General features: G+C 48.4%; 45 protein-coding genes (2 of these 45 only partly in view). 20 read left to right on the forward strand and 25 right to left on the reverse strand.

What is annotated here, in order from left to right; translation table 11 throughout:
* The 3 genes from AAC022_RS08065 to AAC022_RS08075 form a co-directional block, all read right to left on the reverse strand.
* Positions 1 to 477: the 5' portion of a PQQ-binding-like beta-propeller repeat protein gene (locus tag AAC022_RS08065; RefSeq protein WP_339729913.1), read on the reverse strand. 798 nt of this gene lie to the left of the window's left edge; only the first 477 of its 1,275 coding nucleotides appear in the window; the start codon lies at positions 475 to 477; its stop codon lies beyond the left edge, outside the window.
* A gap of 183 nt (positions 478 to 660) precedes the next feature.
* Positions 661 to 1,929 (reverse strand): DUF1501 domain-containing protein, encoded by a 1,269-nt coding sequence (locus AAC022_RS08070; RefSeq protein WP_339729916.1) that lies wholly within the window; start codon positions 1,927 to 1,929, stop codon positions 661 to 663.
* A 3-nt stretch (positions 1,930 to 1,932) separates the two neighbouring features.
* A complete protein-coding gene (locus AAC022_RS08075) occupies positions 1,933 to 3,570 on the reverse strand; it encodes a DUF1549 domain-containing protein (RefSeq protein ID WP_339729917.1) in 1,638 nt (545 codons plus the stop codon).
* A 314-nt stretch (positions 3,571 to 3,884) separates the two neighbouring features.
* Here AAC022_RS08075 and AAC022_RS08080 point away from each other — a divergent pair, with 314 nt between their 5' ends.
* Together AAC022_RS08080 and AAC022_RS08085 are read left to right on the forward strand one after the other, a co-directional pair.
* Positions 3,885 to 5,165, forward strand: a complete 1,281-nt coding sequence (locus AAC022_RS08080) for a DUF4013 domain-containing protein (RefSeq protein WP_339729918.1) — start codon at positions 3,885 to 3,887, stop codon at positions 5,163 to 5,165.
* A gap of 403 nt (positions 5,166 to 5,568) precedes the next feature.
* Positions 5,569 to 7,680 (forward strand): elongation factor G, encoded by a 2,112-nt coding sequence (locus tag AAC022_RS08085; protein WP_339729921.1) that lies wholly within the window; start codon positions 5,569 to 5,571, stop codon positions 7,678 to 7,680.
* A gap of 87 nt (positions 7,681 to 7,767) precedes the next feature.
* On the opposite strand, the gene AAC022_RS08090 is transcribed toward AAC022_RS08085, so the two are convergent.
* Positions 7,768 to 11,760 carry a hypothetical protein gene (locus AAC022_RS08090; protein ID WP_339729923.1) on the reverse strand — a complete coding sequence of 1,331 codons (3,993 nt, stop codon included), beginning with the start codon at positions 11,758 to 11,760 and terminating at the stop codon, positions 7,768 to 7,770.
* A 590-nt stretch (positions 11,761 to 12,350) separates the two neighbouring features.
* Between AAC022_RS08090 and AAC022_RS08095 the strand changes: the two genes are divergently transcribed.
* The 3 genes from AAC022_RS08095 (at position 12,351) to AAC022_RS08105 (ending at position 17,251) form a co-directional block, all read left to right on the forward strand.
* On the forward strand, positions 12,351 to 13,829 hold the full coding sequence (locus tag AAC022_RS08095; RefSeq protein ID WP_339729926.1) for a MotA/TolQ/ExbB proton channel family protein: 1,479 nt from the start codon (positions 12,351 to 12,353) through the stop codon (positions 13,827 to 13,829).
* A gap of 67 nt (positions 13,830 to 13,896) precedes the next feature.
* Positions 13,897 to 16,095, forward strand: a complete 2,199-nt coding sequence (locus AAC022_RS08100) for a hypothetical protein (protein WP_339729929.1) — start codon at positions 13,897 to 13,899, stop codon at positions 16,093 to 16,095.
* Between the two features lies 1 nt (position 16,096).
* A complete protein-coding gene (locus AAC022_RS08105; protein WP_339729932.1) occupies positions 16,097 to 17,251 on the forward strand; it encodes a hypothetical protein in 1,155 nt (384 codons plus the stop codon).
* A gap of 6 nt (positions 17,252 to 17,257) precedes the next feature.
* Here AAC022_RS08105 and trxA read toward each other — a convergent pair whose 3' ends face one another.
* The 3 genes from trxA to AAC022_RS08120 are packed head-to-tail and all read right to left on the reverse strand — an operon-like array spanning position 17,258 to position 19,579.
* The gene (gene trxA / locus AAC022_RS08110) at positions 17,258 to 18,121 is read right to left on the reverse strand and encodes a thioredoxin (RefSeq protein WP_339729935.1); all 864 of its coding nucleotides are present in this window, start codon (positions 18,119 to 18,121) and stop codon (positions 17,258 to 17,260) included.
* A 55-nt stretch (positions 18,122 to 18,176) separates the two neighbouring features.
* Complete coding sequence (locus AAC022_RS08115) at positions 18,177 to 18,680, reverse strand: 6-pyruvoyl tetrahydropterin synthase family protein (protein ID WP_339729937.1); 504 nt, start codon at positions 18,678 to 18,680, stop codon at positions 18,177 to 18,179.
* Entirely contained in the window at positions 18,677 to 19,579 is a 903-nt protein-coding gene (locus AAC022_RS08120; RefSeq protein WP_339729940.1) for a triphosphoribosyl-dephospho-CoA synthase, read from the reverse strand. The genes AAC022_RS08115 and AAC022_RS08120 overlap by 4 nt, the downstream gene beginning before the upstream one ends.
* Positions 19,580 to 19,744: 165 nt before the next feature.
* Between AAC022_RS08120 and AAC022_RS08125 the strand changes: the two genes are divergently transcribed.
* The gene (locus tag AAC022_RS08125) at positions 19,745 to 20,677 is read left to right on the forward strand and encodes a dihydrodipicolinate synthase family protein (RefSeq protein WP_339729941.1); all 933 of its coding nucleotides are present in this window, start codon (positions 19,745 to 19,747) and stop codon (positions 20,675 to 20,677) included.
* Between the two features lie 28 nt (positions 20,678 to 20,705).
* Here AAC022_RS08125 and fusA read toward each other — a convergent pair whose 3' ends face one another.
* Together fusA and ppdK are read right to left on the reverse strand one after the other, a co-directional pair.
* Entirely contained in the window at positions 20,706 to 22,850 is a 2,145-nt protein-coding gene (gene fusA, locus AAC022_RS08130; protein ID WP_339729943.1) for an elongation factor G, read from the reverse strand.
* Positions 22,851 to 23,271: 421 nt separating this feature from the next.
* The gene (ppdK, locus tag AAC022_RS08135; RefSeq protein ID WP_339729946.1) at positions 23,272 to 26,004 is read right to left on the reverse strand and encodes a pyruvate, phosphate dikinase; all 2,733 of its coding nucleotides are present in this window, start codon (positions 26,002 to 26,004) and stop codon (positions 23,272 to 23,274) included.
* Between the two features lie 622 nt (positions 26,005 to 26,626).
* Here ppdK and AAC022_RS08140 point away from each other — a divergent pair.
* Complete coding sequence (locus tag AAC022_RS08140) at positions 26,627 to 27,052, forward strand: FHA domain-containing protein (protein ID WP_339729949.1); 426 nt, start codon at positions 26,627 to 26,629, stop codon at positions 27,050 to 27,052.
* A 20-nt stretch (positions 27,053 to 27,072) separates the two neighbouring features.
* Here the strand turns inward: AAC022_RS08140 and lpxI are convergent, their stop codons facing one another.
* Positions 27,073 to 27,963, reverse strand: a complete 891-nt coding sequence (lpxI, locus tag AAC022_RS08145; protein ID WP_339729952.1) for a UDP-2,3-diacylglucosamine diphosphatase LpxI — start codon at positions 27,961 to 27,963, stop codon at positions 27,073 to 27,075.
* 41 nt (positions 27,964 to 28,004) lie between these two features.
* A complete protein-coding gene (lpxD, locus tag AAC022_RS08150) occupies positions 28,005 to 29,102 on the reverse strand; it encodes a UDP-3-O-(3-hydroxymyristoyl)glucosamine N-acyltransferase (protein ID WP_339729956.1) in 1,098 nt (365 codons plus the stop codon).
* 413 nt (positions 29,103 to 29,515) lie between these two features.
* Here lpxD and aroH point away from each other — a divergent pair, with 413 nt between their 5' ends.
* Positions 29,516 to 29,887, forward strand: coding sequence for a chorismate mutase (gene aroH / locus AAC022_RS08155; protein WP_339729958.1), 372 nt, complete (start codon positions 29,516 to 29,518; stop codon positions 29,885 to 29,887).
* A gap of 19 nt (positions 29,888 to 29,906) precedes the next feature.
* On the opposite strand, the gene AAC022_RS08160 is transcribed toward aroH, so the two are convergent.
* The 7 genes from AAC022_RS08160 to AAC022_RS08190 form a co-directional block, all read right to left on the reverse strand.
* Entirely contained in the window at positions 29,907 to 30,758 is an 852-nt protein-coding gene (locus AAC022_RS08160) for a hypothetical protein (RefSeq protein ID WP_339729960.1), read from the reverse strand.
* A gap of 321 nt (positions 30,759 to 31,079) precedes the next feature.
* Positions 31,080 to 32,663: a hypothetical protein gene (locus AAC022_RS08165; RefSeq protein WP_339729962.1), complete on the reverse strand. Its 1,584-nt coding sequence runs from the start codon at positions 32,661 to 32,663 to the stop codon at positions 31,080 to 31,082.
* 87 nt (positions 32,664 to 32,750) lie between these two features.
* Entirely contained in the window at positions 32,751 to 33,491 is a 741-nt protein-coding gene (locus AAC022_RS08170) for a protein phosphatase 2C domain-containing protein (protein WP_339729964.1), read from the reverse strand.
* Between the two features lie 166 nt (positions 33,492 to 33,657).
* A complete protein-coding gene (locus AAC022_RS08175; protein WP_339729967.1) occupies positions 33,658 to 34,389 on the reverse strand; it encodes a PIG-L family deacetylase in 732 nt (243 codons plus the stop codon).
* A 441-nt stretch (positions 34,390 to 34,830) separates the two neighbouring features.
* Positions 34,831 to 35,544 carry a PTS sugar transporter subunit IIA gene (locus AAC022_RS08180; protein ID WP_339729970.1) on the reverse strand — a complete coding sequence of 238 codons (714 nt, stop codon included), beginning with the start codon at positions 35,542 to 35,544 and terminating at the stop codon, positions 34,831 to 34,833.
* 289 nt (positions 35,545 to 35,833) lie between these two features.
* A complete protein-coding gene (locus tag AAC022_RS08185) occupies positions 35,834 to 36,721 on the reverse strand; it encodes a sugar phosphate isomerase/epimerase family protein (RefSeq protein WP_339729974.1) in 888 nt (295 codons plus the stop codon).
* A gap of 679 nt (positions 36,722 to 37,400) precedes the next feature.
* On the reverse strand, positions 37,401 to 38,459 hold the full coding sequence (locus AAC022_RS08190) for a DUF3500 domain-containing protein (protein WP_339729976.1): 1,059 nt from the start codon (positions 38,457 to 38,459) through the stop codon (positions 37,401 to 37,403).
* A 422-nt stretch (positions 38,460 to 38,881) separates the two neighbouring features.
* Between AAC022_RS08190 and AAC022_RS08195 the strand changes: the two genes are divergently transcribed.
* On the forward strand, positions 38,882 to 39,670 hold the full coding sequence (locus AAC022_RS08195; protein ID WP_339729979.1) for a DUF1080 domain-containing protein: 789 nt from the start codon (positions 38,882 to 38,884) through the stop codon (positions 39,668 to 39,670).
* Positions 39,671 to 39,704: 34 nt separating this feature from the next.
* On the opposite strand, the gene AAC022_RS08200 is transcribed toward AAC022_RS08195, so the two are convergent.
* Complete coding sequence (locus tag AAC022_RS08200; protein WP_339729983.1) at positions 39,705 to 40,142, reverse strand: universal stress protein; 438 nt, start codon at positions 40,140 to 40,142, stop codon at positions 39,705 to 39,707.
* A gap of 195 nt (positions 40,143 to 40,337) precedes the next feature.
* Positions 40,338 to 41,990, reverse strand: coding sequence for an alanine/glycine:cation symporter family protein (locus AAC022_RS08205; protein WP_339729986.1), 1,653 nt, complete (start codon positions 41,988 to 41,990; stop codon positions 40,338 to 40,340).
* 494 nt (positions 41,991 to 42,484) lie between these two features.
* On the opposite strand from AAC022_RS08205, the gene AAC022_RS08210 reads away from it, so the two are divergent.
* The 6 genes from AAC022_RS08210 (at position 42,485) to AAC022_RS08235 (ending at position 47,890) form a co-directional block, all read left to right on the forward strand.
* Entirely contained in the window at positions 42,485 to 43,108 is a 624-nt protein-coding gene (locus tag AAC022_RS08210) for a transcriptional regulator (protein WP_339729988.1), read from the forward strand.
* 76 nt (positions 43,109 to 43,184) lie between these two features.
* Positions 43,185 to 43,982, forward strand: a complete 798-nt coding sequence (gene sufC, locus AAC022_RS08215; RefSeq protein ID WP_339729990.1) for a Fe-S cluster assembly ATPase SufC — start codon at positions 43,185 to 43,187, stop codon at positions 43,980 to 43,982.
* Between the two features lie 161 nt (positions 43,983 to 44,143).
* Positions 44,144 to 45,568 carry a Fe-S cluster assembly protein SufB gene (gene sufB / locus AAC022_RS08220; RefSeq protein WP_339729993.1) on the forward strand — a complete coding sequence of 475 codons (1,425 nt, stop codon included), beginning with the start codon at positions 44,144 to 44,146 and terminating at the stop codon, positions 45,566 to 45,568.
* 119 nt (positions 45,569 to 45,687) lie between these two features.
* Positions 45,688 to 47,037, forward strand: a complete 1,350-nt coding sequence (gene sufD / locus AAC022_RS08225) for a Fe-S cluster assembly protein SufD (RefSeq protein WP_339729995.1) — start codon at positions 45,688 to 45,690, stop codon at positions 47,035 to 47,037.
* A 43-nt stretch (positions 47,038 to 47,080) separates the two neighbouring features.
* Positions 47,081 to 47,398: a non-heme iron oxygenase ferredoxin subunit gene (locus AAC022_RS08230; RefSeq protein ID WP_339729998.1), complete on the forward strand. Its 318-nt coding sequence runs from the start codon at positions 47,081 to 47,083 to the stop codon at positions 47,396 to 47,398.
* A 105-nt stretch (positions 47,399 to 47,503) separates the two neighbouring features.
* Positions 47,504 to 47,890, forward strand: coding sequence for a metal-sulfur cluster assembly factor (locus AAC022_RS08235; protein ID WP_339730000.1), 387 nt, complete (start codon positions 47,504 to 47,506; stop codon positions 47,888 to 47,890).
* 104 nt (positions 47,891 to 47,994) lie between these two features.
* On the opposite strand, the gene gatB is transcribed toward AAC022_RS08235, so the two are convergent.
* The 4 genes from gatB to rpmB form a co-directional block, all read right to left on the reverse strand.
* Positions 47,995 to 49,479, reverse strand: a complete 1,485-nt coding sequence (gatB, locus tag AAC022_RS08240) for an Asp-tRNA(Asn)/Glu-tRNA(Gln) amidotransferase subunit GatB (RefSeq protein WP_339730002.1) — start codon at positions 49,477 to 49,479, stop codon at positions 47,995 to 47,997.
* Positions 49,480 to 49,551: 72 nt separating this feature from the next.
* Complete coding sequence (gatA, locus tag AAC022_RS08245; RefSeq protein WP_339730004.1) at positions 49,552 to 51,009, reverse strand: Asp-tRNA(Asn)/Glu-tRNA(Gln) amidotransferase subunit GatA; 1,458 nt, start codon at positions 51,007 to 51,009, stop codon at positions 49,552 to 49,554.
* 101 nt (positions 51,010 to 51,110) lie between these two features.
* Complete coding sequence (gatC, locus tag AAC022_RS08250) at positions 51,111 to 51,401, reverse strand: Asp-tRNA(Asn)/Glu-tRNA(Gln) amidotransferase subunit GatC (protein WP_339730005.1); 291 nt, start codon at positions 51,399 to 51,401, stop codon at positions 51,111 to 51,113.
* A 29-nt stretch (positions 51,402 to 51,430) separates the two neighbouring features.
* Positions 51,431 to 51,691: a 50S ribosomal protein L28 gene (gene rpmB / locus AAC022_RS08255; protein WP_339730007.1), complete on the reverse strand. Its 261-nt coding sequence runs from the start codon at positions 51,689 to 51,691 to the stop codon at positions 51,431 to 51,433.
* 473 nt (positions 51,692 to 52,164) lie between these two features.
* Between rpmB and AAC022_RS08260 the strand changes: the two genes are divergently transcribed.
* The 4 genes from AAC022_RS08260 to solA all read left to right on the forward strand — a co-directional run bounded on the left by AAC022_RS08260 (position 52,165) and on the right by solA (position 55,175).
* Positions 52,165 to 52,440, forward strand: coding sequence for a carbon storage regulator (locus AAC022_RS08260; protein WP_339730009.1), 276 nt, complete (start codon positions 52,165 to 52,167; stop codon positions 52,438 to 52,440).
* 15 nt (positions 52,441 to 52,455) lie between these two features.
* The gene (locus AAC022_RS08265; protein WP_339730010.1) at positions 52,456 to 52,650 is read left to right on the forward strand and encodes a gamma-glutamyl-gamma-aminobutyrate hydrolase family protein; all 195 of its coding nucleotides are present in this window, start codon (positions 52,456 to 52,458) and stop codon (positions 52,648 to 52,650) included.
* A gap of 454 nt (positions 52,651 to 53,104) precedes the next feature.
* Positions 53,105 to 53,995, forward strand: coding sequence for a hypothetical protein (locus AAC022_RS08270; RefSeq protein WP_339730012.1), 891 nt, complete (start codon positions 53,105 to 53,107; stop codon positions 53,993 to 53,995).
* Positions 53,996 to 54,038: 43 nt separating this feature from the next.
* Positions 54,039 to 55,175 (forward strand): N-methyl-L-tryptophan oxidase, encoded by a 1,137-nt coding sequence (solA, locus tag AAC022_RS08275; RefSeq protein ID WP_339730014.1) that lies wholly within the window; start codon positions 54,039 to 54,041, stop codon positions 55,173 to 55,175.
* 2 nt (positions 55,176 to 55,177) lie between these two features.
* Here the strand turns inward: solA and ribA are convergent, their stop codons facing one another.
* Positions 55,178 to 56,428: a GTP cyclohydrolase II gene (ribA, locus tag AAC022_RS08280; RefSeq protein ID WP_339730016.1), complete on the reverse strand. Its 1,251-nt coding sequence runs from the start codon at positions 56,426 to 56,428 to the stop codon at positions 55,178 to 55,180.
* A gap of 623 nt (positions 56,429 to 57,051) precedes the next feature.
* Between ribA and AAC022_RS08285 the strand changes: the two genes are divergently transcribed.
* Positions 57,052 to 57,671, forward strand: partial view of a DUF1549 domain-containing protein gene (locus AAC022_RS08285; protein WP_339730018.1) — the 5' end (the start) only. 1,915 nt of this gene lie beyond the right edge of the window; the window shows 620 of its 2,535 coding nt (coding positions 1–620); it begins with the start codon at positions 57,052 to 57,054; its stop codon lies off the right edge, out of view.

Consider the following 57,671-nt stretch of genomic DNA (forward strand, 5'->3'; position numbering starts at 1 on the left):
GTCGTATGCGACGACGCCCGAGGTCCCAAAAAAGGCATAGACGCCGGTCTCGTCACAGGCTGGAGTCCCACTGGCGTAACCATGGTCCACAATTCGTTTGGAGATTTTCTGAACTTGATTTAAAGGAGGCACAGATTCATCCCACATGATTTCGCCGTTTTGTCGATTGACTGAGATCACGTGCAAACGCAAATCAGACGGGTTGCCGTCATCTTCAACTGTGAGTCCATATCCGGAATAAGCGGTAAGAAAGATCTGATTGCCGAACAGAATGGGGCTCGAAGAACCACGGCCCGGTAGTTTGGTTTTCCAGGTAATATTCTTTTCTGCACTCCACTCTGTGGGGAGACCCGTTGAAGCGGAAATTCCGTTTCCTGAGGGGCCGCGAAATTGTGACCAGTCAGCGGCTGAAAGAGGAGTCAGACTTGTGGCAGCGAAAGCCAAAAATAGAATCACAGCGGAAAGAATGCGGCTCATGTTCATATTCCATAGGAAGATCGGAGGGGGGAGAATGGTAACTCAATAATGAAACAACGACAGCCGGGGCTGGTTTCGCTGTTTCATCAAATTAGAGTGTTTTATTCTCTCAGGCAAGCATTATTCCTGAATCGGCTTAAATAATACCGATGAACAAGGTGGCAGTATGGCCGTCTGCCTGTCTCAGATCAGCTTTTGAATAGGGGTACCCTCGCTGAGGGCTAACGGGCGACCGATGGGAGAAATAAGTTCTTTCTGATAGTCAATCTTCAGGTTTTGCAGGATTGTGGCATAAAGATCCTGAATTTGAACCGGATCGGTCGGTTTCTTTTCTTTACCGGTCGGGTCGGTTTCTCCGATGATCATATTCCCTTTCAAGCCTCCGCCTCCCACGATACAGGAGAAACCAGTGGGCCAGTGATCGCGGCCCTCAAGCGGATTGATTTTAGGAGTGCGACCGAATTCGCCAATGCAGAGCACAATTGTGGAATCGAGCAGATCTCTGGCTTTCAAATCTTTGAGCAGGCTGGAAAAAGCGGGGTCGAGCATCTTCGACTGAGTTTGATGTCCGGTGAAGTTATTGGCATGACTGTCCCAGCCGCTCAGGTTGACTTCAATTGAATGCACACCTTGCTCAACCAGTCTACGGGCCACCAAACAGCCTCTACCGAAGGAAGAATCTCCATATGCTTTTCGAACTGACTCTGATTCTTTCTCGATTTCAAACGCATTGAGCTGTTCGGAACTCATCATGGTCAACGCACGATCGATTGTTGACTGGTGCAATGTTTTTTTGGTTTGAATCGTTCTTCCTTTTTGAAATGCCTGGGAGACAATATTTAAATTATCCAGCCGCCGACTTTGTCGTGGGGTTTCTACGCCGGCGCGCATGTTGCCAATGTTTTTTCCTGGATCCTGTACGCGGAACGCATCGAGATGTCCGCCGAGGTAGCCACCCCGGGCAGGGAACTGTGTATTGCCCATCGAAATATGTTGTGGGATTTCGAGATGTTTGTTCGGTGTCTCATGCGTGATGATAGCACCGAGCGCCGGGTAGACGGTTGTCGGTTCAGGACGGTAGCCTGTTTTGAGATATTGGGTACCGCGTTCGTGATCTCCCTCTTTGGAAACCATGGAGCGAATGACCGACATCCCATCGAGCTGTTCTGCCAGCAGGGGATACATATCGGAAATCTGGAGACCAGGGACAACGGTTTTAATAGCATTTCCTGGTCCGCCGATGGCTGTTCCCGGATGCGGATCCCAGGTTTCCAACTGGCTGGGGCCTCCCCCCATCCAGAGAACGATGACCGATTTCTTGCGTTCGGGACCTCGTTTTTGTGCTGCTTTCAAATCGAAACTGGGCAGCATGAATGAGAGCGTGCTACCCACGGCGACTTTGCATAAATCGCGGCGGCTGAATTTAGTCGATAAATATGTGGAATCAAACATGGTTTAATGGTTCCAGGAAAATTCAGGTGAATTATATAAAGCCCAAAACAGGTCTTCTGTAATCTTCTCGCGTTGTGTTGGATTCAAGGCTGTCTGATATTGTTTCAGGAAGTGGTCGCGTTCCAAACTGGTAGGTAAGCGGGTCAGGCAGACTAAAAAACAGGTTTCCACTCGTTTTTCGTCTGTGATATCCAGTTGAGAAATTCGTCCGACCGAATTCAACAGCGAGGCAGTCCCATTGTCCCTGGCAAATTCGCCGTTCATTCTGAGCAGTGCCTGGGGAATCGTGCCGGGAAAATCATTGAGTTCATCACTACCCAGGTCGCCGTACTCACGGACAAAATCAAGTTCAGAGAAAAACCGACGTCCTCGCATGAAGAGATTGGAGTTTTGATCGATCGTTTTTAATGACGAGGCCTGCAGCATTGATCCGATTATTTGTTCGGGACGCAGGCGGACGAGTGGGAACAGAGCCCAGGCATCAGTGTCGCGTTCGATTTGCTCACTGTCATTGCTTTGTGAAGTGGATGTCAGACGAAATGGTTTTGAAGCAACAATCATTTGTACCATGCGTTTGATGTCATATCCGTTCTCGCGGAAGTCCTGTCCGAGGAGGTCGAGTACATCCGGCTCAGATTCAGTCAAATCTGTGGGAGCAGGCAGGTCATCCACGGGATCGATATACGGGACTCCAAAGACTAATCCCCAGAATCGATTGGCGGCAGCCCGTTCGAATCTCCGATTCTGAGGATGTGTGACCCACGCCGCCAGTTTCTCTCGCAGAGTCCCTTCTTGAGGCAGGCACTCATTCAGAAAAGGGACCTGCGGAGAAACAGTGTGTTTTTCTAACGTCTCTCGGTCTTCCACCTCGTATTTCAGTTCCTCATTTTGTCGCACGCCGAGAACCTGAATTTCGACTTGTCCATAAAAGGCAGTCAAACCTTCAAAGTCGGACTGTTTCCAATGATCAAAAGGGTGGTCATGGCATTGGGCACAATCGATACGCTGTCCCAGAAAGGAGCGCACCGTGCTACCGGTTAATTTATTGCGATCAAGGTTTCCGTCAGCGACGGCTGATGTAATAAAATTCGTCTCCGGATCTCCGGTCCAGAGTCCTTCACCTGAGATCAACGTGCGGACCAGTTCATCGTACGGCGTATTGGCTTGGATCTGTTCGCTGAGCCAGGCTTTGAGTCGATCACGTCGGAAGATAATAAACTGACCTTGTTCCACACCGACAAAAGCACGTGTGAATCGTTCGGAAAAATAGTCTGCAAAGCGGCGGTCTTCCAGAAGCTTGAAGGTCCAGCGTTTGATTCGATCTGTTCCCTGCATCGCTTCGAATTCACGGATTTCTTCCAGTGAGGGAATCGTGCCATGCAACGCCAACGAGAGCCTGCGGAGTAGAAGGTAGTCATCAGAAATTTGCGTGGTGGCGATGTCTTGTTCAGACCATTGATTTTCAAAAAACTGGTCGACCTGTTCGACAGTACGGTTGACGGAAATATCTTCAGGCAGAGCAGGTGCTTTGGGGGAAATGACAACGGGACTGCTGGAAGCCCAGGCGACCAGTGAAAGAACCAAGCCAACAACACAGAATGGCAGAAAGGCAATTTTCCAGTTGTGGGAGCTTGGCTTCATGAGATCATCTCTGAATAAATGTGAATGCACCAAAGAGCGTGAAAATGTTCCTCGTTTCACGCGTTCTGTTAATTATACCAGATTGGTAATTCGAAAGTTTCAGTGAATTCTTGAAACTTGGAGCTTTTTTTCGAGTATCACTCAATAGGCATATCGGGACCAAGATGGGATTGTTTCTCGATCCATTAAAAATATCTGTTATAATCCGGACTTACCTATTTGCGAGTGATATTGTGAAAATGCATGCTGATTCAGGGGATGCGATCCATTTACAATCAAAACCCCGGGTTTCTGGAAACCAGACGGAGCATCTTGTGACTGAACACGCCACACAAGAAAATGATTCTGAGGGTGCACTCGCGGGAGGCTCTATAGCAGCCTGTGAAGTGAGCGTCTTCCTTCCGGATGCCTCTGAAGCGGAATCACGGAAGACGGAAATTGATCTGTTTTACCCTGATGAAGTTGTGGGAAATATTCCCCCTTTTCCTCACTTGTTCCGTCATCCTGTCAAAGCGACTTTGTGGTTGATGAGGATGGTATTTGGCATAGCGTGCCTGGTTCTTTTTCTAGCGGTGATCGCCGCCATTCCAATTGTCAACTTTATCGCTTTGGGCTATCTGCTGGATGTTGAAGGTAGAGTGGCGCGAACGGGAAAAATTCGCTTGGCATTTCCGCTCCTGGATATCGCGCCGCGGCTGGGAACGATTGTGATAGGTATCGGACTCTGGTTAATTCCTCTGTTTCTTTTGGCAGGTGCCGCCGCCGATGCGCGATTGATTGATCCGGGAGGACAGAGCGACCAGACATTACATTTTATAAATCGGGTTGCTTCAATTCTGATTGCCATTCATCTCTGTCTGGCATTAGCCCGTGGGGGGAAATTTTCCTGTTTCATTCGGCCACTCAAAAATCTGATCTGGTTTATCAAACAGATTCGAGCCGGTGGTTACTTTGAACGAGCGGCTCTGAATGTGAGTACCTTCGTGGCGTCACTTAAATTGGGGCAGAATTTTTCATTGGGATTGCGTGGCTTTCTGGGTGCGTTTATCTGGCTGGTGATTCCGTCCTTGATGTTTTCCGCAGCCAGTGCACCAGAGGGAGGGCAGGGAACTCCTGTTCTGATTACCATACTGGGAGGTCTCAGTCTGGTGATTGTGCTGGGATGGCTACCTTTGTTGCAAGCGCATTTTACAGCAGAGAATCGTTTTCGCGCGATGTTTGAACTGGGAACCGTTCGTCGCAAATTCAAACGGGCTCCTTTGGCGTGGATGTTGGCTCTGATTGTGGTTTATGTTTTGTCACTGCCCCTCTATCTGTTTAAAGTGGCGGCGCTACCACGCGATGCGGTTTGGGGTATTACCCTGATCTTCGTGGCGACGATTTATCCAACGAAACTGCTGTTGGGCTGGGTCTATTATCGAGCCTCTACGCGGACACAAAACGCCTGGTTTGGATGGCGATGGTTAGGCCGGACGATAGTAGTGCCGTTGCTGGCCGTCTACGTGTTTATCCTGTTCTTTACCCAATTCATTGGGATTCATGGAAGTGGCGTGCTCCTGGAGCACCACGTGTTCTTGTTGCCGATTCCTTACTAAGAAATACCTGCTTGCAGAGGTAAGCCTTAATGTCTGCTGACTTTGTGGAAAGCCGCTTCTTTCGTTAACCGCTTGCTGTCAGCTGCCTGTTTTAACACAGCGCTTTGTTTCCCCGAGTGCAATTCGAATTTTCTGAAAATCCTTTCGCCTTTTAAAAATCATAAAGTTATGATTTTGAGAGAGGAAGATTTGGATGAAATGAAAGCAGAGAGAGCACACCATTCGTAATCAATCGCAGAATTGATCCGGGTTTCTTCCGGGAATCTGGCTTAAGGATATGCCGGGAAAAGTTCTATTTTTCCCGGCACACACACGTTCGCATCATTTCCTGGCTATGCGTGTTGCCTTTAACGGAACGGAGGACAATTGCGCCTGGCCATTCTTTTGAAAGGCAGGACGAGCGATGAACGAATACAAGGTAGATGACGTTAGGAATGTGGCATTGGTCGGCCACGGGGCTGTTGGCAAAACAACTGTAGCCGATCTTTTGCTTTTTCAATCTGGTGCCTCTCCTCGACTGGGGTCTGTCGATGAAGGCACCAGCCTGCTGGATACCGATGAGGAAGAAATTGACCATCGGATTTCGATCGCGTCCACGTTGGTGCATTTCGATTATGGTGGCCACCATATCAATTTGATTGACACACCAGGTTATCCCGATTTCATAGGGCAGGTTTCCGGCGCATTACGGGCTGTCGAGACCGCGTTAATATTGTTGAACGCCGGGCATGGCGTGGAAATCAATGCACTGCGTGTTTCCAAGATGTCACAAGAGGCCGGCATAGCCCGAATGATCGTGCTGAATAAATGTGATACAGAAAATATCGACTACGATTCCCTGCTAAATTCCGTTCGTGAAACATTCGGCTCTCACTGCATCCCAATTAACCTGCCGGTTGGATTGGGAGACGATTTCAAAGCCGTACATGATCTTGTGAAAAATACCAAGGCATCCGAAGCGGGAGTTTTAGGAGATCCAGAAGGCACACGCCAGGAATTGATTGAAGCCATCGTCGAATCGAATGAAGAGCTTTTGGAGCGTTTCTTTGAGGGAGAAGAGATCAGCGCTCAGGAGTTATCGGCTAATATCCCGAAAGCCATGGCGGCGGGGACGCTGATTCCTGTGTTATTCATGAGCGCCAAAACGGGAGTTGGTGTGGCCGAATTTATGGAAGCCATGTCGAACTACACATTATGTCCGCAAGATATTCAGCGTATGGAACAGACGAAAGACGGGCGTTCCGTGATGCTGGACCCTTCGCCCGACCAGCCGTTTGTCGCACAAGTCATCAAAACCCGCATCGATCCCTTCATTTCTAAAATGAATTATCTCAGAGTCTTTTCGGGCAAGTTAAATAAAGATTCGTCAGTCGTAAATGTACGTACTGGAAAACCAGTCCGCTTGAATCAGTTACTCGACGTGCAGGGGGGAAAACAGGAGCCCGTGGATGAAGTGACAGTGGGAGATATTTTCGCCGTCGCTAAGGTGGATGATCTAAAGCTGGGAGATACGATTGCCGCCGATGTGAATGGTGATGGACTTTCACTGCCTGAAATCAAGTTTCCGCATCCGGTGGTGGGGCTGGCAGTGGAGCCTAAAAGCCAGAATGACCAGCAGAAAATATCTGGTGCGCTTCATAAAATTGAAGAAGAAGATCAAACCTTCCATGTGATTCATGATGAGGAAACGCATGAGATGGTCATGCAAGGGATGAGTGAATTGCATTTGAAGATCGTGCAGGAACGCCTTTTGCATCGTGATAAAGTAGCAGTGGTTACACATCAGCCGAAAGTACCTTATCGTGAAACGATTATGGGAACCGTAGAAGGCAGCTATCGTCACAAAAAGCAGTCGGGTGGCGCGGGACAATTCGCTGAGGTTCACCTCAGGCTCTCTCCCATGCCACATGATGTGAATCCGGAAGAGTACTTTACCAAGGCAAAATTTGATCATCTCAGATCGTATCATTACGATCCCGAATTCAATTATGCATTTGTCGATCGAATCTCGGGAGGTTCGATTCCAAATCAATTTATCCCGGCTGTGGAAAAAGGGGTTCGCGAGCGAATGAAGCAAGGCGTGGTTACGGGCTGTCAGGTGCAGGATCTAGTTTGTGAAGTTTACTTCGGCAAAGATCATCCGGTGGATAGCAACGAAACGGCTTTCAAAATCGCCGCCAGCAAGTGTTTTGCCGAGCTGTTTCAGAAAGCGCGACCGGCTTTACTGGAACCGATTGTCAAAATCGAAATCCTGATTCCGGAAGAAAATGTTGGCGACATCAGCAGTGATCTCTCCAGTCGCCGAGGACGCATGGAAGGCATGCAGGTTTCTCCCGGCGGTTATGAAATTATCCAGGCGCGGGTTCCCCTGGCAGAAATCATGACGTATGCCCGCACGCTTTCCAGTCTGACGGGGGGGCGGGGGACTTATGACATTGAATTAAGTCATTATGAAATGATTCCGCCAAACGAGCAGGCGAAAATTATTGAGCTGCTCAAGAAGGCAAATGGCTAGCTTAGTGAGTTCGATTCACAAGAGCAGCCTGCAGAAGTTATGAATGTCATCCTGCAGGCTGTTCAATCGTTTTGAATTGACGCTCTATTATTTCTTTTTTTTGCGGCTTCGAGCCAGTGGCTGGTTCCATTGTTTCAACTGTTTTTTGATGTCATCCAGAGACATCGGCACAGGGGAGAGTTTGATTTGCGTCTCAATATCATAATGCTCGCTGGTTACTTTTTCGTCCAGACGATCAATTTCGTCTTCCAGATTTCGCATCCAGTCTGGCACGTCGATTCCCGAACCAATGGTCGAAGCCAGATAACGCTCGATTTCTTCCTGTAGAATGGAAAACGCAGCTGACTCTTCATTTCCGTTTTGTGCGTCTTTCATAGCGCGTGGCACCAGCGCCATCATTCGATTCACTGCCAGCGGTTTTACAAAACGCTCATTCAGATGATCTGAGATCAAAGGCAGATTGATTTTGTATGTTGATTCCGTCTGATGCAGTTTTTTGAGATGCTTTTTCGCCATCTCTTCTGAAGTCGCTTCAAAGACAGCTTCCCAGATCAAAGCCGATTCATTGCGGTCCTGTTGCGCGAGGACTTTGTGGGCGATCAACAATGGTACCATCTTCCAGTCATCGCGTTCGTAGGCCGCTTCGATTCTCAGGAAATCGAGCAGGCAGTAAAACATTTCACCGTAGTCTGACTGAGTAGTGGTGCTGTTGTATTCCACAAAACGGTCAAATTTATCGATCACCGATTCAAAAATGATTTTGAGGTTGGTTACCGCCTCTTCGATATCGAGTTTGCCTTCTTCCAGATCGGTCAGCAGTGCCATTGGTTGAGCCGGGTTCTGATACTCTGCCAGATAATCCAGATACTGTTCGATCCCGTTGTGCAGAATGGTTCGCAGGTTGCCTAGAGTTAGATATTGTGCATGAAACAGGTCGGCTCCATAGAGTTCGATGAACTGTTTGACTTCCTGCCAGACAAATTCCTGGTTCAAGGCTTCGGCGCTGGAAAGACGCATCGTGCGACTGTGTTTGAGCCATTGCTCGCGATATTTATCAACCAGTTGCTCAGCGATATCAATCAGTTCTTCGTCGTCCAGTTGCTCAGTTTCCCACGAATGCGAGGACCGAATAATAGCGGAGAGCGAGCTTCTGAGCGCCGTCCGAAATAACCGATCAAATTCACTGACGGCGATTCCTTCCGGTCGTGAATTGCGTTCCATGCGATAGGCTGTTTTCAACAACTGCCAGGTTTCACGCAGCATTCCCAGGTTGGGAAGCTGTGAAAGCAGAAAACGGAGAATCATTTGGAGCGACCGGACTTTTAAGACCACATTCGGTTTGCCTCCCTGGTCAATGGGAGTATACAGTAGCGGGGTTTCCGCGATGTTTCTTAAAAACGTGGGGAATTCTTTTTTGATCAGCTCGACATCACGTGTGAGCACGCCGCGATATATGGGAACCAGCAGACTTTCATTTTCTGAGAGTTTGGGTTCCGCTTCGTCTTGTGGAATCGTTGACAGCAACATCAAGCGTGCCGATCGACAATTAACCGTGGTGATGATGATGGCGTGCATCAAATAGTATTTTGTCTGGAGCTGCAGATCGTATTCGATATTCGAGTCGTGGTCGCCACTCGGTTTGGGAATCCGGTAGTTCCAGATAGAATTCAGCAGAACGACCAGTTCCTGCTGCAGGTGTACGGTGTGTTGAATCCAGCCTGCGATGGACTCCCGGGTTTCTTCATTCAATACCGCTGGTTTTTCTGAATTTTCGGAGGGAACGAGTTCTGTTTCACAGAAAAAGGCGGCTGACAATTGCCAGAGTTGCGAGAGTGTATTTAAGAATTTGAGCCGCGGTTCAAGTTGCCGATTGATCGATTCGATTTCCGTATTACTGGGAGAGAATCCAGAGTCCATCATCTCACCCTGGGTACCATCATCGGCACTGTCACGAAATGTCACGTTTTCATAGGCGGCACCAAACAGGGAATCTTCTTCGTCTGGTTCTTCCGGATCAATTTCAAATGGATCTTCAATTTCTTTTTCAGGAACTGGCAACACGGCGTCAAAGTTTGGAACTGACCAGTAATCGGCGGCGTTGGCTTCCAGGTAGTCAAACATTTTTCGAATCGAATGACTGTTAGCAGGAATCGCTTCAGGATCGGTGTTGGATGTTAACTGCCGCATCCATTGCAATAGGACGGCGTGAATCGAATACGGGCCTGACTCCAAGCCTGTCTGATCGACCTGGCTGAGCCACTGCATGATCAGTCCGATGGCGGCAACATGATCATGCTTTTGCAGAAGGGCATCAACGGTGAGTGCATAGGCTTTGGCTGATTCAAAACGGTCAACATGCTGTCGCCAGAAGGAAATATCTCCCACGGCTTCTCCGCCGCTCTTCCATTCGGTCAGAATCTGAGAAACATGCGCGGCTGATTCGAAGGAATCCTGCCCGTTCACGTGCGGCAGATCTTCTACTGTTGTTGTTGCGTAGCGATCCCATTTCTCGGCCAGCTTTTGAAATTGGTCGGAAATTTCCAGCTTCAGTTGATTATTACCTTGCGCGGCGGCTTCACTGAGCGTAGCGGAATAGGCGGAAAACGTTTCTTCCATCAGATCAAGCAGGACTTCGCTGCGCTGATCGGGGATACTGTCTTCGCGGGAAATGAACAGTGGGAATAATCCCTGAAATCCCAGAATATTCCAGGGATCAATCAAGGCACCGCATTCGATACCTCTGGTCAGATGGTCTTCAATTTCGGGAATTAGCTTCCAGGCCTGTTCCAGCTCATACCGTTCCAGATGCAGGTGGACCATCGTGATCCTCCATTGAATTTCACATTCAAATCGCACTGACGTACAAGGGATGACGGCTGCTTCGCAGCGGGCGGCTATGGAGAAACCCATCCTCGCATAAATGCGAGACAGCTGGCGATGCTGAACCTGTTGTGCTCCATAGCGGGCCAGGTGGAGATTCAGATAATGGCGGATATGCCCAAAAGGTTGCTGAGACTGTTTGGCTTCTTTGAGCAGCCGTTCGGCACGTTTGCCTGAAGCGGATGCCAGCAAACGATTGTAATAGTCGTCTCTCTGGCGGGCGACTTTGGGAAGTAGTGAAGTCAAACTGGTATCACTGGCGTGTGAATCCGGACCACAACCGCTGATGGAGGACGCCATCAACATAGTGCCACTCAGTACTGCAGCAGCGTCCTGTAAGCGTTCCTCAAGTGGGATGTCTTTATTTTCATCAATCCAGGCTAACAGCGAGTCGAGAATTAATCTGCGGATGACAAACCGGCGATAATACCCCTGATTATCAATGACGTGCGGGTCCCACTCGCCGAACATGTAGTTTGTGCGCTTGTTTACGGGGTGCAGGTGATCGTGTGCGCGGAGGTCGATGGCGATTTCATCCATCTTCTCCAAACTAAAGTAAGCCTGATGCAGCAGGTCATCGGGCGTGCTTTGCAATGTTTTGATTGTTTGTTCGATTAGCCGGTGGTAAGCGCCTGAAGCGACACCACTGTCCCTAAAGAAAACGGGCAGGGGCCGGAATTTCTCATGGGGATAAACCTGCATCTGTCGGCCATTTTCCAGAACGGCCACGGGACGGAAGCCGACGAAGTCGTTTAGTCGGTCAATCGTTCCCGAAATGATCTGTTGTGTCGATTCCCAAGGGCCTCCCTGTTCCAGTAGTGCTTCGAACAGCACCGCCAGAAAATAAGGCTGAATCAATTCCTGCTCTGTTACATGAAACAGCAGGTCGCGGTGATGCTGCCGGTATTGCGGCAGACATTCCTCAAACGCAATCCGGATCACATTTTCAGCCTGCTTGATTTCCTGAAAGGCAGGGGTGGTTCCTTCCAGTTCTTTTAAATGCGAATTTAACAGCAACTCGAGTGTTTGTGCGGTTGGCGGATGCTCCCATTCGGAAAAGAGCTGATTCCAGTTGAAGCGAAATTTGGGATCTGGCTTACCATTAGAGAAGTTTAGATACCCCAGGATTTCCCTCGTGATGTGCTTATCAACAGTGGGAAATGTGTCCTGGTCCGATTTTTTATTACGCGATGCAGTCATATTAGCAAACGTGGATGGTTGAATCAGATAATAGAAAAAGACGAGTGAATGATGTTACTCGTCTGCAGTAAAACAGGCTATTTCTTCCTTGAACAGTCCCAAAGGACCGAATCCCCGAATCAATTATTTTTTTTAGCGATCTGTGGTCAAAAATGCATCCCGTCTGTGATTTCTAACTGTAATTTTCTAAAGGGTTTATTGATAAATCTTGAGCAAACATTCTTCTGATGATTTCATGTATTTGCGAGGGTGTTCGTATGAGTACTCCAGGTTACTTCCTGCTTCTCAACCCGATGTGCAAGTTTTCTTCAACTCGGATGTCATTATATGACGATTATATCGAATATGCGTACGACTCAGGTGAGCTGTTATTGTGTGCCTTTCAATCAAAGGGATCAAGGCTGACATTGATAAACGGCGATAGGCGGGGGAATTTCCCTACCAGATTAGAAGCATCTTAAGTGGTGTACCCAGCGCTGATTTCACCAGAGACGGCTCTCAAGGAGCCAATTTTTTTGAGTTTGTGTATGCCAGATTCTGAATTGAACGACTGACAGAATACATGTGCCTTTAAGGATGTGAATAGACAGATGGAACACTTGGAATCACTACCGGAAAGTGAAAAAAAAGATCACTTGTTAAACTGGTCGAAAGCAGTTCTGAAGTCTCCACTTTTTTGGGGAGCCGCTGCCACATTTGGCTTTTATGCTCTGATTCCTTACCTTCCCGTGTATCAATCTCTCATTGATCGCTATTTTTGTAGCCATCCGCTGGAATATGCAACCGCGGCCCTGTTCTTCATTGGGATGTCCATCATTGGCGTGAAGGGCATGGGCATGTTCAGTCAGAAAAAGTCGTTGACTGAAACAAAAATTGACTGGGAAACGATCGGCGAAATTGAGAATCTCGATGATCGAATTGATGTCTTTTCAGATCAGGTCCAGTCCCTTTCCGGTTGGATTGGAGAGACCTATCTTGGTAAAAGACTTAAGGATACGGTTTCCTATGTGAAAAGCCGTCATTCCGTCAAAGATCTCGATGAGCATTTAAAGTATCTGGCTGAACTGGCAGCCGAGCAGGTGCATGCCAGTTATTCTCTCATCCGTACAATTACCTGGGCCGTTCCGATTATTGGGTTCCTCGGGACCGTGATCGGGATTACGATTGCCATTGCGAACGTGACTCCCGACCAACTGGATACTTCGCTTTCCGAAGTGACCGGCGGTCTGGCGGTTGCCTTTGATACGACGGCTCTGGCTTTGGGGCTGTCTTTGATTCTGGTCTTCTCCACCTTTATCGTGGAACGTATGGAGCAGAAACAACTGGAGCAGATCGAATTCTTCGGAATACAGAATATCGCATCCTGCATGAGTGTGTCAGAGAATTCAACCAGCCCACTGGAGTTAGCAGAAGCAGAAGCGGCACAACAGCTGGTACAGCGTACCGAAGAAATGATTCAGCGACAGACTGAGCTCTGGCAGCAAAATCTGGAAGGATTGCGAAGCCGCTGGGCGGAGGTGATGGAACGGCAGCAAGTCAATTTTGACGACTCTATGCAGGAAGGGATGTCGAATACGCTGGGGAATCATTCATCCCAGTTGGAATCGCTGCGAAACGAGTTCTTAACCGCTTATCAGTCAACGACGGAACAGATTGAATTGATGCTCACGCGTTGGCAGGATCAACACAAAGAATCGAACAGCAGCTTTTCAACACATCTGGCTCAGATCTGGAACGAGGTTCATCAGGATGTTATCTCGGCTCAATCCCGTCAGACATCACAGATCGAGCAGGCAACCAAAGAGATTGCCGGCGAAGTCAGACAGTGGAACCAGCAGTTAAAAGATACATCAGAAGTTTCCTCGCTGCAGATTGAAGCCTTGAACACACAGAGTGAAAATCTGTTGAAAATTGCAGGACAGGAAGAACATCTGGTGGGCTTACAGCAACGACTGACGGAAAATTTGGATGCTATTCGTGCGACGGAAACCTTTGAAGAAACATTGCACAGCTTAAGTGCCGCCGTCCATTTGCTTACGGCACGATCCAGTCGAAATAATGCTGCCTGAGATTAAAAAACGGACGTTGTGATTCTCATATTTTTTTCTGAACGAAGTGAAAATACCGGTTTGATTCATGAGCAGACAAGGTCGCGAAGCACGTTCGGTATCGCTATTTCCATTCTTAGCGGTTCTCATTTGTGCTATGGGAGCTTTAATATTCCTGCTGGTCGTCACAACGCGTCGCATCCGTCATCAAGCTCTCATGCAGGTGCAGACGGTGGTTGTGGAAGAAGTCGTCGAAGACGATCTCTATCCCCCGATCCTGTTTGCTGCTGAGGTTGTCGAGCCAGAACCGGCTGCACCGATCATCATCAAGGCCCAGGAACCAGAGCCCATGCCAGTGCCAGAGCCGAAAGTCATTAATCTGGCTTTGGAGAAGGAGGCACGGTTAAACGCATTGAATCGCGAGAAAGTAAAGAAACTCGCTGCGCTGAAATTACAGAATCAGAATTTAATCCGTTTGAAAACTGAATTGAGTCAATCGGAATCTGTTTTAACACAGAGCAAACAGCAGATTCAGTCACTGCTGCAAAAAGATTCGGAGCTCAGTCAGAAAATGGTTCAGCTGAAAGGTCAGAAGTTGCGCGTTGCGGAACTGCTTCAGGAAGAATTACTCACTCTACAGCAGAAAAAGCAGTCACAAAAGACGGCCCGCAGCAAGTATTCTGTGATTCCCTATGATGGCCAGACCGGCACGGCTAAACGGCCGATTTTAATTGAATGCACTGACAAAGGGCTGACCTTTCTGCCGGAAGGCATTACGTTAACGCCGGATGACCTCAAGGAATTTACGCCTGGGTACAATCCGTTACTGGCGGGGACACAGGCTTTATTTCAATACTGGAAAACAAAAGATCGACGCACCAATCAGGAACCTTATGTTTTGATTCTGGTCCGCCCCAGCGGAAGTGTGGGGTATTATGTCGCGCGAAAATTGTTGAACAATCTGGATCTGAATTCAGGTTATGAACTGATTGATGCTGACTGGGACTTCGAACTACCTGAAAAAGATCCGAACGCAGAACAGGTTTGTCAGGCTGCCATTGATCGTGTATTAAGCGAACGCAAAAATCTGGTTTCACAACTCCGGCAAAGCAGCCAGCCGGGACCGGGGGGCCGTCGATTGCAATTTGATGCGCGAACAGGCATGGTACGCGTTATTGAGCCTGAAGCAGAAGCAGGTACGGGAACAGGGGCTTCCCGTGGTTCAGGCCAGTTGGCAACGAGAAAGACGGGTAATGCTTTCAGTGGTTCTCGCTTCAGTGATGTCTTAACGCCTCGGCAGCAAATGGCACGGGCGGAGCATCTAAAAGGTGTTGCCGATCAAAATCATATTGTTTCTAACGAAGGTACAGGAAACAACGAATCCGAACAACACGGACAGGGACAGGGACAGGGAGCGGGCGCAGGAACAGAAAAGTCACAACAGCGGACAACGGGACGAAAAAATCTTCCCGGCAGCCGACAGGGAGCTGAGGTCTATGATCTGGCAGATTTGCAAGAACCGAAAGGCTGGAGCGGGGACAATAATTCGAGTATGAAACGGGCGAAAGTCATCGGACGTGAGCAACTCAAAGAAATGGCAAAACAACATCTTGTTCCTCTGGATAGAGCCCAAGCGAAACAGAGTACCGATGCCCGGGACTCGCAAGAGGCAGGAAAAGAAGATAGCGGATCGAATTCGGCTGCCTCACAGAATCGAATGGTTGAAAACCCCTTCCTTAAAAAGGGAACGCAATCCGGAACCGGCGGTTCGGAACAGCAGTCTCAGAATGCAGCATCTCAACCTCGTATGGAGCGGATTCCTCCTGGGAGATCTGCTTCCGGAGCAGGCAATTCCAGTTCGTTATCACTCAATCGCAGTAAACGCTCCGGCGCCTCTTCCACAATTGAATCCTCAAACAATAGTCGGTGGCAGCCTCCTCAGTCACGTTCTGGAATTGGCTTTGAAAGAGAAATTACTGTGCAGGTTGGCGCGGATCGAATCCTGGTAGGAGGCGAACAGGCAATTCGAGTTGATCAGGGAGTGACTCAGGAACGGTTATTGCAGTCGATGATCGTGGTGATGGATCAATATGTGGAATCCTGGGGACCTGCCCCCAAAGGGTTTTATTGGGTTCCCACAATTCAGTTTACCATCAGTCCCGGTGGCAATCAGTATTACGAACGGTTGAAATCTTCCGCTCAGAAAATGGGGCTGCAGACTGAGGCCAAATACACACTGGATCCTTTGCCGGTCTCTGCCTCACTCTCGTCCGGAAAGGAGCAGTAACATGAGCCGCCGCACACCTCAGGGGGAAGTTGGTTTTGGTTCGGATTCGTTTCTGGATATTGTTGCTAACATCGTCGGGATTTTGATCATCTTAATCGTGATTGCCGGCGTGCGCATGAGCCAGGCTCCCGTGTCCGTGGCAGAGAGTCAACCGGTTAGTCCATCTCAACCGGAAGTAATCGATGTCGATCTGGAAGCATTCCTTCCGAAGATTGAGCCAGAGCCGCCGTTACAGGAACCACCAGCATTGGTTTTGTCTCAGTTGGAGCCGAATCAGCTCGCGCCTCAGAAACCGAAAATTATTTACCAGCATCCATCGCCAGAATTATTGAGTGAATTGCAAAAACTCGAAGCAGAGCTGATCCGTCTGGATCAGGCGATGCAGAGCCGGAAAACCGGAGCGCAGGGTTTATTACAGCTAAAACAGGCTGTGAATGGCGAAGTGCAAACTCTGGTTTCTCAAATTACTCAGAAAAGTGATCGCTTGGAGGATGAGTATCAACAGTTGCTGGGGCTGGTCAAAGAGACCAAAGAAACCAAACAAGAGTTAGAACGGGTTGTTGCACAAGCCCGAAAAGTTTCTGCGCCAGAGCAACAGGTGAAACAGCTCAAGCATCGTTTAACTCCCGTCAGTCAACTGGTAACAGATAAGGAATGGCACTTTTTACTCTCGGAAAATCAAGTCTCTTATGTGCCGATCAACGAACTGCTGGGCGATTTGAAAGATCAGGTGATGAAACGAGGGAGCTGGCTTGCCAAGTATCGAGAGCATCATGGCAAGGTCGGTCCCATTCGTGGCTATATGATGAATTATGTGGTCGAACGCCAGGCACTCTCGGCCATAGATCAACTGAGAAATGGTGGAACCGGTGGATTTCGAGTTGGAGTGACCAAATGGGAAATTGATCGGAACGAGGATGTTGGTGGAGAAGGGCTGGAAACAGCACTCCAGATACAATCTCAGTTTTATCGCGCGTTAACAGATATCGGTTCCGGTTCCACGCTGACTTTCTGGGTTTACCCCGACAGTTTCGAACTATATCGCAGCTTACAGAAACATGCGCATTCTCTGGGGTATCAGGTTGCCGGACGCCCGTTGCCGTTTGGAGTACCGATTGCAGGCTCTCCTGCAGGAACCAGATCAGCCGGACAATAACGGCGCTTAATATAGCAGAGTTGCCAGCTTCCTGCGGTACGTACTTGTTAATGCCGACTGGGGGCCTAACAGGTCAAAGATGCGAAGTATGGTCGCTTTGGCTTCGACGCCGGCTCCCGCTTTATCTTGTTCGATAATCGAAAGACAAATCTCAAGCGCTTCCTCGTGTTTGTTCGAGATGGCCAGTGCATCGGCAAGTGCAATTTTCAGAGCAGGATTCTCAGGATCGGCTTCGAGAGCGGCTCGTGCTGCTTCTGTTCCTCCGGCTTCTGTTGCCGCTGCCTGCAATTCCAGCTGCGATTTGATCTGTTCAGCTTCCGGCTCCAGAAAACCGCGTGTTTCCAGTTCCTGAATGATTTGAGAACATTCATCAAATCGGGACAGTTTGGCCAGGACGGCTGCCATCCGTAATTTAATCACCTCATTCTTCGGATCCAGGTCTGCGGCTTCACGATACTTGACTTCAGCCGAGGCCGGATCTGATTCTTCCAGTAGCTGTCCTTCCTGCAGTAGCATCTCTACGGGGGAGGGAACGAGTCGCGTAATCCATTCTCGCAGTGATTCTTCCGGCAAGATACCTTGGAAATGATCAACGGGTTGACCATTCAGGAAGGCAACCACAGTGGGAATCGACTCCACACGAAACGCTGCTGCTAACCCTTGTTGTTCGTCGATATTAATTTTTGCCAGACGAATTTTTCCCTGGAATTCTTCGACTATCTTTTCCAGAAGTGGAGCCAGTTGCTGACAGGGACCACACCAAGGCGCCCAGAAATCAATCACAATCGGTGTCTGTTCCGATTGCTTAATGACTTCTGTTTCAAAGTTTTCTTCTGTGATATCAATAATCCATGCAGAGTTTGCTGACATGAGTAAGTTCCTTGGTTGTTGCACCGGTTTGTGTTGTCGTTTGGATAGTGAAGTATCAGGTTGAGGGGACTCTCAATTGGCAAATGGCCCATTGCCCAAAGTTTTCTTCCACTTCAATTTGTACGATTTCGATCTGGCTGGCGTCATGCGATCCTATCACAGACAGTAGTTGCTGGCCAATCCAATGCGCAATTAATTCAGCGGTCGTATTCGCAATCGGCAGCAAAATACAATCTTCTCTGGGGAAAACCCAGCGTCGGTCTTCAAATGTCGCCTGGATTTCGTTGTTCTCTTCTGCAACTTGAATCTTGGGATGTTGCGTCGGGAGTAAGACGCGGTGGTCGAGTGCGTCCACGGTTTTTTGTAACTGATCTCTTAAGGCAATGAAATCAAAGACATAGCCATTTTCGTCCAAAGGCCCCGTCAATTCGGCGGCGACCCTCCAGTTATGGCCGTGCAGTCGTTCGCAGGTATTACCGTTAAAAGTAATGAAGTGCGCAGCGCTGAAAACTAGATGGTCTTTGGTGACGCGTACCTTGTATTGTGGGTCTTGATTCATTGTAGATAATCGTTTTTCAATTCTGGTTGAAACTTTGAGGGAATCTGTTTGATTATTGTATCGATCTCCGGTGTCGGAATAAAACCATCCCGTAGTGCAACAAACAGGGCAGCCACAATCAAGTCGGCAGTTGTGCCAGGATTTCGCTGATTTCCGTTCTGACGTAACCACAGATCGAAGTTCGAGAGGCTTGGTGTGAACTCTTCTGCATCCAATACGGCTCTCGCGCGTGCGGCAGACTGTTTTGCTTCATTCGGACCGCATTTGCGTGCAATCAGGGTATCCGGAAAATCAGACATCAGCCGCAGCTGTAAGCGAATCACGGCTGATTCCCAGTCCGCACTTTTGCTCCAGAACTCTTGCAGTGCTGGTACTGCCGTTCCCAGTGTGATATGAAAATCGTTCGCGTATTCGCTGGCCACTGAATCGCGGTCCGCAGCCAGACACATGACGTCACGGAGTGTCCCCGTTGGCTCTGTCGCGACATCTTCTGATTCAGTTTTTCCCAGCCCTCCCGGTTTTGCAATCCGGATCGCTTCGTAGACTTCTCTGGCGTCCTGAATGGTTAACTGATCCAGCACCGCGTGAATCCCGGCGTCGATTGTTTGTTCACTGGGGACCGCTGCCAGCGGCGCCAGTAAAAGCACCATGCCGAGATTTGAATTACTGGGAATGACTTTCTGGGTCTCGCAGATGGATTCCCTGATGCTGGGGCCAACCTTGTCAGAAGTCGAGTGAGACAGGATGGGGGCTATTACCGCGGCCGACTTCAAAAAATCAGAGTAGGTTAAGTCTGGAAAAGCAGTTTCAGGGTGTACGTTTCCTGGTTTTCTGGCGGTTGCTTCCATCAGGCAAGCGAGGTAAACCCAGTGTTCGAGTTGTTGAATATTTTTGCTCATATGGCTCGGTTTGATTGATGGTCAGCAGAAATCTGCGTACAACAGTATGTAAAGAATCTAAATTATCCTGCTGGGGTTCTGTTGGGAGTTTTTAATTTTGCAGGATGGTCCCGGAGAAATGAAGTCTCCGGCAACTTGATCTGCCCAGGTAACAGGAATTGATTTATGAGCCCTTCTATCGAGCGACAGCAACTGCAAACCGTGCATATTGTGCCTTTGACCGCGTTTCATCAGAACGATCAACTCAATCTGGATGCGCAAGCAGCGCACACAGCCAAATTGTATGAAGCTGGGATGCGAGTTTATCTACCAGGCGCTGGTACGAGTGAATTCCATAGTCTGCGACCAGAAGAGATTGTGGAATTGGTAAAAGTAACCCGCGAAGTCACGGGGCCGGATACGTTGATTTTTGCTCCTATCGGGTATCAGGTGGGCATCGCTCGTCAGACCGCCATTGATTGCATTGAAGCGGGGGCCACAGGAATCATGTTTATGCCGTTTGCGCATCCCTATATGAGTGATCGGGGCGCGGAAGAATATTATCTGAGTGTGATGGACGCCGCTAATTGCCCGACCCTGTTCTACAAAAAAGCGGAGATTCCCAGTGATGCACTGTTGTTGGAATTAGCCGCTGATAAGCGATCGATTGGAGTGAAGTATTCGGTGAACCAGATGCATCAGTTCCGAACAACCGTAAGTGCTGACAAGCATGGCCTGGAATGGATTTGTGGTTCGGCAGAGCGCTTTGCCCCTTATTATATGCTGGCTGGTTCTGGTGGATTTACCAGTGGCGCAGGAAATGTTTGCCCGCATTTATCTTTGGCAATGCATGCCGCTTTTGTATCTGGCGCCTATGCAGAAGGGATGCGTATTCAACACCAGATTCTGCCGATTGAAGACTACCGGGCCAGAGCAGGGGACAGTTTCAATATCAGCATGTTAAAGTATGCGATTACTTTAACGGGAGCCGACTTTGGTCCTCCACGACCGCCGCAACGGACTCTGACTTCCGAACAGCAAGCAGAGATTCGCCAGTTGATGGAACCGATCCTGGAAACCGAAGCTGAGTTGGCGCAACAAAAAAGCCCCGCTTCGTAAAACGGGGCTTTTTGCTTTTATCATTAAACTAGGCAGTTGCCAAACGTTCTTCTTTTTCTTTCAGGCGGCGGGCAACCACTTCTTCCTGAATATTGCGGGGCACCTGGGCATAGCGAGCGAATTCCATGCTGAATCCGCCTTTACCCTGAGTCATCGAACGCAGTTCGTTGGCATAGTCAAACATACTTGCCAGCGGGACTTCTGCGATGAACACACTGGTTCCCAATCGAGTTTCCGAAGTGTTGATCACGCCTCGTTTTTGTGCAATATGACCGGAAACGGGTCCCTGATATTCTTCAGGCACTTCGACTTCCAATTTCATGATTGGCTCGAGCAGGGCCATATTCGATTTCTTCAATGCATCTCGCATACAGTTGAAACCGGCAACGTTAAACGCCATTTCCGAAGAGTCAACGTCATGGTAACTACCGTCAGAAAGTGTCGCTTTGACTCCCACCACTTCGCACTCGCAAAGCGGTCCTTTTACCAGAGCCCGTTGGAAACCTTTATCGACGGCAGGAATGTATTCCCGTGGAATACGTCCCTGACTGATATCATTGACGAATTCATAGGTTTCACCATCATTTTCAACAGGCATCGGTTCAACTTTTCCAACCACGTGAGCGTACTGACCGGAACCACCAGTCTGCTTTTTGTGTTTGTGATTGTATTCAACGGGAATCGTGGGTGTTTCGCGATAAGCCACACGTGGTTCACCAACGATACATTCCACTTTGTATTCACGTTTGATGCGTTCGATGTAAACATCGAGGTGCAACTGTCCCATTCCCGCGATGATGGTCTGATTGGTTTCATCATCTGTCATCACATGGAAGGTGGGATCTTCGCGATTGAAACGTTGGATTGCTTTTGCCAGACGGTCTGCACCATCCCGGTCGAGTGGTTCGATCGAAAGACGAATCACAGGCTCAGGGACAAAGATACTTTCCAGAGCAAAGTTGACGTCACTGCTACAGAACGTATCCCCTGAGGCACATTCCATCCCGACGGCAGCAATGATATCACCGGCTTCACCGCAATCGACGTCTTCGCGACTGTCAGCGTGCATACGTACCAATCGGCCGAAGCGGGTGGAATTCCCGGTTCGGGTATTGATATAGCTTTGGCCTTTTTCGATTTTACCCTGATAGATACGCATATAAGTCAATTGGCCGAATGTTTCATCGACAATCTTAAATGCCATCGAGACCAGTGGTTTGTCAGATGAGTGTGACAGTTTGGTTCGGAATGTTTCACTGTCCGTTTTTTCTGCACCTTCTTTGATTGCTTTCAGCTGCGCATCCAGATCGATGGCAGAGATTTCCCGGTCAAGCGGGCTGGGCAGGAATCGTACGACGGCGTCGAGCAGAGTCTGAACCCCTTTGTTTTTGAAAGCCGTTCCCATCATCACAGGGGTGATTTCATGAGAAAGTGTGGCATCACGGATGACCTTGCTAATTTCCTCAACGGGGATATCTGTCTCTTCCAGCAGGGCAACCATCAGGTCGTCGCTGAACATGGAGAGCGTTTCGAGCATCGCTGCATGGGCTTCTTCTGCAGCCGCTTTGAACTCCTCGGGAATCTCGCCGAAGACTTCTGTTTCGCCTTGTTCTCCCGTGTATGTGATTGCCTGCATGGTGATCAGATCAATGACACCTTCGAAGTGCGCACCTTCACCCATTGGAATCTGCAGCGGCAGAGGCACAACATGCAGTTTCTCTTCGATCTGTTTGATAACGCTAGCTGAGTCGGCACCGGTGCGGTCCATCTTATTGATGAACGCAATACGCGGAACGCCGTAGCGTTTCATTTGGCGGTCCACAGTGAGTGACTGGCTTTGTACGCCACCCACAGAGCAGAGAACCAATACAGCACCATCGAGAACGCGTAAACTACGTTCGACTTCTACTGTGAAGTCAACGTGGCCTGGCGTATCAATAATGTTGATCGTTGTGTCTTTCCAGGTCACCTGAGTTGCTGCTGAAGCAATCGTGATGCCTCGCTCGCGTTCCAGGTCCATACTATCCATTGTAGCGCCACCATCGCCGCCCCGAACTTCACGGACTTTGTGAATACGTCCTGAGTAGTACAGAACTCGCTCGGTAAGTGTGGTTTTACCAGAGTCAATGTGAGCCGAAATTCCAATGTTTCGATACTTGTCCAGATTTTTCATGGCTTTGATGCACGTTTACTTAGGATAACATGTTATGGATACAAAACGGACGGCAACGTACCGACCTTGTTAAAGAGCTCTATTCTTTTCGGAACTATTTGAGAAGAAACACTCAAGCTTTTACAGGGGGTAGGCCCTGCAAAATCGCATCACGCTACTGTTGTGATGGCTGACCCGGCAGGTTAAATAAACAAGGGATCACTAACATTTCGCAAGTAGACAATCTGAGCGTTAGGTGTGAGCGTAGAATCTTATCGTTGTATCGTCTTGGGGGGAAGAGGATTTTTGGTTAAATTCCGAAAACTCGTTGATTAATTGCGCATTCATTTTAAACAAAACAGTTTGCAATGAAAAGCAAAAAGAGACAGGGAGAGACTTTCGAAAGCCTCTCCCTGTTTTTAAATGTTGACTATAAATAGTCTTATGCTTTTTCATCCAGGACTGCTTGAGCAGCAGCCAGTCGCGCGATTGGTACGCGGAAAGGAGAGCAGCTCACGTAATCCAGTCCCAGTTCGTGGCAGAAGATCACACTGGCAGGATCACCACCGTGTTCACCACAAATGCCGATTTTGAGTTCGGATCGGGTGCTACGACCACGTTCGACACCTGTCTGCATGAGACGTCCTACCCCATCCTGGTCAATAGTCTGGAAGGGGTCGGAAGGAATAATGTCGTTTTCGCGATAATGGCCGATGAAGGTACCATAGTCGTCACGGCTCATTCCGAGTGTGGTCTGGGTCAGGTCATTCGTACCGAAGCTGAAGAACTCAGCAGTTTCGGCAATCTGGTCTGCACAGATCGCAGCACGGGGGAGTTCCACCATGGTTCCGACCAGATAATTGACTTTGATGCCTTTCTCTTCGAGCACTTTTTCTGCTTCAGCGCGAATGATGGCTGCCTGATTGTCGAATTCGGTTTTGAATCCAGCCAGAGGAACCATGATTTCGGGATAGACTTCGATGCCTTCTTTTTGAACGTCGCAGGCGGCTTCCATGATGGCACGTGCCTGCATCGCTGTGATTTCCGGATATACAATACCCAGGCGGCAACCACGATGACCGAGCATCGGATTCAGCTCATGCAGTTCTTCGACACGACGGCGAATATATTCAACGTCGACGCCGAGTTCATTGGCCAGTTCTTCACCCAGTGTGGGGTTTTCTTCCAAGTGACGGTCTGAAAGGAACTCGTGCAATGGAGGGTCTAACAGGCGAATCGTCACCGGTAGACCATTCATGGCGCGGAAGATTCCTGAGAAATCTTCTCGTTGGAATGGCAACAGTTTGTTGACGGCTTTCGTGCGGGATTCGACATCGCCGGCAGCAATCATTTCACGGATTTCTGCCAGGTGATGGAAGAACATATGCTCGGTTCGGCAGAGCCCGATGCCCTCAGCACCAAAGGAAATTGCTTCCTCAGCCTGATCGGGTTGATCCGCATTCGTTCGAACTTTCAATTTGCGGATATCGTCAACCCAGTTCATCAGCTGCTCATAACGTTGATAGGTTTCTGAATCTTCCGGTTTAATCGTTTTGGAAATCAGCACTTCCACAATTTCACTTGGTTTCGTTTCCACTTTACCGGCGAAGACTTCACCGGTGAAACCATCGATGCTGATCCAGTCCCCGGTTTTGAGAACCTTGTCGCCAGCAATAATCGTTCCTGCGGCGGAATCAATTTTCAGTTCCGAAGCGCCTACGATACAGGCTTTCCCCATCTGGCGGCTGACGAGGGCAGCATGGGAACTGGCACCACCCAAGGCGGTCAGAATTCCCTTGGAGACACGCATACCACGCAGGTCTTCAGGGCTGGTTTCACGACGAACCAGAACCAGCTGGGCTGAGTTGTCTTGATTGTAGATCGCTTCTGCTTCTTCTGCACTGAAGCAGATATGACCGCAGGCAGCACCCGGACCAGCGTTGATCCCTTTGGTAAGCAGGTTACCTTCTTTGGCGGCTTTTTCTTTTTCAGCGGGATCAAAAATTGGCTGAAGCAACTGGTTCAAGTCGTCTGCAGGAATACGTTTTTTTGTAATGGCCTGTTCTTTGCTGACCAGACCTTCGTTGACCATATCGACGGCGATGCGGACAGCTGCGAAACCGGTACGTTTTGCATTACGTGTCTGCAGCATCCAGACTTTACCACGTTGAATGGTGAATTCGATATCCTGAACATCTTTGTAATGCTGTTCCAGCTTACGACCGATATCGTCGAGCTGCTTATAGCCTTCAGGCAGGTCGCTGCTCAGAGTCGACTCGATCTGCTTGGGAGTACGAATTCCAGCAACCACGTCTTCACCCTGGGCGTTGATCAGGTAGTCACCACAAAATCCGGGTTCTCCGGTGGAGCAGTTGCGAGTCAGGCCAACACCAGTGGCACAATCGTCTCCCAGGTTTCCGTAGACCATAGCTTGTACGTTGCAGGCAGTACCCCAGTTGTGAGGAATACCATAGTCACGTCGGTAAACGACAGCGCGGTCATTATCCCAACTGCTGAAGACAGCGCCGATGGCGCCCCAGATCTGCTGTTTTGGATCGGTGGGGAAGTCGTCTCCGGTTCCCTCTTTGATCAGTTTTTTGAATTCGGCGACCAGTTCTTTTAACTGTTCGGCATTCAGTTCAGAATCGTATTCAACTCCGGCTGCTTCTCGTTTGGCTTCCAGGGCGTGCTCGAATGGATCTTCGTCGGCACCTTTCATACCCATTACCACTTCGCCATACATCTGTACGAAGCGACGATAGCTGTCCCAGGCAAATGCTTCATTGCCGGACTGCTTAGCCAATGCCTGGACAGTGGTGTCATTCAGACCAATGTTCAAGACCGTATCCATCATACCAGGCATGGATTCACGTGCCCCGGAACGGCAGGAGACCAGCAGCGGGTTGGTGTCACAACCGAATTTGGCGCCCATGGCTTCTTCCACTTTGGCCAGTGCTTCTTCGACCTGTGCCTCAACACCTTCCGGGTAATTTCCCTTTGTCTTGCTGTAGTTGATGCAAACTTCTGTGTTCAAAGTGAAGCCGGCTGGTACGGGAAGGCCGATATTAATCATCTCTGCCAGGTTCGCTCCTTTACCCCCCAGGGTATTGCGCAATGTGGCGTCGCCATCTGCATTTCCAGCACCGAAGAAGTACACATACTTTTGACCTGACATACTTAATTCCTCTTAATGTTAATCGATTAGACCTTCGGTTCCTTCACGCAAAGAAACCGGTTACTAACCAGTACATATCTATTGTTTTAAGAAGCTTAATGCTTCCCTGTTAAGATGCGGGGTTGAAGTTCAACCCACTCTCATGCTTATATCCGGAACTCGCGGCTGCTGGTAAAAAGACCTTACCAATTGCAGTTTGCCTTCAGGAAGGCAGTTTGTATTTGGCGGTTGATATCCCGTTGACCGGATAAGACTTGGGTCCCTGCAGGATTGTTATTCAATCTGTTAAATTACGATTGAAATCCTGTACGTTAAGCCATCGGTTTGCAGCATATTTACTAGGGACACTACCATTGCTCAGTCTCACCGTCAAGCGTCTGGCGGTTATCGAGTTCAAGGGCCTGAGATTTCGTCAGAATCGGCCGTTAACCTGACCGAAACAGGAGCCCGAAACAGAGTTTAATTCGATCTGAATGATTTAGCATGGAAATTGCCTGAGGCTGTGATAACATGAGCGGAAGGGCTCAAAATTCCCGTTGACTTTGCACATCTCTTAAAATCACAATAAACTTCGTATGAGTAATTACTTACGTGTATTTATGTCTTGTTACAGGCTGCACCCATGATAGCGCGATTGATTCCGGTGAATGGCGGCCAGCCTATTTTGATTACCAGGGATGTGTCTGTTGTAGGTCGAAAATCAGACTTATGTGACATTCAGATCGACAAGAATAGCATTTCTAAGATTCATTGTGTGATTATCAAAACCGATGGTCTGCTGTTTGTTCGTGATCTCTGCAGTACAAATGGAACGCGCGTGAATGGTCAGAAAATCATACGTGGTGCTTTATTGCCGGGGGATGAGCTCTCTCTGGCTTCAATGAAATTTGAAGTCGAATTATCAGGAGACCCTAAAGAAGAAGATGAGGAAGTGGCAGAAGCTCATCAAAGAACGGAAATGCTAACGGCATTTAACCTGGAGCTCGAAGGAAAAGAAGAGCACCTCGATTCGGATAGTGGCAGCGAAATTAAACTGGTTTCGGAATAATTGTTCCAAACACGTCATCTTTAACTGGCCAGCTGTAATGTCAGTTCTTCTTCATTGAGTGAAACGATGGCAATTCCGAGCTTGTCAGCAAGGTCCGCGACTTCTTGCTGGTCGATCATAATCGTCTGGTTACTTTCGATGGCTAGAACACGACCTCCCGCTTCATGCATGGTTTGCAGAGTTTTGATACCAACGGTGGGAACATCAAACCGGCGGTCCTGTTGTGGTTTGGCCACTTTGACGACAGTAAATCCACCCCGTTTACAGAGTTGGCCAGCTCGCTGAATAGCCCGATCCGTACCTTCAATCGCTTCGACTGCGATGACCGCTTTGTCATTGATGACGATACTTTGTCCGATATCCAGTTGTCCCATCTGTTTGGCGATATCCCAGCCCATTTTGATATCTTCCCATTGAGATTGATTGGGACGTCTTTTGGTCAGGAATCCATGTTTCACGAGTAACTCCGGGCAATAATCCAAGGCAGATTCAAAGAACAGATTGTCGCGCTCAAACTCTTTGATCACGGCCAGCAACAGGGTATCGTCTTTTCGATCTTTTTTCGCGTACCGATACCACATATGTAATGTGCGAAGATCCGGTAATAATTTAAAAATTCGAAATGGGCTGAATAAGACCGTCTTCTCAATTTTGCCAGCCATCACAATCCGTTTTACATTTTCGCGCTGAAAGAGTTTGATCGCTCTGCCGATGCGCGCTAACGGAATCCAGTGGAAGGTATCACAGACATCTAATAATTCTTCGCTGGCCATCCCAAAGATACCCAGACAGCAGACGGAATATCCCTGCTGCCGGGCTTGTTCCGCGAAAATAATCGGAAACCGGCCTGCTCCGGCTAAGAGACCGATTTGTCGGTGAGGATTCTTGTTGGTCGTTTGCAATGCGTTCATCGATAACTACAGTTTTTTTACTATCAAGAATAGGGACAGTTTCAGGTCAGCGCTGATTCATCGTTGTTGTTGTGCGTTTCCAGTTCTTTAAATTGTCGGGTCAGTTCTTTGATCTGGTGTTCCAGTTCACGAATCTGTTTTCGCATTTCGGGAACTTTTCGCAGGGACATTACAATTTTAAATTGCTCTTTTTCCGGAGCGGCGGGGGTCCCGATATAAACTTCTCCAGGGGGAACGTCGCGATGCACTCCAGCTCGTGCGCCCAGTGTTGACTGGTCTCCGAGATGCACGTGGTCTGCAATGCCGACCTGGCCTGCACAACGGACATAGTCACCAGTTGTAATCGAACCCGCGAACCCGACTTGGGACGCGAATGCATTGTGCTTTCCAATTTCACAGTTGTGGGCAATCATGACTTGATTATCAATTTTGGTTCCTTCACCGATTACGGTGGCACCGATCATGCCCCGATCAATGGTCGTTCCTGCGCCGATCTCAACATCGTCTTCAATCCGCACGCTTCCCAAGTGCGGTATTTTGACAAACCGACCTTGTTCGAAACGATAACCAAAACCATCACAGCCGAGCACGGCGGATGCATGTATCAGGGCGCGATTGGCGATTTTTACATCGGGGTATAATACCGCATTGGCGTGAATGGTAACATCATCGCCCAGTACACAGTCATCACCAATATAAACACCAGGATAAATCCGACAGTTGTTTCCGATTTGGACTCCCGGACGAATTGTGACCCGGGGAAAGATGTGACAGTTCTCGCCGATAGTTACTTCCTCGCTGATCTCTGCCTGAGGAGAAATTCCCACTTCGGGCAGTGAACGCTGGGGACGCAGTTTTTGGAATATTTTAATAAATGCTGCTTGCGCATCTTCGACAGTCAGGGAGGTAATAGGGGCTGACTCATATGTTTTTTGAAACGACTCTTCCAGTCGTTTATCAACAATCACGGCACCAGCGTTACTTGATTTCAGTCTTTTTAGATTGAGCTCATCGCCGACAAATGTAATGTCATGGGGACCTGCTTTGAGAACAGATTCAGCGCCATGGATTTCCAGCCTTTGATTGCCTTGGGCTGGGCAATTCAGCTCTTGAGCGATCCACTCGACAGTCGTCGACATCAAGGAGTCCTTTCCAAAAGATGCACGTTTTTAAATTTGATTGTTCAAACAAACAGCGGGGGAAGAGGAGCTCACCTTCCTGGTGGTCACTGTGATTCGATCCCCCCAATTTGCTGATAAGACTGTTTTTTACCTGATAAAGCAAAAGTAACGCAAGACCATTTTTTAAAACAGCGAATCCTCTTGTTCTGGATACTTATTTTGTTAAGTAGTAATACTCATTGCAGTTAAACTTTACTGCCCAGCGCGGAACGGGTCAGAATTCGGGAATGCGACTAGTAGCGAACAGCCGATGAATTCGTTAGGATGTGCTTTTGATTGATAAAAGTCATTTCTGGTTATCGAGATCATATTGTCTACTTTTGAGCAGGTAACCAGGTTGATAACGAACTTTTAGATGCATGGTATTTGCAATGTCGGTACGTGGAATTCGTGGTGCAACAACGGTGACTCAGGATGTTTCTGCAGAAGTTTTATCTGCGACGCGTGAGTTGCTTGAGCAACTTCTTAAAGCAAATCAGATCGAAAACTACGAAGATATCGTATCTGTTTTTTTTACGACGACTCCCGATTTGGTCTCGGCATTTCCAGCTGAAGCAGCCCGCGACCTTGGCATGAAGTCCGTTCCGTTGATTTGTGCGTCAGAAATTGCGGTCAAGGGAGCGATGCCACGCTGTATTCGGGTAATGATTCATGTGAATTCAGACCAAAAACAGTCGGAAGTTGTGCATGTGTATTTGAATGAAGCACAAAAACTGAGGCCGGATGTTGCATCAGCTCAGTGAGAGGTTCTGCCAGAAAGTTTCAGCGGATCTTTTCCGGTTTAGGATCTGGCTCGTCAGTGCCGATGATGGCATTTATTGACGTCCACTCCAGGAGTTCATCAGAATCGTCTGCTTCATTGACTGAGAAAGGGATACCGCGTTCTTCGAGCGTATCCGAAAGGTCACTCAGCGGGTTTTTTAGAAACTCCGGGGGCAGCACTTCTTTCAGTTCCTCCCAGTGACTTTTCACCAGATTGATATTTTCTGGAGGAACCTGGATCAGTTGTTCGACCCGATTGACCCGGGCGATCCACATTGCTTCATGTAAAGTGCGATGCCGCTCTTCTAGAGAAAGCGAAGAAAAAGGGCGTTTATCTAGCTGCAGCTGATGAATGACTTTTTCACCTTTCTGGACGATCTCTTCCAAGTTTTGATCAGGCCGGAGCTGGGTTCGGCTTGCAGCCAGTCCTAAGGCCAGCGTAAAGCTGATGAACTGATCTTTGGACATGTCCCTGCGGTGCAGCGATTTTTTCAAGGTTCGGTTTCGTATTCCAAAGTGGTCACTGATTCGTTGAATGTCCCATAGCTGCGACAGGTTGTGTTGCTCACTATTGACCAGATCCTCAATCGGCAGGGAGCGAATATGGCTCCACGCGGGAGCTGGGGCATAAACGGAAGGAAACGTCGGGATTTTGTGTTTCGGTAATAGCTTGATGACTTTGAGGTACTTCTTCAGTTCGTTTTCAGTCACCTTTTCATTGATTTGTTTGATTTCGGTGTAGTCCAGCGAATTTCCGGAGCAACCAACAGGAAGGAGTAACATCAGGCAATACAGGTAGCAGCCGACCGTAGAAAGTCTGATTCGGAATGTGGTGCTGTTAAGGATGGTCATAGAAGGAATCCAGAAACCTGCCTGTGAATTATCTAGAGTTTTAGATCATCGTTTTGATGGTACATCAAGTATACCGCGCTCTTGTTCGATTTCTGGTTCTTTATCGCGTTTTAGAAGCGATGGAAGCGAACAAACTTTAATTCCGAGCCGCACCGGATTCATGAGACGCGCTTTAGAACTCTATCGACTCAAGCGAATAGCCCTGCATACCCTGATGTCGGGAATTACAAATATCAGGGTTGTGTCGAATGTACGGGCAATTGATCAGGCTGCCTGAGAGATCTCAGATTGCTCTTAAGTCGGTTTCCAGAGTGCAAAAGATTATCCGGGGGGGAAATGAAAACCGGTAATCCGGCTGACAGTGGCGATGCAGACAATCGCTTGAGCCACCAGCGCCACGATCCAGATTGATTGCTGTTTCAAAAACGATGGGGCATGGGAAACATTCAGTGATGCTTCGGTTTGAATCGTTTGCCAGTACGGAATTGTCATGATCAGGAACCAGGGAAGAAAGACGAGCCAGAGGCGAGCGGCTTCGCCCAGGTTTTTTCCTGAGAGCCATAATAGACCAAGGACAATCACGCAGGAGAGCGATAGATTCGTGAACCCCGAACGGAAGGGAATGGCTTCTTGGTCGGTGCCTGATCGTATTCGACAGCAGAGTGATTTTCCTGTCAGCCAGACCACAGGCAGTCCCAGTGCCAGACTGATTTCAATCGGATTTACCAGCAGCCATTTCCAATAAGTACGGGGGTACTGCTGGTAAAAGCCGGCATGGTTTTGCAGGTTTAAACGCCAGATCTGAAGCAGGTTGATTTCATAAAAGATTTCCAGCAGTAGTGTCGGAAGTAGCAGTCCCAACAACCCGCTGACGGTAGCTGTCAGAAAACGCTTCCAGGTGGGAATAGGCAGGCTATTGTCATTGCGAAGTTGCCAGGTTTCCAAAACAGAAAATAAAGCGGCGCACAGTGCCACCGGCAAAAAAGCCAGTGTCAAACAGAAACCACTCCAGAGCAGGACGCCGGCCAGCAGATAGCACGGTTTTGAATTGCGTCGCCAGGCAACGACCCAGAGGTAGAGAAACAGAATTGATATCACGGAATAGAGCGCGTCTGATTTCGGTTGAAAGATCAAAGCTGCCGGAATCAACGGCCAGAATGCGGCGACTTGCCAGCTAACTTCGCGTGACGTAAATTCACGCGATAACAAAAATAGAGGGATCACGGTCAGTGAAGACATCACCAGCGTGATTAAAGTAGCCAGCCAGAGAACAGCACAATCACGTTCGGTTAATGGGTTTTCCGTTGCGGCAGTCAAATTTGCGATGATTTCTGTTGCTTCCTGAAACGAAGTCGGCTGGGTCTGCAGCAGGAAAGACTGTAGGCCGGGAGTAGATTCACAAAGTTGGATCAACGTCCGATAGAATAGTGGCAGACCGGGCGGGTGAGTTCCTTCATGCAGCACATCCCCTTGATTCATTTTTATTTCATAATCTGCCAGATAACGTTTTACATCGGGTATACCGGTTTGTGCTTCGGTGAAATAACCTGAGGAGCCTTTATAAAACAATACGAACGGTGCTTTGGTCAGTCGGTATTCGGCAGGGGGGCTGTCCTGCAGCAGGAGAGACCAGAAAATGCCTGAGGCCGCCAGGCCAGCCAGCCAGATTGAAAGTTCAAATTGGTTTGCATATTTAATTCGGGAGAGGCCCAGCAGAGCGGCTAGCAGATAAACGCCGAATGCAATCCCGGCAACAATCCAGCCAGGGATCATTTCCGGTCTTACAAATGGGATGCGCTCCCACGTCCATTCTCCAGGAATTCCCAATGGCAGTTGTGTGAACCAGAACAGACCAATGGTAAGGATGGCTGCAATCAGGAAAGGTAAAAGAGTTTGGAATCGCATTGATCAGCCAGATTGAAAACTGAAAGGCAATAGTTCGCGATGGGCAGTATATTCTTGTGGCTTGAAAGGATGAAGAGTCATTGATCGTTAATCAATAAATAAAACGATGCAAGTGATATTGTCCTTGGAGCCTCCTTCTTGCGCCGCTTTCACAATTTCTTCGGCAGTCTGTTGTGGATCATCAGATTGTCCCAGGAGTTCCTGTAATTTTTCATCTGAAATACCATCGGTGACTCCATCGGAGCAGAGGATGACACGATCTTGTGGCGAAGGTTCCAACTGTCGTGCCTGGGTCCCTGCGCTGCCATCTTTGGTACCCAGATAGCGATAGAGTACATTTTTGTAGCGATGTGTCAGTGCTTCTTCCGGTGTGATGGTGCCGGCATCAACGAGTGCTTGTGTGAGAGAGTGATCGGTGGTCAGTTGGTGGAGGCTGTTGTTTCTTAAAAGATAAACCCGGCTGTCTCCAACGCCCCCGATAAAAAATTTGTCGCCGACCTGAATCACAAAAACGATTGTGGTTCCCATACTGCGACAGTTAGGGTCTAGTTCTCCCAGTGCCATGATCTCGACATTCGCATGCGAGACAGCCTCATCAATGCCAGGGATGACGTTGTTCGTTGCGGCATCATCAAAGCGAATCAGCTCGTCCAGTTTTTGGGGAATCAATTCAATCGCGAGTTGACTGGCTTTTTCACCCGCGCACTGGCCTCCCATACCATCTGCGACCAGAAAGTATTTGCTGGCGGAATCAACGTAATAATTGTCCTCATTATTTTCGCGGAAATTTCCGGTAATGCTGACTGTGCCGTAACGAATTGCAACCATTAGTTAGCCTGTTTTGCGTCGATAATATTTCATACTGAGGTCGATGTCTTACACTCCCAATACCAGTTCAAAGAACATTTTCTCCATAGAATCATACCATATTTCACAGAAGATGGAAATTTTAAAAATGCTGTATCTGCTTGTTTTTTATTGTCTTAGATAAATTTCAGGGACAAACCGTCTGGACCAGATCGCGTACTCCCAGCGTTGTGGAGCAGATAAAGAGTTCTCCTGCCTCAAAGCCGGCACTGGTTCCCAACAGTCTGTTCTGACTCTCAACAAGCGTGAAGACCCGATTCTTTTCAGGTGGGAATTGTGACTGATAAGCGCGAATCGATTCCAGTTTTTGTTCTAATGTATCCGAAATATCAACCACAAACTGCCCGCTGCCCTCGGGATAATTCAATGATCCAAATCCGAGGGGGAACCAGACCTGTTTTTTGATGGTGTGCGGTTCTGTATGGTCAAAATGTTCATTCCATTTCGTCAGCCGTGAGTAAAAAACGGCTGCATCGGTGATCTGCATGGCTTGCCAGTGATCGGGGGAAGCCATCGGGGTTTTTCCGGCCAGTCCCAACACAACCTGTGGACGGTATTTGCGGAATAAGGAGGCTAATGCCACCCGGTTTTCAAAGTTGTCGAACAAACGTCGATTAGTCAGCTCCAATGTCTCGCGGACATGGATTCCCAGGATGTCCGCTGCATTTCGGGCTTCCTTTAATCGGAATTCTGGCCCTGGGCTCAGAGGCGTTGGTTCCCCATCGGTGAGGTCGATGATACCCACTCGATAGCCCTGCTGAACAAGTCTCGCCAGTGTACCTCCACAGGCAATTTCAACATCATCAGGGTGTGCCCCAACGGCGATTACGTCCAGTGGCTCTGGGAGTTCTAAATTCATCGGGCCTGTTCTCTATCGCACTCTGGTTTCATTTGTGCGTTATCAATTGTCTTTATGAATGATGATCGCTCATTTTTCGAACGATGACAGTTAAACAAAATCAAAATAGATCAGCGCCCTTTATGGTTCAGCGCTGGGCAGTGAAAGCCATTCTTTGTGCTCAGCTTGTATTCGTCAACAATGGAAACTCGAATATCTTCAGAATCATCATAATCAGCAGGCTTGGTGTTTTCAGGTTCGAAGTCCTTGCTTTGTGATTTCTGCATCAGAAAAAAGTGTGTTTATGAGCTTGATTCAAGAGGAAAGAGGGTTTGGCGGTGTCTGGGAATACGGAGACGGGGTTTCATGTCACTTTCGGGCTGGCCGAATTTTCTATCCGAATTTGGAATGAGAAACCGGACAGCAGGATTTTCAGATGGCTCTTACCAGTGCTAATCACGTTTAAGCCAGGCTTTCGGCGATTTTCTTTTCTGCTTCAATGATGACTTGTCTGGTCTCGTGAGGAGTTGTCGCTTCACGTAGTTGTTCAACGAAATCAGGTACCTGCATCATTCGCCCCAGTCTGGCAAGAACTGAAAGGTGGGTTGATGCATCGGAGCAAATGACAAGAAAAAAAATGTCAGTGAGTCTGCCCTTTGATGCGCCGAATGGAATTCCGCTCAGTGTACGCCCATAGGCGATCAGAGGTTCGCCGACGGCGTCTGGAATGGGATTTCGGGGATGAGGGATTGCAACTCCATTTTCAAAAGCGGTCGGGTATGCTTCTTCGCGTTGCTGGAGCGCTGTCAGGACGGTGGCAGGTTCCCAGATTTGCCAGGTCCTTCCGGCAACTTCAATCAGACTTTCCAGAACCGATCTTTTCGTGCGGGCCTCCAAGGGGACTTCAATCAATTCATCGGGCATTAAGCTACTGATCAGGTGATTGGGATCATGTTCTGTGGGCGAATTGGTCTGCTCAACGAGTTCGAGCTCGGATGTGGTGTAGCTGCGCATTTCCTCTTCCAGCCAATGGGTAATTTCTGTTGGATGGAATTGCCATTCTCCTTTGACCTTGCGCCCTGGTATTCTTCCGCGATTTGCCAGTTTTTCAAGTTCCCGGCGGTCTCTACCCAGTTGCTTTGATAAGTCATTCAGGCTGAAAGGTTCGTGAGCCATGGGAGGTTACCATTACATGGTGAGAAATTAGAGAAAATCAGTTCGGCGAAAGTTTGTGCCAACTTCAGTGAACGACTGAAAACAGAACAGGCACACAACTTAATTCGCTGTAAACTGAAATTAGCAAAACCAAAGGAGTGAAATAAATGGCTGGTAGACGAACATGATGGAATCGTATTCGCGGTGAAGCTACCTGCTATGGTAACCCATAAGCGTGAGCAGAATCAATCTTGAGAGACTTTTTTCGCGCCAGATCCCTGAAAACCCTGGACGGGAAAAACAACAAGCCTCAATCGAATTGAGGAGAGGCTTCGGTCTGACAAGCCAACTGAAGTTGAGAAAGCAGGCTTGAATACTTCGATTGCCAAACCTGTTCCGACCAGATTTCCAGATCAAAGAAACCCTGATAACCGGCATCGTTGATGGTTTTAATCATGTCGTAGCAGGCGAATGAATCCTGCGTAGCTGTGTCTGAATTAAACTCAGAAATTTGAACGGCTGTCACCAGGGAGATCATCTCAGGAAGTAGATCCTGTATCCCTTCTTCTTGTTGAAGTTGTGCAGGGTCGACTAAAGCTCCGACGGCGGGGTGCCCGCATGCGTCGATAATTTCTAAAGTTGCATGCAGGGAGTTGAGAAAAGTCCAGTTTTGGGCCTGCGGGAGGGGCATTGTTTTTAAGGCCAGTTTCGTGTCGTATGAAGCAGCAACATCCCCCAGCCGTTTGAGTGCATCGGTGGTCAATTCCCGTGCATGGTTCAAAGTGTGTCCTGCGCGGGGGCCACTGGCGACCTGTATCGCGGCGGCATTAACTCGCCCACCAAATCGAATCAATTCAATGGCATCGGAAATCGAGTCTTCGAACGAGTATTCATTGCAGCCGGTAAATCCACCGGCAAGGGAAATGGTAGAAACCTTGATACCCGAATCGATGACCAGTTCTGCTGCCTGTTCTGGTTCCAGGTCCAAGATTTTTCGATTCCAGAGGCCAATCGCCGGGACACCGCTGGCGAGCAAGCCGAGTAGACTCTCTTTAAAAGACCAGTGATAGGTTGTGATCTGGTTTACGGAAATGCGATCAAGCAAAGAAAACGAATGCTCGTTATTTTTAGATTTAACAGTGGAAGATGGAGTAGAGAACGAACTGACTTTACGCTGTGAGAGAAGCTCTTTAGTCACTCGGTCACCTGCTGTCTGGAGAGAAGATCAGGTATATATTTTCAATTAGATTTGACAGTCTAATTGTCAATAACAATAAATAAAAATTCAGGGTGATTCAGTTTGGATGTATTTGACTATCTGATTCAACTTGCGATTTAAAATCAGAGAAGGTGTCTACCGGAACATCATAAATAATCACCAAAACTTTTCCATAGCAAAAACAGAAAACAACTTTTGCTAAAGACCAATATTGCTTATCCACTCAGAAAGTCAACCGACATCGGTCAAGGTTTTAAAGAGTTAAAAAAACTTTCGAATTGCGTTCTGCATGGATAAGTATTTTCTGAAATCAAACGGAGGTGAGCGGCTGATTTGGTGGTAGGGTGAATGCCTGCTTTGAAAAAAAAGTGTTACGACTGGATTGATTTAAGAGTCAAATTGTGTTTAACAGCACTTCAGTTCTCGCAAATTAAATTTATTAGATCATGATCACGTTTAAGGCTGTCTGATAATGAACCCGGGCAGGAAAAACGGAATATTATTTTTCCTGCCCGGTTCAATTTGAAATCATCGAAAGTTAACGCAAACGTTTCAGCGTGAAATTTAAGATCATTCGTTTCTAGGCCGCTTGATTCAATGGGGAAGTAGCTCGGAAGTACGAGCTACTGGAAAGACGAATCATTGCGGAAAACAAAAATTAACTGGTGATAATTTTTGTGTGTGGATCATCCGAAATATTGACCCAGACATGCACATGAGGGGCACCTCGATAGTGCCAGACAAAGGCGGGCCCTTCGAGACGCCAGTTATCCCAGACCTGATCCTTACCGATATCACCGGATTGATAGAAGGAGATCCGGCATCGATCCAGTCCGCCCTGTGCTTCGATGCATTTCCGGACTTCTTTTTGATCGGATGTGCGGAATGGTTCGATAAGTGAGCTGAGAACTTTTTGCATCTCCTGTTTTTGGTCGCGCGTCATGTCGGCAACCTGCAGACCTGTAATCTGGTCGGCTGATTTTTTGAAATGAACTTTCTTTTCAGGCGGTGCCTGGGGGATCAGAGCGACTTCGCGCTGTTTCCCATCCAGGATTTTGTAGACGTGGTTTGCTTTTAATGCCTGTTCCCAGAAGACATTACCAGGGTGATTGGGTTTTTCATCAAATTCATCCGCTGCGTGACCATAAAAAATGGGTCCACCAAAGGCCAGGTGTTCTGCGCTGTCACCATCGCTGCGAACTGTTGTGTGTCGTCCCGTCATGACAAATTGAAATTGATCGGTTCCCGGCTTTCCGAAGATGGCGATCGATTGGTCTTCTCCATAACCGCCCTGGTCATCCAGGAGTTGTTTACGAATTTTTTTATGCCAGCTGGGATCGAAGTGGCCGAAGTAAATGGCTTCAATGATGTCCTGCTGGTCCTTGGTGAAGAAGTCACTGTTCACAATTGGCTCTGTAATATTCCAGTTTGCCCGAACATGTTGACGCAGGAGCCCGTGTTTATCTTTATGGTCCCAGCCAAAACAGACTTTCGACTTTTGTTTCGGAGTCAAACTTTCATGCAGCTTTCGGGTGAGCGGCTCCGGAGCAGATGCCTGCGGTGTTTTTTCTGATGGCTGTCCTGCCAGTAGTCCTGCCGTACTGAGTAATGGAGTCCCTGCGATCACTGCTCCCACTGTTTTGACGAAATGGCGTCGTGAAACTGGTAGGGAGTCGGGAGTAAAACCTTGCGAAGGAGTGAGCGGATTGAATTGCATGAGAACACCAATCTTTGTGAATGAGGAGGGAGAGAACTGTTCCGATTTCTAATTAGTTTATCAATTAGCTGGCTTGATCGTCAAATAAAATCCAAGGGATTGGGCCTGTGTTCTGTCAGGCCGATCTTTTGTGTCTAGAGAAATTAGTCGGACTTCTTGCTGGTATCCCCTGCGTCGTGGTGTTAGTCTGTTGTTGTGTTCACTTGTTTCTGGGTAGGTCATTTGTGAAATCTAGTGGAAGGAATGACGGGCATAATTGAATGTTGATGAGTATGGGTTTAGAATGTTTGATTCTCTTATCTACATTTCCATAGTCTGGTTCTTTTAACAGTCAATGTCGGGCAAAAAATAGCGTGCTGTATTTTCATCATCGATCTTGGGATAAGTGGAGGCAGGCGTCTGTCTGTTCAAAGCGAATTCAAATGCGAACGCGATTTTCTTCGCTGCTCCTGATGGGGGGAATTACCTACTTCGTGCTGGCTGCAGTCGCTGTGATGGCTCAGGAAGCTACGCCCCCGTCTAAGCCAAGTTCGAGTGAAACTGTCAAGAATCCAGCTCCCTTACCCAAACCATTGCCCGGTCCGGAAAAGTTATTGAACGGTGGGAATTTCTGGGATCACTGGAAATATTTCAGCGAAGAAGAGAAAGAGGCAAACCGAAATGTGACCTGGAAGGTTATCAGTGGTGCCAAGGGCCAGCCCAGCATTTTGATCTGTTCTGGGAAACCGTATGGTTATATTCGCACGCAAAAGTCGTATGAGAATTTCCGATTCAGTATGGAATGGATGTATCCCAACGACCCGAATGCCAATAGTGGAATCCTGCTGTTCACAGCCGAGCCCGATAAAGTCTGGCCTAAGGCGTTTCAGGTTCAGTTGCATCGACCGGAAGCCGGTTATGTGTTTCCAACGCCGGGGAGCGGTGCCAGGTCTGCGAATAAACTCTCACCAACAAAGCCTTTGGATTTACCTGTCGGAAAGTGGCATAAATGCGTGCTTACGTGCCGGCAGGGTAATATTTCCGTAATGATCAATGGTGTCAAGCTTGGTGAAGTCACTGGCTGTGATCCCAGTAAAGGTGCGATCGCTCTACAGAGCGAAGGCTCTGAAATTCATTTTCGAAATCTGCTGGTGGAAATCCTACCTACTGAACCGGCACCGGTAGTCGAGCAGAAAGAACCGGTCGCACAGCAGAAGCCCGGCAAGTCTTAGGCAGGGCTGTCGTCGCTGAGGACTTTTAAGTTCCTCAGCTCTTTGGCTGACGTAAGACAAGTGTCGGGCAGGGGGCATGTCTGAGTACTCGTTCTGCAACCGATCCCAGCGCCAGCCTGGCGATTCCCGTATAGCCGTGCGATGGGATCACGATCAAATCCATTCCCTCGTCTTTTGCGAAATCGGCAATCTTGATGCCGGGGTCGCCTACCAGGGTTTCGAAACAGACGCCCTCAATCTGGTGTTTTTCAAATTCTTCCTTCGCATGTTTTTTGACATGTTCTGTCCGTTTTTCATCTGTCAGCCCTCCAAACAGAACCCCCGGTGAAACCAGGTCCAACGGCACCATGACATGCACGACAGTCACGTTGGCAGGAGATTCTGAAATTAGAATCGCTTTCTTGATGGCTTCGAGTGAACTTTCAGAAAAATCAACAGGGACGAGGACTTTTTTTCCCGTGAAGTAGCCCATGGTGTAATGCTTTCCTAAATAAGAGTGCAGGTAACGGCTGTCATTGTTTGATTGTATGAAGTTTTGTTGTCAGGAAACAATGGTAATTTCAATGACGCCTTGGCTAGAATGCATCCCATTTAACCATAGCGCCTCTCATTGTATTGTACTCAGTTCAAATGGCCTTGGAGACGCTAAAGTAAACTTGGATACAGTCTAGCTGGTCTGATTATCGAATTCTCCGGACTTGTATCGTTTCCAGTAAGCGTCCAGTTCTCGTTTGACCCGGTTTGATAGAAGTAATACACCCAGAATGTTGGGGAATGCCATACCCAGAATCATTAAATCTCCAAAGTCCAGCACATTGGTTGCCGAGACAATTGAACCGAGTACAACAAATATCAGGAACAATATGCGGTAAGACATTGAGGCTTTCTTACTGTCACCAAACAGAAACGCCCAGCAGCGTTCGCCATAATAGGACCAGGAGATCATGGTCGAATAAGCGAATAAAATGACTGAGACAGAGAGCACGTACTGAAAATTAGGTATCTGTGAATCCATGGCTTCCGAAGTCAGGGCCGCGCCATTGTTGCTGTCAATCAGGTGTGTGTATTGGGGATCATTGTAAGCGCCGGTAATAATCATCACGAGCGCGGTCATGGTACAGATCACAATGGTGTCGACAAACGGTCCCAGCGCGGCGACGATCCCTTCCCGTACGGGATATTTTGTTTTGGCGGCTGAGTGGGCGATGGCTGCAGAGCCCACACCTGCTTCATTCGAAAAGGCGGCCCGCTTAAAACCAAGAATCAAAACACCCATAATTCCACCATACATTGCGTCAGGAGCGAATGCGCCGTCGATGATGGCTTGGAACGATGCAGGGATTTTACCGATATTCAATACAATAATTGCCAAGCATGCCAAGACATAGATCCCACACATGAGTGGCACAATTTTTTCAGTCGTGCGTGCGATGCTGCGGATACCCCCGATGATGACGATTCCCACGAAAAATGCCATAACTAAGCCATAGACCCAGCTGTAGTCGTTGAGTAGGGGGATCGTCTCAGCGACAGCACCGAGCGACTGTTTAACCTGAAATGCATTTCCGCCGGCCAGAGAGCCTCCGATACACAAGACGGCAAACAGAACTGCCAAGACTTTCCCGAGCCCCTTCATAAAAGAATTACCGGGAAACTGTTCGTTTAATCCTTCTGAGAGATAACACATCGGTCCTCCCATCACGCGTCCATCCGGGTTGATGCGGCGGTAAATTTGGGCCAGGGTGCATTCGGCAAATTTCGAAGTCATGCCCAATAATCCAGCCAGCATCATCCAGAACATGGCTCCAGGGCCTCCTGTGGCAATGGCGATTGCAACGCCAGCAATGTTGCCCAGACCAACCGTCGCGGAAAGGGCGGCGGTCAGTGCCTGGAAGTGGGTGACTTCCCCTTCGTCATCCGGGTCATCATATTTTCCGAGAACGAGCAAAATCGAATGCTTGAACGCACGGAGATTAATAAAGTTCATGCGGAAGGTGAAATAAGTCGCACCGATGACCAGCCAGAGAACGGCTAGAGGAATTCCTTCTCCAGCATGAAACTGCTTGGCCGTTAAGGGGACCGGATAAAAGAACACGCTGGCGACCGCTCCATTGAACATACCGAAGATTTCATCGATTTTTCGTTCGATCTGTGCAAAGCCTTCTGATGCGGTTTCCTCTGTTGGGCTTTCTATCTCTGTCGGGGCTTCCTGGGCTGTTTCTGGTACCGGGGCAGGAGTCTGTGATGCCTCGAGAGTCATGTTGCCCGAATTGAGAAACAGGAGCATCAGAACTGTGACCAGTCCTGAACGAACTGCCAAGGAGATAGGGCTGCATTGCCGGTCGAAATTCATATAATTGGATTCCCATTCGCAAGTAACAGTTGCCAGAGATAAAACATCAAATCAGTGTTCGGTTTTTCAATAGTAAACTGGTCACCAAAGCGGAAAAAACGCAGTGCGTTACAGGCATTTATTGAAATTGTGATTTGATCGGGTTGGTTAACAGGAGTGAGTCAGGGGGGATAGTGGTTTCCCCTGAGAGCGCAAGATCTACTTTGGTTATCTTTATCGTTGTATGAGACTATCAAATAAAGGTTTACGTTCCAAGGTGATTCTTGAAAAAGCGACGAAAAGTTATCGGATTTTGAAACTGAATCTCAATTGCTTCTTTTTGACAATATTGGTTGTCAAAAATACCAGGTCTGCCTAGGATGCTGGTATAAGGACTATTTCGTAGAGTGTGGTAGCACTGGAAGAGTCAGGCTGCTACCACCATCAGTCACAGACACTTTTCACCAAGTAGAAAACAATCCATGCGTGTTTCAATTGATGACCATGATCGCAGTTTTTTGCTGGGGCTAAATCGTCTTAAGTCCTCAACGATAAATGAGATATGCGAACAAGAGGGGGTGACAGCCACGGCGGTGCGTCAGCGACTGGTCCGTTTGCAGGGATTGGATTTAATCGCGCGAACTCAAGTAAAGGAAGGTCGAGGGCGTCCGCATTACACGTATTCCGTGACTCCTTTAGGGATGCGATTGCTGGGGGATAATTATGCTGAGCTGGCGAATATCCTCTGGGAAGAGCTCAAAGGAATCGACGACGAAGAATTACGCTGTCGGTTGGCTGCCCGGATTCAGACTGCTCTCGTGCAGCAGTATGGTCGCAATGTGGATGCACCTTCTTTGAACGGGCGGATGGAGCAACTGAAAGAGGCTTTGGAAGAACGCGGGTTTATGGTGGAACTAGACCATTCGGGCCCGCTTCCGATTTTACGCGAACATAATTGTCCTTATCACGACATTGCCAGTGGCGATGCTTCCATCTGCGAGCTGGAGCAACGCGTCTTCGAACGGGTTTTGGGGACCAAGATGAATCTGGCAGAGTGTTGTCTGGATGGGCATCATTGTTGTGAGTTTCAAGCAGAAACAATTTAGCTGAGAAAATACCGTAAATTTTATTGATGTTTCTGAATTCGTTCAGAAAACCGAATGACAGGATGAAATACGAAAAATGAGTTTGTTGAAAATTTCCGATCTACATGTATCAGTTGGTAGCACACCCATTTTAAAAGGGGTCGACCTGGAAATTAAGCAGGGCGAGATCCATGCGTTGATGGGCCCTAACGGTTCCGGGAAAAGTACACTGGCCTATGCCATGGCCGGGCATCCAAGTTACGAGATCACAAAGGGCAAAATTGAGATCGATGGAACGGATATCTCAGAACTGGATCCCAACGAGCGTGCTCGACTGGGACTATTTCTGGCATTCCAGTATCCTGTTGTGATTCCTGGTGTGAAAGTAGCAGATTTTCTTCGGCACGCGATGTCCAATGTTCGGACTCCGGATCGTAAAGAAGGCGAGAAATTGATCCCGATGCGTGAGTTTCGTAAAGAACTCCGGGATAAAATGAATGAACTGGGTATGGATCTGGAAATGGCACGTCGTTATTTGAATGATGGCTTTTCTGGCGGTGAAAAGAAACGGATGGAGATTCTCCAACTCGCCATGTTGCAGCCCAAATTTGCCGTGCTCGACGAAACAGATAGTGGACTGGACAGTGATGCCGTCAAGGTGGTCAGCGAAGGTTTGAGCCGGTTAGCAGGCCCAGAAATGGGTGTGTTGATCATTACTCACCACGAACGGTTGCTGGAGTTCAATCAACCTCAGTTTACTCATGTGATGCTGGCGGGCAGGGTTGTTGAGACCGGCGATGCCAGTCTGGCCGCGGAACTTCATGAGCACGGTTATTCCAGTGTACGTGAGCGTCATCCTGAAGCCGCAGCAGAAGAAGTGGTAGAAGCCGTATAGGTTTTGTTTGCCGTATAGGTTTTGTTTTAAGTGAGATTGTTGTCTCAGCAGTTTCAGGAAAAAACAGTCAGTGACTGATCAATCAAGAAACATGTTATCAATTAAAAAAAATGCATCCTGTTGCTGGGCGCGTTTTGAAATACAGAGCGGGAGAAATTGAAATGTCTACCAAATTGGATACCAATTCTGAAAATGAGAAAATTGATGTTGGAGAATATCAATATGGATTTCATGATCCCACAGACAAGTATGTGTTTACCGGCAAGAAGGGCTTAAATGCCGAGGTGGTTGCTCAAATTTCAGAAATGAAAAATGAGCCTGCCTGGATGCGTGATTTTCGTTTGAAGTCCTATGAGATCTTCGAACAAAAACCAACGCCACAATGGGGCGGTAATCTGAATGAGATTGATTATCAGAACATCCATTATTTTGTCCGTGCTTCAGAAGGGCAAGAGCGAAGTTGGGAAGATGTTCCCGATGATATTCGAAAAACTTACGACCGCCTGGGAATTCCGGAAGCGGAGAAAAAATTTCTCTCAGGAGTGAAAGCCCAGTATGAATCGGAAGTGGTTTACGGCAGTTTGCAAGAAGACCTGGCTAAGCAGGGTGTGATTTTTACTGATACCGACTCTGCCTTAAAAGACCATCCTGAACTGTTCAGGGAATATTTTGGCAAGATCATTCCTCCGGATGATAACAAGTTTTCTGCATTAAATTCAGCCGTCTGGTCGGGTGGTTCGTTTGTGTATGTGCCTCCCGGGGTTCATATTGAATTTCCAATGCAAGCGTATTTCCGAATCAACTCGGAAAACATGGGACAGTTTGAACGCACCCTGGTCATCGTGGATGAAGGGGCCTCTTGCCATTATGTCGAAGGTTGTACCGCGCCAACTTACAGTTCGAACAGCCTGCATTCGGCAGTGGTAGAGATCATCGTGAAAAAGGGTGGGCGGTTCCGTTATACCACGATTCAGAACTGGTCGAATAATGTTTACAACCTCGTTACAAAGCGGGCGTTCGCGTACGAAGACGCACTCATGGAGTGGGTCGATGGAAACTTGGGGTCCAAGCTGACGATGAAGTATCCGGCGATCTTTCTGATGGGAGAAGGCGCACGAGGAGAGACGCTGTCAATTGCCTTTGCCGGCAAAGGGCAGCATCAGGATGCCGGGGCCAAAATGGTTCATTGTGCACCAAATACTTCGAGCCGCATTATTTCCAAGAGTATTTCCAAAGACGGTGGTCGTTCCAGTTACCGTGGCCTGGTCAAAGTGGATCCAGGGGCTCATGGTTGTAAGTCGAACGTGGTCTGTGATGCTCTGCTACTTGATCCGGAGAGCCGCAGCGACACCTATCCGTATATTGAAATCGAAGAAGATGATGTTGCCATCGAGCACGAAGCCAGCGTTTCCAAAATTGGAGAAGAGCAGCTATTTTATCTGATGAGCCGCGGACTAACTGAAGCGGAAGCGTCTTCCATGATTGTGACCGGCTTCATCGAGCCACTTGTCAAAGAGTTACCGATGGAATATGCGGTCGAAATGAATCGGCTCATTGAATTGCAGATGGAAGGTTCGATTGGGTAAAGCCGTCGTTTCTTTGTCTGTAGTCCAAGAGAGCAACAGACGTGACAGGTGAAGGCAGTCCCTTCAAATAGATCAAATTTACTATACGCAAACATACTGAAGGCATAATAGATAATAGTATGAGTACTCCCTCGGTTAAAACATCTGCTGCGATTCCTGCTGGCTTTGGTGAAGCCGCTTTTGAAGCGTTCCTGGCAACACGTGATGAACCTGACTGGGTAACCCAGTCACGGCGGCAGGCCTTCCAGCACTATTGTGAACTTTTGGAAGCGGAACTGAATCCGGAAGAGTGGCGCCGCATTGACTTACGCGCTATGCGTCCTGATCGTTTTCAGCTCCAGGCTGGTTCTGAGGTTTCCAAAGAGACTGCCGACGGTAAAGCGACAGAGACCTTACTGAAGGGGCAGGCTGAGTTCGCCGGCCATTTGACTTACGTTGATGGACAACTGGTTTCTCATGATCTTGCAGAAGAACTCGCGGCCAAAGGGGTTATATTTGGTGATCTGGCAGTTGTTGTCAGAGAGCATAGTGAGTTGATCCAGAAGTATTTCATGACGAAAGCCGTCGACAGTAAGACGGATCGGTTTTCGGCATGGCATGCGGCATTCTGGACGGGGGGCACAGTTTTATATGTTCCTCGCAATACCGTCATAGACACTCCTTTGCATAGTTTGATTACGCTACAGGCAGAGAAGGCCGCTGACTTCAGTCATACACTGGTGATTCTCGAAGAAGGGGCTTCTGCTACTTTGCTGGAAGAAACCGCTTCGACGACAGAACAGAATCTGGGGCTGCATGTGGGGGCCGTCGAATTGATCCTGGCTAAAGAAGCCCGATTGCGATATGTCCAGTTGCAGAACTGGAACCACAAAGTCTGGCATATTGGGCATCAGTCCGGACGTGTAGAGAACAATGGGTTCCTGCAATGGACTGTGGGCGGAATTGGTGCCAAGTTGGCTCATATTCATCAGGATGTCGTGCTCGATGGCCGTGGTGCCGAGGCAGAAGTGAATGGTGTCACGTTCTCAACGGGCCAGCAGATTCACTCGTTCTATACCCAGCAAGGCCACAATGCACCTGAGACTCGGTCTGACCTGCTGTATAAACAGGTCTTGCGCGATCATGCTCGTGCGATCTGGCGGGGAATGATTCGGGTCGAGGCTGAGGGGCAGCAGACAAACGGCTATCAGCGAAATGATTCCCTGATGCTGACTCCTACCTGCCGAGTAGATGCAATACCGGGGCTGGAAATTGAAGCCGATGATGTACGTTGTACTCATGGTGCAACAGCAGGTCGCGTCGATGAAGAGCAAATCTTTTATTGTATGTCACGCGGTATGTCAGAGTACGAAGCGATGCATATGATTGTGGAAGGTTTTTTCCAGACTGTCTTTGACAGAATTCCCGTCGAAGTGGTCCGTGAAACGCTCAGTCAGGCAATTATCAAAAAATTAGGATTTGGTCGGTAACTTTTTGCCGTTTGAAGACAATTAATCTATAAGATAGATAGTTATGCCTGGTTTTGAAGAAGTTGCAGCCATTGATGAGTTTGGCACTGCTGATCGCCTGGAAGTGTTTATTGATGACATTCCCGCTTTGCTGATTCGGTTAAACGATCAGTATCTGGCGATAGAGGATGTTTGCACACATGATGGTCAGCCTTTAACGAACGGGTGTATTGAGGATGGGGCAATTGTTTGTCCTCGTCACGGAGCACGGTTTGATTTGGTGACTGGAAAAGCCCTTTGCATGCCAGCCACTAAGCCGGTTAAGACATTTGAAATTGAAGTCAGGGGCAATAAAATCTTTGCACGTGCTCCGATGAGATAGATAAAATAAGTTATTGATATCCATACAAGTAGTTTTATTGTTGTCGTTATTTATTAGTTATTTTTTTGATTTTGGGCGTCATCAAATAGTTAGGGAGACAGGATAATGTCGGATGAGGTGAATAATGATTCTGGTGAAAGTAGTGAGGATGGGGATGCGCCCGTGTTTTCTGCGCTGAAAGGGGTTGGCGGCGAAGAATCGCTGATCGAGGCTCTGAAACAGGTAATCGATCCAGAATTAAATATTAATATTGTTGATTTAGGGTTGGTTTACGAAGTTCAAAGAACAGAAGAAGACAGCGCGAAGGTGACTGTCTCGATGACGCTAACCAGCCCTGCCTGTCCAGCAGGCCCGCAGATTATTACACAGGCAAAAATGGCATTGGAGCGATTGGATGATGTCGACGAGGCTAGTATCCAGCTAACGATGACACCTCCCTGGTCGCCAGAATTGATGACCGAGGATGCACGTGATGAACTGGGAATCTTTTAATAGAGACCAAGCGACTGAATTGGGGCATTTCGATGCCCCTTTTTTTACGTCTGTTGAACTGCAGGCACTCTTGTCGGCGTTGCGCCAGGAAGTCTGGATTCCGGTTAGCTCATTTTTTTGATTAAAAGTTCGCGGACCACTTTCGGATCTGCCCCTTTGATCTCGCGCATTACCTGTCCGATCAGTGCTCCCACAGCAGCCTGTTTTCCGCTTTGAAAATCAGCGACTGCTTTTGCGTTTTTATCAACGACTGCCTGGACGATCGAATCAAGTTCGCCCGTATCAGAAACCAGGGCCAGCCCTTTATCATCGACGATACTCTGAATTTGTTCTACTCCGGGAATACCGTCTGAATGGTTCAAGAGCTCTTGAAACACAGTCCGACCACTCTTAATTGTGAGTTCTTCGGCATTCACTTTTTGCAGTAGTGCCGCGAGTACCTTGGGTTGAATGGGAAACTCTGAGATTTCCACTCCGCGGTCATTCAGCTCGCGCAGAACGTCCTGTGTGACCCAGTTGGCGGCCTGTTTGCCGTTGTCGCAGCCTTCTGCCACTGTTTCAAAATAGTCAGCGACCGCCATTCCCTGGTCGATAATCACAGCAGCGTCATAAGCAGACAGCTGATAACTCTCTTCAAAACGGGCTCTGCGCTGAGCGGGACGTTCACAAAGTTCGTTAGCGACATGTTCACGTTCTGCATCAGTGACGGTGACGGGGGCCAGGTCCGGATCGGGAAAATAGCGGTAGTCGGCTGCATCTTCCTTGCCACGCTGTTCCAGTGTAATCCCACGGTCCGCGTCCCAGCCACGGGTCTCTTTGGACATTTTTTCCATGGCTAAACCTGTTTGTTGCCATTCCTTCCATTGGCGCTGTACTTCATATTCGATCGCCTGCTCCACGCCTCGAAAGCTGTTGAGGTTTTTGATTTCCACGATCGTTGTCGGTACGGTGTCGCCGTTTTCCTGATGGACATGCAGGTTCACGTTGGCATCACACCGCAGACTGCCTTCCTGCATGTTACAATCGGAAACGTCAATGTAGGTCAGTAATAGTTTCAGTTCTTCCAGGTAGGTTCGTGCTTCCTGAGCGGTTCGTAAATCGGGTTCGGACACGATTTCGATCAGGGGGGTGCCACAGCGGTTCAGGTCGACCTTGCTGTCCTGTCCGCGGCCTGATTCATCGTGGCTGTTTTTTCCAGCGTCTTCTTCGAGATGGGCGCGGATGATACCGATTTTTTTCTTCTCGCGGGTTTCGGGATCAATCTCAATTTCCAGCCAGCCATTCTGGCTCATGGGGAGATCATACTGGCTGATTTGATAGGCTTTCGGCAGGTCGGGGTAGTAATACTGCTTGCGGTCCCATTTTGTAAACGCAGGAATCTCACAATTGATAGCCAATCCCGTTTTCATTCCCAGGTGAAATGCTTCCCGGTTCAATACGGGGAGCGCGCCGGGCAGGCCGAGGCAGACCGGGCAGGTCTGTGTGTTCGGATGGTCCGGGTTGAATTTTGTCGAACAACCACAGAAGAGTTTTGTTTTGGTCTGTAACTGCACGTGGACTTCAAGACCGATGATGACCGTATAGTCCATTATGTCACGCTACCCTTTATTTCTATATCTTAAATTGATGTCTAATTTATTCTATTGGTAACACGCCGTTTTTTATTCCGGCCGTTTCAAGTGCCATTCGGTTTCGCGTTCAAACATTCGTGCGGCGCGTAAGAGGCGTTCCTCTTCCAGCGGCGGCGCCAAGAGTTGCAGGCCGATGGGGAGGTTGTTTTCACTCATGCCTGCAGGAATCGAAATTCCCGGAATGCCTGAGAGGTTGGCACTGGTGGTAAAAATGTCAGCCAGGTACATCGCCAGTGGATCGTCCACAAGTTCGCCGATCGTAAAGGCGGGCGTGGGGGTAACCGGCGTGGCAATGATATCTACATTTTGAAACGCTTGTTCGAAGTCGTTTCGAATCAGCCGTCTGACTTTTAAGGCTTTGAGGTAGTAAGCGTCGTAGTAACCGGAGGAAAGAGCATAGGTGCCGAGCATGATTCGTCGTTTGACTTCATCGCCGAACGCTTCACCCCTGCTGGCGGCGTACATGTCGATCATGTTTTCGAACTTTTCCGCACGATGGCCGTAATGCACGCCATCGTAGCGGGCGAGGTTACTGGAAGCTTCCGAAGGGGCAATGATGTAGTAGGTAGCAACACAGTATTTGGCGTGTGGCAGTTCGATGGGGATCAGTTCCGCCCCCAGCGATTTATAAACGTCCAATGCGCGTTGCGTCGCTGCCTTCACATCCGGGTGAAGGCCTTCTTCGTGCAGATGTTCCACATAGCCGACTTTGAGGTTTTCCAGTGTCTGTTCCAGGTTCGCGGTGAAATCCGGGACAGGGGCATCCAGGCTGGTGGTGTCGCGTTGATCTTTACCGGAGATCGTTTCGAGAATCAAAGCGGCGTCTGTTACATCTCGGGCAAACGGTCCAATTTGATCGAGCGAACTGGCAAACGCCACTAAGCCATATCGGGAGACACGGCCGTAGGTCGGTTTCAGGCCGACGACACCGCAGAAGCTGGCGGGTTGTCGAATTGATCCGCCGGTATCACTGCCTAAGGCCAGTGGTGCGAAACCGGCAGAGACGGCAGCGGCAGAACCGCCGCTAGACCCGCCGGCAGTATAGTCCGTGTTCCAGGGGTTGGCTGTTGTTTTGAAGGCCGAGTTTTCTGTCGAAGAGCCCATCGCGAATTCGTCGAGGTTGGTTTTACCAATCAGGACGGCGTCGGCTGCTTTGAGTTGTTCCACAATGTGGGCATCGTAGGGGGGGACGAAATGTTCCAGCATTTTACTGGCACAGGTGGTGGTGACACCTGCGGCACAGATATTGTCTTTGAGAGCGACGGGAACACCGGCCATTTTTCCCAGCGGTTTGCCAGTTTTTCGTTTCTGGTCGACTTCTCTGGCTTTTTCGAGGGCCGCTTCCTGTTGTACAGAAAGAAAGGCGTTGATGCTGCCATTGCGGCGGGAGATTTCATCCAAGCAGGCGGTAGTGATTTCTTCGCTGCTGATTTCTCCAGAGTTCATTTTCGCGAGCAGTTCGCTTGCGGTGGCTGACGTGATAGACATGGAATGTCGAGTCTCCATATAAGTTTTAAAGGCCCGACTTGTCAGCAAGCCGGGCCTTGGATTATTGCTTTTATGTGCTCAATGGTAAAGACGCCGGTCAACTAGAGAATTGCGGGTACCAGGAAATAATTCCCGTCCGTCTGCGGAGCATTGGACAGCGCTTTTTCTCGTGGGAGACTTTCGCGAAGTTGGTCTTCGCGAAAGACATTGGAAATCTCAATCGCATGGGCCATAGGCTCGATGGCATCGGTATCCAACTCATCCAGCATGGCGATATACTTAAGCACGGACCCCATCTGTTGGCCCAGCGCATTCACTTCCGTTTCAGAAAGCTTCAACCGGGAGAGTGAAGCAACTTTCAGTACATCATCCTCAGAGAGTTGAGTGCTCATCGTTTTTCTGCTTTAGAGCGGAGACCGTTTTAGCTGGTAGGTAATGTGAACGGCTTTTTCGCGACGGCTTTGGTAATTTTACCAGACCGAATGCATTGGGTGCAAACGCGTTGCGTTTGTACGCTACCGCCTGCCTGGACCCGAATTTTCTGCAGGTTTGGCTTGAAGACTCGTTTGGAAACGCCCGTTGTCTGTCGACCGTTACCACCCAGGTATTTGTACTTACCACGTTGGCGAACTCGATTACCGACTACGGGAGTCTTGCCACAGGCATCACACTTCTGACCCATTTGTATACTCTTTGACTATCTAGTGGGTTCTGAAAAACTCAGCTCATGCTGATTTCAATTGACGTAAATCGACCGCAGTTTGAAAGATTCGGCCATTCAAGGAACCCAATAGTATATTTGCCCTGCCTGATAATGCAACCGAAGCTGCTGAGATATCGTTTCCTGCTAATGGAAAAGTTGAAAAATGTGTCCCCAAAATGATTCTGAGGGATTGAAAATTGTACTATTGGGGACAGTTTTTTGAAAAAATCACCCACCCCGGTCAGGGCCGTTCTGGGTTTGTTTGTTTGTTAAGTCTAATTATATTGGTGGTTTACATTCAATAATGTTGATGGGGGATGTAATTGGCACGCAAATCGCAAGTACTAGTTCAATATGACCGGGCAATCGCTTGTGGACAGGCAGGATTGCTCAAAGGTAAACCAAAATACTGCATCTGAAATTGGATCGAACGATAAAAAGGAGTGACGATTATGTTGGTTTTGACACGGAAGTTAGCTGAGGGAATCCGAATTGGCGATGAAATTCTAGTGAAAGTGATTCGTACCGGAAAAGGTTCCATCAAAATCGGCATTGATGCTCCAGACCACTTTAGAGTTGTCAGAGGCGAGTTGTTCGATGAAGAACAGGATGAAGAAAGCCAACCAGTCATGAAGGGGCGAAAAGAGCATCGGGACTGCGATGGTCTGCCCGATTCGGCATCTCTGGGCATGCTTTCTGTGGTCGAGGCCGCTCGACTGGTTTGTTAAACGCGGGTCGACAAAATGTATGGCCCGGGTGAAATTCGGGTGAATAGTCAGCACCATATGGCTGTGAATTATATTTCCAAAATGTTTGTTGTTTCAGCGACAGCTCCTGATGGTGCCGTCGAAGCAATCGAAGTTCCTGATGAAGAGTGGTTCTGTGTTGGCGTGCAATGGCATCCACAAAATCATTCGGCTGACGAGAATAATGCGTAAAACTGCTGCTGACGAATTATCGGAGCCCAGGGGGGGATTTCTCAAATTGGCAGGTTGAGACTGGGCGAATCTAAGTGGGAAGAGTCAAATCTTCCCCATGGTGCGGTGAGGAAGGAGTTCGACGAAAACAGATTCTGCGAGAACAGGTGCGGCTTGTTTGGGTTGTTACCGTGAAGTGGCAAGCCGTGCGTAGTGCTGGCAGATCTTGATACAGGAAATGATCGTTCCTTGATGGTTTTCTGTGATGTTATTAATTACCGGGTGTTCAAATTTGGTGGTCAGTGTGTACGTGGGGTAGGTTGACCGCCATCTTCAGAACACCCGGTAATTTTTTCCCCTTTGAGGTCTCCTGAAATGGAAGCCGTCGTTTCCGGAAAATTGCGCGACCTTGATCACGCCGATCTATTTTGTCAAAATTTAGTTTGGATTCGATCAAGCATTCCGAGGGGGCTATATGAAATACTTACTTCTTTTGCTACCGCTGTCGCTACCCAGTTTCGTTCAAGCAAAAGAATACTGTGTGACTGTTCCGCCAGAAGCACTAAAGCTTCCTGCTGTGTATACCAAATATGTGAGTGCCAGCGGGTATCCGGTTGTTTCCTTTGATCGAGTGAATAATTATGCTTTGAAAGAGGCAGCTTGGTTAATCGATACGATGCTTGCCCACCGACCAGACATTCGTAAAGCAATGATTAAGAGTGGCTCACGGTTCATCGTGATTCCTTTTGATGCATTCACTACCGATATTCCAGAATATGCACATTTAAAACCCAAGGATTTCTGGGACGTGCGTGCGCGGGGGCTCGGTGGTTCTCCAACAGATGCCGTCTGTTCATGCGGAGAAGAGAATTTGCTCGCATTTCCCGGTGATCCTTACGCAGCGGAATGTATTTTAATTCATGAATTTGCACATAATATTCACTTGAGAGGGCTGAACCGGGTTGATCCAACGTTTGGTGAGCGGCTAGAAAAAATATATCAACAAGCAATAAAATCTGGTCTATGGAAAGGGAAATATCCTTCAGTAAACCGGATGGAGTATTTTGCTGAAGGGGTTCAATCCTGGTTTAGTAACAATCGTGAAAATGATGTTGATCATAATCATGTTAACACGCGAGAAGAGTTGATTGCCTATGATCCGGATTTGGCTGCATTGTGCAAAGAGGTGTTTGGCGAGACAAAACTGGTTTATAGTAAACCTACTGCAAGGTTGAGAGATCATTTAGAGGGATATGATCCCGCAAAAGCCAACACTTTTGAATGGCCCGAGCATTTGAAAGCAGCAAAGAAAAAAATTATCGAAGACGCAAAAAAACGAAATCAGCCATCTAACGCATCAAAATAACAGTTTAGAATTCACGAATTGTAAGAAAGTGTGGTCCTGATCATTGTCGATTTACACTGATTATCTGGTTCTGGGGCTGGGGGGAATGGGCAGCAGTGCGTTGTACCATCTGGCGCGTCGTGGTCTAAAGGTACTGGGTATTGAACAGTTCGGAGTGGCCCATGATCGGGGAAGCTCACACGGCGATACTCGGATCATTCGTAAAGCCTATTTTGAGCATCCCAATTATATTCCCTTATTACAGCGTGCCTATGAATTATGGCGTGAGCTGGAGCAGGAATCAGGAAAACAACTCTTCAATCCCTGCGGCTTAATGGTGGCAGGTCCTCCTGAGGGCGAAGTCATTCAAGGCGTGCATCTGGCTTCCCGGTTGTATGATGTCGCAGTTGAGAAAGTCTCTGCCGCTGAAACGGCAGCGCGATTTCCCGGATTTCAAATTCCGGACGGATTTGAAGTAACGCATGAACCCGAGGCCGGTTTTCTGTATGTGGAAGAATGTGTGCGGACTCACATTGAGTGTGCAGAGCGGCACGGAGCGCAGGTTTCTCTTAATGAGAAAATTCAATCGGTAACGGTTAACGACCAGATGATTGAAGTCAAAACCGAGGCACAACACATCATTGCCTCCAGGTTGATAGTGACGGCAGGTGCCTGGAGCAGTGCGTGTCTGCAGGAACTAAATCTGCCGCTGGAAGTCGTGCGAAAGGTCCTGTTCTGGAACCCGGTTCAGCAGCCTGTTTACAATCTGGATCAAGGGAAGGGAGGCTTCTTTTTTGATATGCCGTTCGGTGAGTTCTACGGGTTTCCCTCACTGGATGGGATGACCGTCAAGCTTGCTGAGCACGGAGGAGGAGAGCTGATTGTTGATCCGAATCATTTGAATCGGGAATTACAGGCAACGGATGTGTCCGCGGTTGCCCGTTTTATCCGCGAAGTGATGCCGGGCCTGGAGCCTGAACCTGTGCGGCATGCGACGTGTATGTATACGCGGACTCCTGACGGGCATTTCATCGTTGATCGGCACCCGCAAAATCAGGGGGTCGTGTATGGTGCAGGTTTTTCCGGACACGGATTCAAATTCGCTTCGGTCATCGGAGAGATTCTAGCCGATCTGGCAATAGAGGGGCGTACGGCGCACCCCATCGAATTTCTTGCGGCAAACCGTTTCTCTGATGGCTAAGATCAGTCAGCGGGAGTCGTGGGCAGAATGTGGCCCATTTTGTCGCGTTTGGTCTGCAGGTAGAACTCGCGATCTTTATGTGGCGGCGCGACGATGGGGACTTGCTCCACCACTTCCAGATCGAAGCCGGTATAGACATCGGAGTCGGTTTTTTTAGGGTTGTTGGTCAGCAGACGGACTTTGGACAATCCCAGGTCTTTCAGGATCTGAACTCCGACGGTGAAGTCGCGGCTGTCTGCTTTAAAGCCCAGTTTAATATTGGCTTCGACGGTATCATAACCCTCATCCTGCAAGACGTAGGCTTTCAGTTTGGGAATCAGGCCAATCCCTCGTCCTTCCTGAGGAAGATAAACGACAGCACCCGCCTGTTCCTGATAGATCGCGGCCATTGCTATATGCAATTGGTCTCCGCAATCACAACGCAAGGAGTCGAGCAGGTCCCCCGTAAAACAGGAAGAGTGCATTCGCACCAGCGGTGCTTCGACGGAAGAGAGATCTCCCCAGACCAATGCCACCGGTTGCTGACTTTCATGTTCGACCGAATAACCAATGACTTGAACCGTGCCATAGTTTTTGGTGTTGATGGGAACTTCCACTTCACGATGCACCAGTTTTTCGCTGATGTAACGGTGGCGAATGACTTCAGCTGTGGAAATCATGGGGATATCAAACTTCTTTGAAATGGCCTGCAGTTCCTCGGCATCCGCCATTCCGTAGTCTTTCTGGCTGAGGATTTCAATCAGCACACCTACCGATTTTAATCCAGCCATATGTAGCAGGTCACCTGTCGCTTCTGTATGACCGGCACGGCGTAGGATGCCTCCTTGTTTTGCCAGCAGGGGATGGATATGCCCGGGGCGGACAAAATCAGTCGCTTGAGCATTTTCATCGCTCAACGCACGGATCGTGATGGCACGGCATTCCGCACTGACGCCGCTGCCACTGTCCTTATGATCGATGGGGATCAAAAACTGGGTTTTATTGGGCGCAGTGTTTTCTTCCGGGCCAACAATAGGATTGAGCTGCAGGCGGTCGGCGACTTCATCCGGAAGGGACACACATAATTCACCGCTTCCGTGCCGGAGCAGGAACTGCACAATCTCTGGTGTGATGGCTTCGGCGGCGACGATAAAGTCGCCTTCATTTTCCCGTTCACTGGAGTCTGTCACGATCACAGGCTTGCCAGCCCGCAATTGTTCGAAGACGTGCTGGATGTTGGAAACGGGGAGTTCGGTGTTTGCAGGATCAGCCATGGGAATGTTTTAAAGCCATCTGGGATGTAGGTAATGAAGCGAATTTACAAAAATTCCCCCGAGGGGAACTCCTGCAGCAGAATCTGTGCTAGCTTTTATTCTATAGAAGAGACTTTTGCAGGCAATCTAAGAAATCTTGTTTTTGAAAGAACAGTGTGATTCCCTTCAAATAATATCGCATCAAGGGCTGTATTAAAGAGGTAACCGCATTTTAATGATTGTGCCGGTATTTGGAATTTTCTGGTATTGGACGCTCAGTCTGGCTGATAACAAACAGTAATGTCAGGTTGGTTGAGTTCGTTTTTGTGATGTGTCATGTGGACAAAATAACAGGTTCGTGTCGGTCGGCTGGCTAAAACGTTGACAATTCAATAAACTTTGATACATTGAAGTATCAGGAAAAGTACATTTGATAAATGGACTTGGACTGTTCCACAAAAATCAACCAGGCAGTCGAGTACTGATTGGTTAACTTACCTAAAAAAGCTTCCCTTACAAACCAGCCATTTAACAAGCGTTTTCAAATAATTTGCTACTTTGAAAAGGTCTGTTTGTAATCACGCCAAACAGCATGCTGTCAGACCTGAAGTAAAAAACAAAACCAGTTACACAGGAGTTGATGTATGGATTTCCGAATCACAGGCTCTCGGACGCCCCTTATCCTTATGCTATGTGGAGTGCTGACTCTGTTTCTTGTTTCTGGTAGTGGTGCGGCGAATGCGCTGGCGGCACCTGCCGCTGATGCAAAGGTCGATTTTAAAGAAATTCAAATCGGCCCTCATCCGGGGGAAAAAGAACTGCTTCTGTTAAGAGGCCCCGATTCGCGACAGCAGGTGTTTGTGACCGGTGTCTTGCCGAATGGCAAATTACAGGACCTGACACGGGATGTGACTTATGCCATCACACATCAGAATATCGCTTCGATTTCGAACGATGGTTATATCACCCCTCATAAAGATGGTCAGACTCAATTAAAAGTAACCACGAAGAATGGCAAGACTGCTTCCATTCCGGTTTCGATCCAGGGTATTGCGACACCTGAGGCGATCAATTTCAAAAATCAGGTCGTTCCTATTTTTACCAAGTTGACCTGTAACAGTGGTGGATGCCACGGGAAAGCCAGCGGACAGAACGGTTTTAAATTGTCATTGCTCGGTTTTTATCCAGAAGACGATTTTGAATTCCTGGTCAAAGAAGGCCGGGGACGTCGTTTGTTTCCAACATCGCCTGCCGAAAGTCTGTT

Source organism: uncultured Gimesia sp., from assembly GCF_963976445.1.
In the GTDB taxonomy this organism is placed as follows: Bacteria; Planctomycetota; Planctomycetia; order Planctomycetales; family Planctomycetaceae; genus Gimesia.

Coding starts and splice junctions, on each gene's coding strand:
- AAC022_RS08120 (WP_339729940.1), bottom strand. CDS start 19,579: ATGAGCAAAAATATTCAACAACTCGAACACTGGGTTTACCTCGCTTGC.
- AAC022_RS08175 (WP_339729967.1), bottom strand. CDS start 34,389: ATGAATTTAGAACTCCCAGAGCCACTGGACGTAATCGCCGTTGGGGCA.
- AAC022_RS08170 (WP_339729964.1), bottom strand. CDS start 33,491: ATGGTTGCAATTCGTTACGGCACAGTCAGCATTACCGGAAATTTCCGC.
- AAC022_RS08160 (WP_339729960.1), bottom strand. CDS start 30,758: ATGACCATCCTTAACAGCACCACATTCCGAATCAGACTTTCTACGGTC.
- ribA (WP_339730016.1), bottom strand. CDS start 56,428: ATGGCTGATCCTGCAAACACCGAACTCCCCGTTTCCAACATCCAGCAC.
- AAC022_RS08090 (WP_339729923.1), bottom strand. CDS start 11,760: ATGACTGCATCGCGTAATAAAAAATCGGACCAGGACACATTTCCCACT.
- AAC022_RS08165 (WP_339729962.1), bottom strand. CDS start 32,663: ATGCGATTCCAAACTCTTTTACCTTTCCTGATTGCAGCCATCCTTACC.
- AAC022_RS08105 (WP_339729932.1), top strand. CDS start 16,097: ATGAGCCGCCGCACACCTCAGGGGGAAGTTGGTTTTGGTTCGGATTCG.
- aroH (WP_339729958.1), top strand. CDS start 29,516: ATGTCGGTACGTGGAATTCGTGGTGCAACAACGGTGACTCAGGATGTT.
- sufD (WP_339729995.1), top strand. CDS start 45,688: ATGAGTACTCCCTCGGTTAAAACATCTGCTGCGATTCCTGCTGGCTTT.
- AAC022_RS08200 (WP_339729983.1), bottom strand. CDS start 40,142: ATGGGCTACTTCACGGGAAAAAAAGTCCTCGTCCCTGTTGATTTTTCT.
- AAC022_RS08190 (WP_339729976.1), bottom strand. CDS start 38,459: ATGCAATTCAATCCGCTCACTCCTTCGCAAGGTTTTACTCCCGACTCC.
- gatB (WP_339730002.1), bottom strand. CDS start 49,479: ATGGACTATACGGTCATCATCGGTCTTGAAGTCCACGTGCAGTTACAG.
- gatA (WP_339730004.1), bottom strand. CDS start 51,009: ATGTCTATCACGTCAGCCACCGCAAGCGAACTGCTCGCGAAAATGAAC.
- AAC022_RS08260 (WP_339730009.1), top strand. CDS start 52,165: ATGTTGGTTTTGACACGGAAGTTAGCTGAGGGAATCCGAATTGGCGAT.
- AAC022_RS08270 (WP_339730012.1), top strand. CDS start 53,105: ATGAAATACTTACTTCTTTTGCTACCGCTGTCGCTACCCAGTTTCGTT.
- gatC (WP_339730005.1), bottom strand. CDS start 51,401: ATGAGCACTCAACTCTCTGAGGATGATGTACTGAAAGTTGCTTCACTC.
- AAC022_RS08210 (WP_339729988.1), top strand. CDS start 42,485: ATGCGTGTTTCAATTGATGACCATGATCGCAGTTTTTTGCTGGGGCTA.
- AAC022_RS08115 (WP_339729937.1), bottom strand. CDS start 18,680: ATGAATCAAGACCCACAATACAAGGTACGCGTCACCAAAGACCATCTA.
- AAC022_RS08140 (WP_339729949.1), top strand. CDS start 26,627: ATGATAGCGCGATTGATTCCGGTGAATGGCGGCCAGCCTATTTTGATT.
- AAC022_RS08180 (WP_339729970.1), bottom strand. CDS start 35,544: ATGGCTCACGAACCTTTCAGCCTGAATGACTTATCAAAGCAACTGGGT.
- AAC022_RS08195 (WP_339729979.1), top strand. CDS start 38,882: ATGCGAACGCGATTTTCTTCGCTGCTCCTGATGGGGGGAATTACCTAC.
- AAC022_RS08095 (WP_339729926.1), top strand. CDS start 12,351: ATGGAACACTTGGAATCACTACCGGAAAGTGAAAAAAAAGATCACTTG.
- lpxI (WP_339729952.1), bottom strand. CDS start 27,963: ATGAACGCATTGCAAACGACCAACAAGAATCCTCACCGACAAATCGGT.
- AAC022_RS08100 (WP_339729929.1), top strand. CDS start 13,897: ATGAGCAGACAAGGTCGCGAAGCACGTTCGGTATCGCTATTTCCATTC.
- AAC022_RS08070 (WP_339729916.1), bottom strand. CDS start 1,929: ATGTTTGATTCCACATATTTATCGACTAAATTCAGCCGCCGCGATTTA.
- ppdK (WP_339729946.1), bottom strand. CDS start 26,004: ATGTCAGGTCAAAAGTATGTGTACTTCTTCGGTGCTGGAAATGCAGAT.
- AAC022_RS08125 (WP_339729941.1), top strand. CDS start 19,745: ATGAGCCCTTCTATCGAGCGACAGCAACTGCAAACCGTGCATATTGTG.
- AAC022_RS08085 (WP_339729921.1), top strand. CDS start 5,569: ATGAACGAATACAAGGTAGATGACGTTAGGAATGTGGCATTGGTCGGC.
- fusA (WP_339729943.1), bottom strand. CDS start 22,850: ATGAAAAATCTGGACAAGTATCGAAACATTGGAATTTCGGCTCACATT.
- lpxD (WP_339729956.1), bottom strand. CDS start 29,102: ATGTCGACGACTGTCGAGTGGATCGCTCAAGAGCTGAATTGCCCAGCC.
- AAC022_RS08075 (WP_339729917.1), bottom strand. CDS start 3,570: ATGAAGCCAAGCTCCCACAACTGGAAAATTGCCTTTCTGCCATTCTGT.
- AAC022_RS08265 (WP_339730010.1), top strand. CDS start 52,456: ATGTATGGCCCGGGTGAAATTCGGGTGAATAGTCAGCACCATATGGCT.
- sufB (WP_339729993.1), top strand. CDS start 44,144: ATGTCTACCAAATTGGATACCAATTCTGAAAATGAGAAAATTGATGTT.
- AAC022_RS08235 (WP_339730000.1), top strand. CDS start 47,504: ATGTCGGATGAGGTGAATAATGATTCTGGTGAAAGTAGTGAGGATGGG.
- AAC022_RS08230 (WP_339729998.1), top strand. CDS start 47,081: ATGCCTGGTTTTGAAGAAGTTGCAGCCATTGATGAGTTTGGCACTGCT.
- trxA (WP_339729935.1), bottom strand. CDS start 18,121: ATGTCAGCAAACTCTGCATGGATTATTGATATCACAGAAGAAAACTTT.
- sufC (WP_339729990.1), top strand. CDS start 43,185: ATGAGTTTGTTGAAAATTTCCGATCTACATGTATCAGTTGGTAGCACA.
- rpmB (WP_339730007.1), bottom strand. CDS start 51,691: ATGGGTCAGAAGTGTGATGCCTGTGGCAAGACTCCCGTAGTCGGTAAT.